Origin of the sequence: Companilactobacillus nuruki (assembly GCF_002872255.1) — a bacterium.
GTDB lineage: Bacteria > Bacillota > Bacilli > Lactobacillales > Lactobacillaceae > Companilactobacillus > Companilactobacillus nuruki.
The window spans coordinates 1-57,671 of the sequence record NZ_NIPR01000061.1 but is presented as its reverse complement, the minus strand read 5'-3'; the positions used below and the strand labels follow the sequence as shown (position 1 = coordinate 57,671).

55 protein-coding genes and 1 pseudogene (1 of these 56 running past the window's edge) are annotated in these 57,671 nt (G+C 34.3%); 36 read left to right on the top strand and 20 right to left on the bottom strand.

Features of this window, described 5'->3' with window-relative positions; genetic code table 11:
• Positions 1-726, top strand: partial view of an alpha-glucoside-specific PTS transporter subunit IIBC gene (locus tag CBP76_RS11930; protein ID WP_102197080.1) — the final stretch only. It extends 1,392 nt beyond the left edge of the window; only the last 726 of its 2,118 coding nucleotides appear in the window; its start codon lies beyond the left edge, outside the window; the stop codon is at positions 724-726.
• A 56-nt stretch (positions 727-782) separates the two neighbouring features.
• On the opposite strand, the gene CBP76_RS11925 is transcribed toward CBP76_RS11930, so the two are convergent.
• The 5 genes from CBP76_RS11925 to CBP76_RS11905 all read right to left on the bottom strand — a co-directional run bounded on the left by CBP76_RS11925 (position 783) and on the right by CBP76_RS11905 (position 6,273).
• Positions 783-1,508 (bottom strand): ABC transporter ATP-binding protein, encoded by a 726-nt coding sequence (locus tag CBP76_RS11925; RefSeq protein WP_102197079.1) that lies wholly within the window; start codon positions 1,506-1,508, stop codon positions 783-785.
• Positions 1,508-2,320: an ABC transporter permease subunit gene (locus CBP76_RS11920; RefSeq protein WP_102197078.1), complete on the bottom strand. Its 813-nt coding sequence runs from the start codon at positions 2,318-2,320 to the stop codon at positions 1,508-1,510. The genes CBP76_RS11925 and CBP76_RS11920 overlap by 1 nt, the downstream gene beginning before the upstream one ends.
• Positions 2,321-2,323: 3 nt before the next feature.
• Positions 2,324-3,826, bottom strand: coding sequence for an AMP-binding protein (locus CBP76_RS11915; protein ID WP_102197077.1), 1,503 nt, complete (start codon positions 3,824-3,826; stop codon positions 2,324-2,326).
• Between the two features lie 384 nt (positions 3,827-4,210).
• On the bottom strand, positions 4,211-5,584 hold the full coding sequence (locus tag CBP76_RS11910) for a sensor histidine kinase (RefSeq protein WP_102197076.1): 1,374 nt from the start codon (positions 5,582-5,584) through the stop codon (positions 4,211-4,213).
• Positions 5,581-6,273, bottom strand: a complete 693-nt coding sequence (locus tag CBP76_RS11905; protein WP_102197075.1) for a response regulator transcription factor — start codon at positions 6,271-6,273, stop codon at positions 5,581-5,583. Before CBP76_RS11905 ends, CBP76_RS11910 begins: the two co-directional genes overlap by 4 nt.
• Before the next feature lie 168 nt (positions 6,274-6,441).
• Between CBP76_RS11905 and CBP76_RS11900 the strand changes: the two genes are divergently transcribed.
• The 3 genes from CBP76_RS11900 (at position 6,442) to CBP76_RS11890 (ending at position 8,983) form a co-directional block, all read left to right on the top strand.
• A complete protein-coding gene (locus CBP76_RS11900) occupies positions 6,442-6,867 on the top strand; it encodes a Fur family transcriptional regulator (protein ID WP_102197074.1) in 426 nt (141 codons plus the stop codon).
• Between the two features lie 146 nt (positions 6,868-7,013).
• Positions 7,014-7,550, top strand: coding sequence for a PadR family transcriptional regulator (locus tag CBP76_RS11895; protein WP_102197073.1), 537 nt, complete (start codon positions 7,014-7,016; stop codon positions 7,548-7,550).
• A complete protein-coding gene (locus CBP76_RS11890; RefSeq protein ID WP_102197072.1) occupies positions 7,547-8,983 on the top strand; it encodes an MFS transporter in 1,437 nt (478 codons plus the stop codon). The genes CBP76_RS11895 and CBP76_RS11890 overlap by 4 nt, the downstream gene beginning before the upstream one ends.
• A gap of 146 nt (positions 8,984-9,129) precedes the next feature.
• Here CBP76_RS11890 and CBP76_RS11885 read toward each other — a convergent pair whose 3' ends face one another.
• The 5 genes and pseudogenes from CBP76_RS11885 to CBP76_RS11865 form a co-directional block, all read right to left on the bottom strand.
• Entirely contained in the window at positions 9,130-9,927 is a 798-nt protein-coding gene (locus CBP76_RS11885) for a metal ABC transporter permease (RefSeq protein ID WP_102197071.1), read from the bottom strand.
• Complete coding sequence (locus tag CBP76_RS11880; RefSeq protein ID WP_102197070.1) at positions 9,914-10,597, bottom strand: metal ABC transporter ATP-binding protein; 684 nt, start codon at positions 10,595-10,597, stop codon at positions 9,914-9,916. Before CBP76_RS11880 ends, CBP76_RS11885 begins: the two co-directional genes overlap by 14 nt.
• Positions 10,598-10,600: 3 nt before the next feature.
• Complete coding sequence (locus tag CBP76_RS11875) at positions 10,601-11,506, bottom strand: metal ABC transporter solute-binding protein (protein WP_102197069.1); 906 nt, start codon at positions 11,504-11,506, stop codon at positions 10,601-10,603.
• A 196-nt stretch (positions 11,507-11,702) separates the two neighbouring features.
• Positions 11,703-12,117 (bottom strand): annotated as a pseudogene (locus CBP76_RS11870) (arsenate reductase/protein-tyrosine-phosphatase family protein).
• Positions 12,110-12,574, bottom strand: coding sequence for a Fur family transcriptional regulator (locus CBP76_RS11865; RefSeq protein WP_102197068.1), 465 nt, complete (start codon positions 12,572-12,574; stop codon positions 12,110-12,112). The pseudogene CBP76_RS11870 and the gene CBP76_RS11865 overlap by 8 nt, the downstream one beginning before the upstream one ends.
• 186 nt (positions 12,575-12,760) lie before the next feature.
• Here CBP76_RS11865 and CBP76_RS11860 point away from each other — a divergent pair, with 186 nt between their 5' ends.
• Positions 12,761-13,450, top strand: a complete 690-nt coding sequence (locus CBP76_RS11860) for a VIT1/CCC1 transporter family protein (RefSeq protein WP_102197113.1) — start codon at positions 12,761-12,763, stop codon at positions 13,448-13,450.
• A gap of 11 nt (positions 13,451-13,461) precedes the next feature.
• Positions 13,462-14,163 carry a VIT1/CCC1 transporter family protein gene (locus CBP76_RS11855; protein WP_102197067.1) on the top strand — a complete coding sequence of 234 codons (702 nt, stop codon included), beginning with the start codon at positions 13,462-13,464 and terminating at the stop codon, positions 14,161-14,163.
• A gap of 169 nt (positions 14,164-14,332) precedes the next feature.
• Here the strand turns inward: CBP76_RS11855 and CBP76_RS11850 are convergent, their stop codons facing one another.
• Positions 14,333-14,602, bottom strand: coding sequence for a metal-sensing transcriptional repressor (locus CBP76_RS11850; RefSeq protein WP_102197066.1), 270 nt, complete (start codon positions 14,600-14,602; stop codon positions 14,333-14,335).
• 167 nt (positions 14,603-14,769) lie between these two features.
• Here CBP76_RS11850 and CBP76_RS11845 point away from each other — a divergent pair, with 167 nt between their 5' ends.
• Entirely contained in the window at positions 14,770-15,093 is a 324-nt protein-coding gene (locus CBP76_RS11845; RefSeq protein ID WP_102197065.1) for a thioredoxin family protein, read from the top strand.
• Positions 15,094-15,299: 206 nt separating this feature from the next.
• Positions 15,300-15,578, top strand: a complete 279-nt coding sequence (locus CBP76_RS11840; RefSeq protein ID WP_102197064.1) for a hypothetical protein — start codon at positions 15,300-15,302, stop codon at positions 15,576-15,578.
• Between the two features lie 204 nt (positions 15,579-15,782).
• Here the strand turns inward: CBP76_RS11840 and CBP76_RS11835 are convergent, their stop codons facing one another.
• Positions 15,783-16,271 (bottom strand): cysteine hydrolase family protein, encoded by a 489-nt coding sequence (locus CBP76_RS11835; protein WP_102197063.1) that lies wholly within the window; start codon positions 16,269-16,271, stop codon positions 15,783-15,785.
• A 155-nt stretch (positions 16,272-16,426) separates the two neighbouring features.
• Here CBP76_RS11835 and CBP76_RS11830 point away from each other — a divergent pair, with 155 nt between their 5' ends.
• The 4 genes from CBP76_RS11830 to CBP76_RS11815 all read left to right on the top strand — a co-directional run bounded on the left by CBP76_RS11830 (position 16,427) and on the right by CBP76_RS11815 (position 21,759).
• On the top strand, positions 16,427-17,449 hold the full coding sequence (locus CBP76_RS11830; protein WP_102197062.1) for an LCP family glycopolymer transferase: 1,023 nt from the start codon (positions 16,427-16,429) through the stop codon (positions 17,447-17,449).
• 566 nt (positions 17,450-18,015) lie between these two features.
• Positions 18,016-19,929, top strand: a complete 1,914-nt coding sequence (locus CBP76_RS11825; RefSeq protein ID WP_102197061.1) for an OPT/YSL family transporter — start codon at positions 18,016-18,018, stop codon at positions 19,927-19,929.
• Positions 19,930-19,961: 32 nt separating this feature from the next.
• Positions 19,962-20,300, top strand: a complete 339-nt coding sequence (locus CBP76_RS11820; protein ID WP_102197112.1) for a PqqD family peptide modification chaperone — start codon at positions 19,962-19,964, stop codon at positions 20,298-20,300.
• Between the two features lie 28 nt (positions 20,301-20,328).
• Positions 20,329-21,759: a C69 family dipeptidase gene (locus CBP76_RS11815; RefSeq protein WP_102197060.1), complete on the top strand. Its 1,431-nt coding sequence runs from the start codon at positions 20,329-20,331 to the stop codon at positions 21,757-21,759.
• A 53-nt stretch (positions 21,760-21,812) separates the two neighbouring features.
• Here CBP76_RS11815 and CBP76_RS11810 read toward each other — a convergent pair whose 3' ends face one another.
• The 3 genes from CBP76_RS11810 to CBP76_RS11800 are packed head-to-tail and all read right to left on the bottom strand — an operon-like array spanning position 21,813 to position 26,487.
• Positions 21,813-23,762, bottom strand: coding sequence for a PTS sucrose transporter subunit IIABC (locus CBP76_RS11810; RefSeq protein ID WP_102197059.1), 1,950 nt, complete (start codon positions 23,760-23,762; stop codon positions 21,813-21,815).
• Complete coding sequence (locus tag CBP76_RS11805; protein WP_102197058.1) at positions 23,755-25,425, bottom strand: alpha-glucosidase; 1,671 nt, start codon at positions 25,423-25,425, stop codon at positions 23,755-23,757. The genes CBP76_RS11810 and CBP76_RS11805 overlap by 8 nt, the downstream gene beginning before the upstream one ends.
• A 57-nt stretch (positions 25,426-25,482) precedes the next feature.
• On the bottom strand, positions 25,483-26,487 hold the full coding sequence (locus CBP76_RS11800; RefSeq protein WP_102197057.1) for a LacI family DNA-binding transcriptional regulator: 1,005 nt from the start codon (positions 26,485-26,487) through the stop codon (positions 25,483-25,485).
• Between the two features lie 157 nt (positions 26,488-26,644).
• On the opposite strand from CBP76_RS11800, the gene sdaAB reads away from it, so the two are divergent.
• The 4 genes from sdaAB (at position 26,645) to CBP76_RS11780 (ending at position 31,145) form a co-directional block, all read left to right on the top strand.
• Entirely contained in the window at positions 26,645-27,316 is a 672-nt protein-coding gene (gene sdaAB / locus CBP76_RS11795) for an L-serine ammonia-lyase, iron-sulfur-dependent subunit beta (RefSeq protein ID WP_102197056.1), read from the top strand.
• 12 nt (positions 27,317-27,328) lie between these two features.
• The gene (gene sdaAA, locus CBP76_RS11790; RefSeq protein WP_102197055.1) at positions 27,329-28,195 is read left to right on the top strand and encodes an L-serine ammonia-lyase, iron-sulfur-dependent, subunit alpha; all 867 of its coding nucleotides are present in this window, start codon (positions 27,329-27,331) and stop codon (positions 28,193-28,195) included.
• A gap of 569 nt (positions 28,196-28,764) precedes the next feature.
• The gene (locus tag CBP76_RS11785; RefSeq protein WP_102197054.1) at positions 28,765-30,189 is read left to right on the top strand and encodes a C69 family dipeptidase; all 1,425 of its coding nucleotides are present in this window, start codon (positions 28,765-28,767) and stop codon (positions 30,187-30,189) included.
• 422 nt (positions 30,190-30,611) lie between these two features.
• A complete protein-coding gene (locus CBP76_RS11780) occupies positions 30,612-31,145 on the top strand; it encodes a ClbS/DfsB family four-helix bundle protein (RefSeq protein ID WP_245865784.1) in 534 nt (177 codons plus the stop codon).
• A gap of 62 nt (positions 31,146-31,207) precedes the next feature.
• Here CBP76_RS11780 and CBP76_RS11775 read toward each other — a convergent pair whose 3' ends face one another.
• Positions 31,208-32,317 (bottom strand): SLC13 family permease, encoded by a 1,110-nt coding sequence (locus tag CBP76_RS11775; RefSeq protein WP_102197052.1) that lies wholly within the window; start codon positions 32,315-32,317, stop codon positions 31,208-31,210.
• Between the two features lie 190 nt (positions 32,318-32,507).
• Between CBP76_RS11775 and CBP76_RS13260 the strand changes: the two genes are divergently transcribed.
• Entirely contained in the window at positions 32,508-32,660 is a 153-nt protein-coding gene (locus tag CBP76_RS13260; protein WP_166667268.1) for a DUF6095 family protein, read from the top strand.
• 62 nt (positions 32,661-32,722) lie between these two features.
• On the top strand, positions 32,723-32,905 hold the full coding sequence (locus CBP76_RS11770) for a hypothetical protein (RefSeq protein WP_102197051.1): 183 nt from the start codon (positions 32,723-32,725) through the stop codon (positions 32,903-32,905).
• 75 nt (positions 32,906-32,980) lie between these two features.
• Here the strand turns inward: CBP76_RS11770 and CBP76_RS11765 are convergent, their stop codons facing one another.
• Positions 32,981-33,925, bottom strand: coding sequence for a Dyp-type peroxidase (locus tag CBP76_RS11765; protein WP_102197050.1), 945 nt, complete (start codon positions 33,923-33,925; stop codon positions 32,981-32,983).
• Between the two features lie 160 nt (positions 33,926-34,085).
• On the opposite strand from CBP76_RS11765, the gene CBP76_RS11760 reads away from it, so the two are divergent.
• The 6 genes from CBP76_RS11760 (at position 34,086) to CBP76_RS11735 (ending at position 42,805) form a co-directional block, all read left to right on the top strand.
• Positions 34,086-35,075, top strand: a complete 990-nt coding sequence (locus CBP76_RS11760) for a choloylglycine hydrolase family protein (protein ID WP_102197049.1) — start codon at positions 34,086-34,088, stop codon at positions 35,073-35,075.
• Between the two features lie 141 nt (positions 35,076-35,216).
• The gene (locus CBP76_RS11755; protein WP_102197048.1) at positions 35,217-35,945 is read left to right on the top strand and encodes a GntR family transcriptional regulator; all 729 of its coding nucleotides are present in this window, start codon (positions 35,217-35,219) and stop codon (positions 35,943-35,945) included.
• A gap of 101 nt (positions 35,946-36,046) precedes the next feature.
• Positions 36,047-38,395: a phosphoketolase family protein gene (locus tag CBP76_RS11750; protein WP_102197047.1), complete on the top strand. Its 2,349-nt coding sequence runs from the start codon at positions 36,047-36,049 to the stop codon at positions 38,393-38,395.
• A 430-nt stretch (positions 38,396-38,825) separates the two neighbouring features.
• Positions 38,826-39,011, top strand: coding sequence for a hypothetical protein (locus CBP76_RS11745; RefSeq protein WP_102197046.1), 186 nt, complete (start codon positions 38,826-38,828; stop codon positions 39,009-39,011).
• A 273-nt stretch (positions 39,012-39,284) separates the two neighbouring features.
• Positions 39,285-40,856 carry an SLAP domain-containing protein gene (locus CBP76_RS11740; RefSeq protein WP_102197045.1) on the top strand — a complete coding sequence of 524 codons (1,572 nt, stop codon included), beginning with the start codon at positions 39,285-39,287 and terminating at the stop codon, positions 40,854-40,856.
• Between the two features lie 215 nt (positions 40,857-41,071).
• A complete protein-coding gene (locus tag CBP76_RS11735) occupies positions 41,072-42,805 on the top strand; it encodes a BspA family leucine-rich repeat surface protein (RefSeq protein ID WP_102197044.1) in 1,734 nt (577 codons plus the stop codon).
• Between the two features lie 63 nt (positions 42,806-42,868).
• On the opposite strand, the gene CBP76_RS11730 is transcribed toward CBP76_RS11735, so the two are convergent.
• The gene (locus CBP76_RS11730; RefSeq protein WP_102197043.1) at positions 42,869-43,258 is read right to left on the bottom strand and encodes a winged helix-turn-helix transcriptional regulator; all 390 of its coding nucleotides are present in this window, start codon (positions 43,256-43,258) and stop codon (positions 42,869-42,871) included.
• Positions 43,259-43,325: 67 nt separating this feature from the next.
• Complete coding sequence (locus CBP76_RS11725; protein WP_102197042.1) at positions 43,326-44,534, bottom strand: MFS transporter; 1,209 nt, start codon at positions 44,532-44,534, stop codon at positions 43,326-43,328.
• 471 nt (positions 44,535-45,005) lie between these two features.
• On the opposite strand from CBP76_RS11725, the gene CBP76_RS11720 reads away from it, so the two are divergent.
• From CBP76_RS11720 to CBP76_RS11710, 3 genes are read left to right on the top strand one after another with little or no spacing between them, the layout of a single operon-like run.
• Positions 45,006-45,974 carry an ABC transporter substrate-binding protein gene (locus CBP76_RS11720; RefSeq protein WP_102197041.1) on the top strand — a complete coding sequence of 323 codons (969 nt, stop codon included), beginning with the start codon at positions 45,006-45,008 and terminating at the stop codon, positions 45,972-45,974.
• A gap of 23 nt (positions 45,975-45,997) precedes the next feature.
• Positions 45,998-46,948, top strand: coding sequence for an ABC transporter permease (locus CBP76_RS11715; RefSeq protein WP_102197040.1), 951 nt, complete (start codon positions 45,998-46,000; stop codon positions 46,946-46,948).
• Entirely contained in the window at positions 46,893-47,651 is a 759-nt protein-coding gene (locus CBP76_RS11710; RefSeq protein ID WP_166667267.1) for an ABC transporter ATP-binding protein, read from the top strand. The genes CBP76_RS11715 and CBP76_RS11710 overlap by 56 nt, the downstream gene beginning before the upstream one ends.
• Positions 47,652-48,574: 923 nt before the next feature.
• Here the strand turns inward: CBP76_RS11710 and CBP76_RS11705 are convergent.
• On the bottom strand, positions 48,575-49,378 hold the full coding sequence (locus CBP76_RS11705) for a tyrosine-protein phosphatase (protein ID WP_102197038.1): 804 nt from the start codon (positions 49,376-49,378) through the stop codon (positions 48,575-48,577).
• A gap of 63 nt (positions 49,379-49,441) precedes the next feature.
• Between CBP76_RS11705 and CBP76_RS11700 the strand changes: the two genes are divergently transcribed.
• The 9 genes from CBP76_RS11700 to asnB all read left to right on the top strand — a co-directional run bounded on the left by CBP76_RS11700 (position 49,442) and on the right by asnB (position 57,570).
• Positions 49,442-50,554, top strand: a complete 1,113-nt coding sequence (locus CBP76_RS11700) for a glycerate kinase (RefSeq protein WP_102197037.1) — start codon at positions 49,442-49,444, stop codon at positions 50,552-50,554.
• Between the two features lie 80 nt (positions 50,555-50,634).
• Positions 50,635-51,120 (top strand): universal stress protein, encoded by a 486-nt coding sequence (locus CBP76_RS11695; RefSeq protein ID WP_102197036.1) that lies wholly within the window; start codon positions 50,635-50,637, stop codon positions 51,118-51,120.
• Between the two features lie 89 nt (positions 51,121-51,209).
• Complete coding sequence (locus CBP76_RS11690; protein WP_166667271.1) at positions 51,210-51,758, top strand: DNA-3-methyladenine glycosylase I; 549 nt, start codon at positions 51,210-51,212, stop codon at positions 51,756-51,758.
• Positions 51,759-51,794: 36 nt separating this feature from the next.
• Positions 51,795-52,286 (top strand): hypothetical protein, encoded by a 492-nt coding sequence (locus CBP76_RS11685; RefSeq protein WP_102197034.1) that lies wholly within the window; start codon positions 51,795-51,797, stop codon positions 52,284-52,286.
• Entirely contained in the window at positions 52,283-53,104 is an 822-nt protein-coding gene (locus CBP76_RS11680; RefSeq protein WP_102197033.1) for an ATP-binding cassette domain-containing protein, read from the top strand. The genes CBP76_RS11685 and CBP76_RS11680 overlap by 4 nt, the downstream gene beginning before the upstream one ends.
• Positions 53,094-53,768, top strand: a complete 675-nt coding sequence (locus tag CBP76_RS11675; RefSeq protein ID WP_102197032.1) for a hypothetical protein — start codon at positions 53,094-53,096, stop codon at positions 53,766-53,768. Before CBP76_RS11680 ends, CBP76_RS11675 begins: the two co-directional genes overlap by 11 nt.
• A gap of 66 nt (positions 53,769-53,834) precedes the next feature.
• Positions 53,835-54,359, top strand: coding sequence for a GNAT family N-acetyltransferase (locus tag CBP76_RS11670; protein ID WP_102197031.1), 525 nt, complete (start codon positions 53,835-53,837; stop codon positions 54,357-54,359).
• 119 nt (positions 54,360-54,478) lie between these two features.
• Positions 54,479-55,648 (top strand): metallophosphoesterase family protein, encoded by a 1,170-nt coding sequence (locus CBP76_RS11665; protein ID WP_102197030.1) that lies wholly within the window; start codon positions 54,479-54,481, stop codon positions 55,646-55,648.
• A gap of 14 nt (positions 55,649-55,662) precedes the next feature.
• Entirely contained in the window at positions 55,663-57,570 is a 1,908-nt protein-coding gene (gene asnB, locus CBP76_RS11660) for an asparagine synthase (glutamine-hydrolyzing) (RefSeq protein ID WP_102197029.1), read from the top strand.
• Positions 57,571-57,671: the final 101 nt, after the last annotated feature.

Here is a 57,671-nt window from a genome sequence, read left to right as displayed (position 1 = left end):
GTAAATAATTGTTTTACCAGATTACGTTTAACAATTAATAATCCAGATGTTTTAGCAACCGATAATGAATTTATGGAAGTCGGTGCTAAGGGGGTTGTACGTAATAAAGATGCAGTTCAAGTTATTATTGGACCAGATGTAACTAATGTTCGTGAGGAGGTTGATGATTTAATTGAAAATGGTGGTTGGGAGATGTTTGATAACCAGATATCAAATTCAATACCAGTCTCTGAAAAAGAGAGTCAAACTGAATTTTTAACAAACGAATCTCAGTTATTTGCACCCGTGGATGGAACATTTATTGAATTGGAAAATCTAAAAGATGATGTTTTCTCTCAAAAAATGATTGGCGATGGTTTTGCAATTGAACCAATAAATGGGAATATTTATTCTAGTGTTGAAGGAGAAATTGAATCGATTTTTCCTACTAAACATGCAATCGGTATCAAAAGTTTAAGTGGGGCTGAGATTTTGCTTCATTTGGGACTAGACACTGTGGAGCTAGAGGGAAAGCCGTTTGAAATTTTAGTTAAAGAAGGTCAAAAGGTTACTGAAGAGACTTTGATAGCTAAAATGAATATTGATGAGGTTAAAATTGCAGGTAAAGATCCAGTAATCATTAATGTAATTACAAATAGTGATAATTATGATTTAGGTAGATTCAATAAGTCTAGTACATCTGGCATTAAACATGGAAGTCCAATAGCGGTAGTTTATAAAAAGTAATAAAAATCTTCCTGTTCAAAAAACTTCCAACATTAAATTTGTTGGAAGTTTTTTTATTAAGCAGTCTGTTTTTGCAATTCATTTTCTTCAAGAATTTCACCAAGAACCCTATCAGCAACGATACCAATTTGGCCAGCGTTGCGGTTTTTAGGACAATTCTCTTCGTATGAATTAGTTGAATTTTTCATAACGATAATTCTGTCAGCCATTCGAGCGGCTTCTTCAACGTCATGGGTTACTAAGATAGTTGTTAGATTTTGTTTCTGACAAATATCTAGAATCAGATCCTGCATTTTACGTCTTGTTAAAGCATCCAAGGCTCCTAAAGGTTCATCTAATAAGAGGATCTTCGGGTCTGTCATCAAGGCACGTGCTAAAGCGATACGTTGTTTTTGACCACCAGATAGTTGAGTAGGATAGTGGTCGGCATAATCGCTTAATTCAACTAATTCAAGTAGTTCCAAGGCATGCGCTTTAGTATTTTTATCTTTTGAACCAAAGGATAAATTGTCTAAAACGGACATCCAGGGAAGAAGTCTATCTTCTTGGAACATTACTCGCATCAACGACTTAGAATCGGTTGAATTAATAGTTACGTTACCACTACTAGGTTTTTCTAATCCAGCAATTAAACGTAAGAGGGTACTTTTACCGCCACCACTCATCCCTACTAAAGCAATAAACTCTCCTTGTTTGATATCTAAAGAGACATCGTGTAAAGCGGTAGTTTGATTATTATAAATTTTATTAACATTTTTTATTGAGATCATTGAATCATTCATTAAGCATTACTCCTTCCGGTATGTTGCCATTCTAAGAGCAAACTTTCGAAGCTCTTGGCAACTAAATCTGAGATTTTACCTAAAACGGCATAGACGACGATACATAGAACAACGGTTTCCATATCCATGAAATCTTCAGCGTTATTAGCCATATAACCGATACCTGAACTAGCAGAAATAGTTTCGGCAACGATCAGGGTTGTCCACATGACTCCCAATGCATAGCGAATGCCAACTAGTATTTGTGGGAGAGCTGCGGGAAAAATAATTTTGAAAAACATTTGTCTTTTGGTTAATTCATAAGATTTACCCATCTCGATCAAATCAGGATCAACCGAACGTATTCCGTGGAACGTATTGATGTAAACAGGGAACATTGTTCCGATTGCAACCAGTGAAATTTTGGCGGATTCATTGATTCCTAACCAAAGAATGATTAACGGGATAAGAGCCAAATGGGGGATGTTACGAAACATTTGAATCGAAGAATCGAATAATAAGCTAAATGTATTGGACATCCCGTTGATAAATCCTAGAATAAATCCAATTCCACCACCGATCAGTAAACCAACAGTGGCTCTATAAAGTGAAATACTCAAATTCTTAGGTAATTCACCTGAGGCAGTTAGTTTGATTCCATCTTGTAAAACAGCTAGTGGTGATGGTAAAACAGAACTTGATAACCATCCCAAAGTACTACTTACCTGCCAAAATAAAATAACTATTACCGGAATTAGGAATGGCAGAATTTTATTAATGGATAAATGGAATCTCTTTTGATCAGTAATTGGTAAAGTAACTGGTTTTTGCATCCACTAGGCCTCCTTTAGTTGTTGAATTACTTCCTGAGCTAGAAGTGTACGTTGAATTTTTCCAGTTGCATTCTTAGGCAACTGATTACTAAAAATGTATTTAGTAGGACGTTCAACAGGTAATAATTGCTCATTGGCTAATTCATTCAACAGAGCTAATTGGTGCCGGTGATCTGGACTAGAAACTTTAGGGACTATCACTGCGGTAACATTTTCACCATAAATTTTATCGGGTGTACCAACAACGGCCATTTCACGGATGAATTTCAAAACGTTAAGACAATCTTCAACGGCTAGAGGATTAACATTTTCGCCACCACGAATGATCATTTCTTTACTGCGACCGGAGATGCTTAGATAACCATCTTCGTTGATGGAACCCAGATCACCAGTTAAAAGCCATTGTTTGTGGAATGCTTCTGGCTGTGGGTCCAAATAATGTGTGATGATACTGTCACCTTTTAAGGCTATCTCACCGACTTGGTTAGGACCAAGTTCGTTTTTTTCAGTATCCAAAATTTTGATTTGAACTCCAAAAACTTTTCCGACCGTATTTTGAATTGGGTCCTCTAATGGGTTTTGAGCAATTTGACTGGTAGCTTCTGTCATACCATAACTTTCAATCAAAGGAATTGCGAAACGTTGCTTGAATTCCTGATGGATACTTGGTAACAGAGGGGCTGAAGCAGTCCGGAGAAACCGTAAATTATTTTTAGTTGGCTGTTCCTCCCGTTGCAAGAGAATAGCTACGATTGCTGGGGTTAAGGAAACCCAGGTTACCATCTCAGTACTAACCTCTTTCCAGAAAAGATGAGCACTGAATTTAGGTCTAAATAGTAATTGACCATTAGACAATCTCGTTGCCAAGTTAGAGATAACCATTGCATTAATATGGAACATTGGCATTAAGATAAAAGTGCTATCTGTTTCAGACAATTCCTCACTGTCAATTACGTTGAAAGCACCGACCAATAATTGACGATGGGTTAATCCAACACGCTTTGGCTTACCAGTAGTACCAGAGGTATGCATGATCAAAGCAATTTCATCTTCGGTAGGTTCTTCGATAAGGCGTGCCACATGTCGGTCACGAATATAAATTTTAACTTCAGGTTCATGAAGAGTGGTGAGGCGAGGTAAGTTAGCGAAAAGTGAATTTAAAATATTGATTTCTTTAGAATCAGCATCCAGAATAATAGCAGCATAATGATATTGTTCTTCAAGTTCACTGATTTGAATTTCGGTAGTTTTAGGATTAATTGGTTGAACGATAGCGCCAATTTCCCAAAGACTATGAATTACTAAGGTATAAGTAACTGAGTTGGTTAAACTGACTAAGACGATGTCATTATGGCCGATACCTTTGCTTTTCCAATAATTTTTCCAAACGTTTTTTTCTAAATTAAGTTCACTGCCTGTGTACCAATGTTGGTTTGCATCTTGCATCAAAGGACGAGTAGCACCGGCAATGAGTTGTTGTTGTAATCTATTTGTAAGTTCTGACATAGTTATTCACCAAAGAGCGGAGCAGAAATTATTTTGTATGAAAACAAATGAAGAATTTCATCCAGCTCCTTAATTCCTTTCGATTGAATAACCATAGTTTACAAGGATGGTCAAAGAGTAACTACTGGGTTTCGATAAGGTTTATATAAGAAATTCTTAGAGTTATCTCATATGAGTTTGGTTTCTATAAAAATTTCATGGTTGAGGCGATTTCGATTTTTGTTTCAAGTTGTTAGTATGGACAAAATAAATAGTCTGAATTGATTATCAGCCATGTATAAAAAGAACATGGTTGGTGTCAATACAGACTATTTTCATATATTTAAGAATTTAGAATGGTTCTAGTGTGGCATACACTATATATAACCTGAACAGAATCTATAACTAATCCTCCAAAAATGTAATTCTGAAGATACTACCTCGAGGAGTATTATCTAAAACTTTTATTTGAGCATTATTTAATTTAACCAATTGTGAAACTATTGATAATCCTAAGCCACTACCTTTGATATCACTAGAATGAGAGGTATCAACGCGATAGAATCGTTGAAAGATCAAATTCTTTTGATCTTCAGGGATGCCAGGACCTTGATCTTTAACGTCTAATTGAATTTGACCATTGTTTTTCTTCAAATTTAGTTCAATCGTTGAATTGGCAGGGGAATACTTATGAGCATTATCTAGTAGAGCCACAATAATCTGTTTAAGTGTGTCCTCATTACCTCTAATATGAATATTCTCAGCAATATCTAACTTTAATTCCGGGGCAATCGTAGTTTGATATTGTTTGCCAATTCGGTTGACGCTCTCAGACAAGTTAACGTCTTCCAATATTAGATCAGTTCTATCGGCTCGTGATAAATGAAGTAAGTTTTCAATTAGATTTTGCATACGCGATGATTCTTCATCAATATATTCGAGTGATTCAGGGATAACATCCGGATGTTTATCGCCATGTCGTTTGATTAGATTTAGATTTCCACGGATAGCAGCAATGGGAGTCTTCAATTCATGTGAAGCATTGGAAACAAAGTCTCTTTCTCGTTGTAATCTCTGATTTTGGGCCTTTAATAATTCATTGAAGGCATTGCCCAATTCATTTATTTCTTGAGGGCTACTAGGAACAGTCAGGGTAGGTTGATCTACCTCGGCATCTTTAATAATATTCCGGGCTTCACTTGCCAATTGAATACTAGGAGCGCTAAGTTGGGTAGCAAGACGTTGTGCCCACCAAGTTCCGAAGCCTAAGGTGATGAAAGTTATAAAACTTATTATGATCAGAAGTAAAACCATACTATTGATCAAGCGATTAAGGCTGACCCATATTTTATAGGTTGTATCGTTATCTTTCATACTGTTATAGATAAAGAGTCCCCGACCTGGAACGTAAACGATATTTTTACCTAGTTTAATCTTTTTTTGATTGATGAATTTGGCGGATGAACTAGTAGTCAAAACCTTTTGTCCCATTCTATTGGATGAGGCTGTGATCGAAGTATCATTGGTTTTAACACTGATAATAGTATTTTGTTTGGTGTGACGATTGTTTTGGGTATTCCAGTGAATGAAACTAGGTATATCATCAATATTTGAACGATAGAGACTCATCATTTGACCTTGAGATTCATGTACAGTTTGTAAGTACTGTTGTACACCAACGACAATTAGAATCAAAGCACTGATTGAAAGGGTAATAATAATGACTAGCTTTTTGATGGCATTACTGATTAGCTCTTGATAAGAGAGGGATTTGTTCATTCTGTTATATCCTCTAGCGAATATCCAACACCACGAATTGTTTGAATCAAAGGTTTATTTTCTTTGCCATCAACTTTATTCCGTAAATAGCCAACATAAACATCAACAACGTTTTGTTGACCTAAAAAATCTTCTCCCCAAACGTTATCTAATAGTTCGTCACGAGTGAATACTTGTCCTGTATGTTGCAAGAAAAATAATAATAGATCATACTCACGGCGGGTTAGTTGAATACTTCTTTTATCACGGGTTACTTGATGTGACTTGGTATTTAAAACTAAGTCAGCCACTTGATATGTTTGATCTGGTTCGGACATGTTTTCAGCCCGACGTTTGATGACCCGAACACGAGCTAAGAGTTCTTCGATCTCAAATGGTTTGGTGATATAGTCATCAGCACCGTTATCAAGACCAGCAACTTTGTCACCAACATAATCTCTAGCTGTCATAACAATAACTGGTACTTGATCATGCTTTCTGATACGACGAAGTACCTCCATACCATCAAGTTTTGGTAACATCCAGTCCAATAGAATCAATAGTAGATCGTTTTGATGTTTTTCATAGAGGTCCAAAGCCTCAACACCATCATTAGCAATAATTGTGTCAAAGTCTTCAAATTGTAATTCTTTACTGACATAACTAGAGAGGCTGCGCTCGTCCTCAATAATTAAAATTGTATTCTTCATTAGCAAGTCTCCAAAATATGTTTTTGGTTCAATTAATTTATCTAATAATAATCATATACTCCAAATATGAAAAAAATTTAAAGTTTTGTCAAGAACAAACTAATTAGTAAAAATTACTAATTATGGTAAAATGATTTTCAGAAGTAAGTTTTAGAAAAGGTGAGATAAGTGGAAAAGGCAATTGCGATTCTCAAAAAAAATAATTATAAAGTTACGAAACAAAGGACTGATTTAATAGAGTATCTCAGTAAATTTACAGTTCAATATGTCTCAATTAATGATATTGCTAGCTATATGCGTTCTCTTTATCCCGGAATGAGTAATAATACCATTTATCGAAATCTTAAAGAGTTTTCAGAGATTGGGTTAGTAGAATATCAAGAAAAGGATAAGACCTTAGTTAAGTATCAATGTGATTTTGAACATCGTCATCATCATCATTTTGTTTGTAAAAACTGTGGTAAGGTGACTGAATTGAGAGCTTGTCCGATTGAATTTTTTACTGATCAATTACCTGGATATACGGTTGAAGGACATGCAATTGAGGTTTACGGTTTGTGTGCTGATTGTACTAAGAAATTAAATTCTAAATAGTTACAATAAAAATACTAATCTAGTGGCCATTTTTATGGTTATTAGATTAGTATTTTTTTGTAAATTTATACCTCTTTTTTGAAAAGTCCTTGCAATATATCGATTCGATATATATACTAGGTAATCGTGAAAGATAGGTGACAATAATGTATGAATTATTTATTTTAGGTCAATTAATGGATCATTCTATGACTGGATATGCTCTACGTAAGGCTTTTACTAGTATTGCTGGAGACGATCAAGCCATCAGTTTTGGGACTTTGTATCCATTGTTGGACAAACTGGCTCAAGCAAAGGAGATTTCGTTAAGTTTTAAAGAGACTGAAAATAAAAGGCCTCAAAAATTGGCTACCATTACTGATAAAGGTAAAAAGGAGTTCATGAATTTGGCTTCTGAGTTAGTAACCATTAATAAACAAACCCAGTTGACCTTTTTAATGAAAATTCAATTCTTGCATCTATTCGATCAAAATTTACAAATTAAAATTTTAAATGATTTTAAGAATTTTTCGCAAGGTAAGTTGGATCGTCTGAAAGAAATAAAATATGAGATAAAAAATAATACTCATATGACACAAGAGGATATCAATGATGCTTTGTTGGTTAAACAATTACAAATTTCACGAGCTCAGACCCAATTAAAATGGGTGGTTGAGCTTTTGAATCAGAGAAAAGGGGAATGAATATGGCTAGTTTTGCTAAAGACCCAGAGATCCAAAAACACCGTTGGTTAATTTTAGTCGCAGTGTGTTTGTTTACTTTTATGTCAACCTTGGACGGTAGCATTGTAAACATTGCTTTACCAGTTATGAGTAAGGACTTGGCAATACCAATGAATCAGGCTGAATGGGTCGTATCAATTTATTTGATCGTTATTTGTGCGCTGTTATTATTGTTTGGAAAATTAGGTGATTCCTTTGGGAAAATCCGAATTTTTAAAATTGGATCTATCCTTTTTACAATTGGTTCATTGCTCTGCGGTTTTAATTCGGGATTAGTATTCTTATTAATAGCAAGATCTGTACAGGCTATTGGTGCAGCGATGACAATGAGTACTAATAATGGAATTATTACCGAGGTTTTTCCATTCAATGAACGTGGTCGAGCTTTAGGAACAATCGGTTCTTTCGTAGCTTTAGGTAGCATTGCTGGACCAGGTGTTGGTGGCCTGATTTTGGCTCATTTGAATTGGGGTTACATATTTTTAATTAACGTACCGGTAGGTATAGTAGCGATTATTTTAGGAATTAAAATTTTACCTAAAGACATTACTTTATCAAAACAAAAAATTGATAAAGTTGGAGCAATATTGTTCGCAATAGTTATGGTTACTTTATTTGCGGGAATATTCTTAGGTCAAGAAATAGGTTTCTTAAAACCTGTTATTCTAGGATTATTTATAGTAGCTTTGCTAGCTATGATCAGTTTTATTAGAATAGAATTACGAATAGACAAGCCAATTTTGGATTTGAGAATTTTTAAGAATGCCAATTTTTCAATTAGTATATTCTGTGCCTTTTTGATATTTGTAGCTAATTTCTTTTTCAATGTTATTTCACCATTTTATCTTGAAAATGCACGTGGTTTAGCTGCTAATTATGCAGGTTATGCGTTGATGACTTTTCCAATTGTTCAGGTAATTGTGGCGCCAATTTCAGGAGCGGTTTCTGATAAAATTGGCCCAGAATTATTAACCTTTATTGGCTTGATCTTAATATCTATTAGTCAAATTGGTTATATGATGGTTGGACTTAATACACCATTATGGATATTCATGTTCTTTGTAGGATTAGTTGGTTTTGGTAACGGAGTCTTCCAAGCACCCAACAATTCAATTGTTATGAACTCAGTTGAGGTAAAAGATTTAGGAATTGCCGGTGGTATTAATGCCTTAGCTCGAGAATTTGGAATGATTATTGGTATTTCTGTTGCAACAACTGTGTTATTTTCAGCTATGAGTCATACAGCTGGTCATACGGTTACGTCCTATGTGCCTGCACATCCAGAACTATTTATTTCTGGAATGCATGTTGCCTTTATGGTCTCGCTAGCAATTTGTTTGGTCGCTACAGTTATAACTGGTGTAAGGGTATTGAGAAAACCACTCACTAAGTAAAATCTCATAGAATCGATTTCAAAATAAATAGTCTGTATTAATTTTCAACTTTGTTCCAGAAAAGAACATAGTTGAGATTAATACAGACTATTTTTGAGCATTCAAAGGTTTGGAATAGAAATCCACCTTTACTTAAATAATGATCATCAATGACTAAGTTTCCAGTTCTTATAACTTAACCCTAGAAAATAAGCAATTACCTCAAAGGTTGAGATAAAGAAAGTAACTGGCCAATTTGTGACAAAAGCTAAGTAGAGGCCTAACCAAACGCCAATTAATGACAATCCTACTGAAACTAAAATCATTTTTGGAACTGAATGAACTAGATATTTAGCGGTTGCGGCAGGTAATGTTAATAAAACAAAAACTAGCAATGAACCAACGATTTGGGCACCAATACTAACACTTAAGGCCAAAGTTATTAGAAAGATAATAGATAGTAATCGCGTTTTTAAGCCAGCCGCTTGAGCGCCAATATGATCGAATGAATCAAATGATAATGGCTTATAGAAAATGACGAAGATTGCTATAACAAATAACGCCAAGATCAATAACTGATTAACTTCTTTGCCACTAATACCAACAATACTGCCGAAAAGAATATTCGTGGCATAACTGCTAGATTCTGAAGATAAAGATAGGAATAGTATTCCTAAACCAATAAATAATGAAGAAATAGCACTGATGGAAGCTTCTCGTCTGGATGATTCATCACTTAAACTACCAACGGCAATGGAACTAACTAAAGTGAAGATGATCATACCAACTAGAGGTGAAATTCCCACTAAAATACCAAATGATGCTCCAGCAAATCCGATTTCAGATAATGTATGTGAGAGAAAAGACATGTTACGGGAAACAACAAAGACACCAACTAAGCCAGCGGTTATTGCAATAAAGGTACTAGCAATAAAAGCTGAACGCATAAATTCATATCCGAACATTTTCTGCCTCCACTTCGAACATTTCTTTTGAAATATTTTCTACTTTAACGGGAACAATGGTTTTGTTTTGGAATAACAAAGCTCGTTTTGTATATTTTTTAGTTAGTTCGTAGTCGTGAGTGATAAAAATAACCGTTAAGTGATATTTTTGATTTAATTCTTGAACTAGATCCATCAATTGTGTTTTCACTTCAACATCCAGACTAGCTGTTGATTCATCAAGAATTAATATTTTAGGATCATTAAGTAGAGCTTGTGCCAAATAAGCTTTTTGTTTCTCACCACCAGATGCTAAGCCAAGAGGACGATTTCTTAGATCGGTTAAATGAGTTTTTTGCATAATCGATTTGATAATTTTGTTCTCATGATTTCTTTGTTTAGCACTGAAAGTAAACTTGAGATTAAGTCGGATAAATTGCTCGATATTTAATGGATAATCGAGATCTATGTTACGAAACTGAGGTACATATCCGATAGTTTGTTTTTCATTGATTTTTAAGGTACCAGATGAACTCGGTTCAAGGCCCATTAGAATTTTTACTAAAGTAGTTTTTCCAGAACCATTGGGGCCAATTAAACTAATAAATTCCCCATCGTTAATTTGAAAATTTAAGTTTTGAAAAACTAATTGTTTTCCGAATCTTTTAGTTAAGTCTTTTGCTTCAATCATAGATTATTCTTCACTTTGCAAAATTTTATTAAGTTCTTGGTATTGTGATAGCATCCATTCTTGATAGTTTTTATCTTTAGGTAGTGTTTCAGTTACGTTTAAAACTGGAATGTTATTCTTTTTGGCCAGTTTGACAAGATTGTTGACTAATTTACTATCGGTTTGGGTATTTAGAACAAAGAAAGCAATTTTCTTGTTTTTGATACCTTGGTGCATATCCTGTATTTCTTTAGGGGTAGGGTCAGTGCCTTTTTCAACGGCATTTTCAAATCCTTTGTTAGCTACCTTGAATCCCATTGCTTCAATCGAGTAATCAAAAACAGGTTCACTAACATAAACGTTCTTATTGGTTATCTTCTGGGAAGTTTGTTTGAGTTTGTTTAATTCATCTTGGATAGGTTGAAGAGATTTGATATAACTTTGAGCATTTTTTTCAAAGTAAGTTTTATTCTGTGGTTGTTTCTTACCTAATTCTTTAGCTAAGTATTTAGCATATTGAGGCATTGTTTGAGGGTTATACCAGATATGTGGATTATCGCCAGTTTTTTTATTCATAACTGTTTCACCGATTTTAATATAGGCAGCATTACCCTTATCTAGCTTATTCATCCAGGCATCATAACCAAGACCATTAGCGACAGTGATATCTGATTGACTAACTTCTTTGGCGACTTTAGTTGTTGGTTCGTAATCATGAGGATCAATAGCCGGATTATTAATAATGGATTTGACGGTGCCTTTATTACCAACGATCGTTTTTGCCGCTTCAGCATAAAAATCAGTTGAGGTGACTATATTTAATTTTTGTGAATTTGTATTAGTTTTTCTGCTGGAACAACCTGATAAAATTAATAAAAGTGCAAATATACTGAGAATAATTCCTAAAAGTTTTTGTTTTTTGATAGGCATGATTCTTCTCCTTAATAATAAAATTTACTATTTAACCCTAAACTAATTATCTAAAAAAGTAAATAGTAAATTTTATCATTTATATAAAAATATATTTTGAAAATAAAAAAGCAACGGTCTGTAGCCAGTTTAATGGTTATAGATCGTTGCCTTTTTCTGAATTATAGATAGTCATGTTACCTAGCAGCCTTATTTATTAATTACTGATCTTCTTTGCGAGATCCATAATGTATTCTTTAATCTCATTCCGAGTATCTATGAAAGCCTGAGCTATTTCCTGATTGCTGCCTGAAATCAAAGCAGGATCGTCAATGGACCAATGGAATCCATCGTGCATTTTGTGGAATAAAACATTTATCGCGTGCTTCACCACACAAAGTAACAATAATAGTAGCACGATGCAAAAAGTTTTCGTCAACAATTTTTGAAAATTGTTCTGAGATATCGATGTCATCCTCAGCCATTACTTTAATAGCATTAGGATTTAAACCATCTGCTCTAATACCAGCACTTTGAATATCCCAGTTAGGTAAATATTTTTTAGCATAATCTTCAGCCATTTGACTACGACATGAATTTCCGCTGCATAGGAAATAAATTGAATTAGTCATCTTTTTTAATTCCCAATTTAATTTGACATTCTGGGCAAAGACCATAGACCTCCATATGATTACCAGAAATCATATAACCGGAGATTTCAGCGGTCTTTTCTTCTAGATTTTTTTCAGTATCGCTGAATCCAGAATACGTGACATCTACAATTTTTCCACAATTTGTGCAAATTGCATGGTAGTGAGGGGAGCCGAAATAGTCGTAGTGGGTACTTCCATCGCCATTTTGTAATTCAACGACTAAATGATGGTCAACAAAAGTATTCAAAATATTATAAATCGTAGATGAGCCGATATTAGGCAATTCCTTACCCAGAGCATCACGAATTGTCTCCACAGTAGGGTGATTATGGTGACTTACAAGATAAGCCAAAATAATATGACGTTGTGGGGTAACTCTTAATTTATGATCCTTTAGAACCTGCAGTGTCTCCTCCATTACGGCGTTACTAGCCATAAGCAATCTTCCTTTCTACCTTAGAATCATTTCAGAGTAATTATATAACTTAATGAACGTCAATTCCAAATAAACTATCTCTTTTAATGAAACTGTTATATATTTACTTTTAATTAATTTTGGATTATTATGTATTCGTTAATAGATGAGAACCATTCCAATATGATAATGAATGGAGCGAGAAATTTGATCAAAGAAAAGAAAAAGCAAAGTTTAGCTGAAAAGATTAATGTCATGCGTGCCAGCGTCATGGGGGCCAATGATGGTATTGTTTCAGTTGCAGGAATCGTTATTGGTGTTGCCAGTGCACAGAGCAATAATCGAGCTATATTTCTATCTGGTATTGCAGGAATGTTAGCTGGAACCATTTCAATGGCGATGGGTGAATGGGTTTCTGTCAGTACGCAGCGTGATACTGAAAAAAGGGCACTTGAAGAGGAATCAACTGCTTTGGATAGCAATTATAATGGTGAGTTCAATTTTATCCGTGATAAATATCAAGCAACTGGTATTTCAAATGAGCTAGCTACACAAGCTACTCAAGAAATGTTGAGCGATGATCCATTGGATGTGGCAGTGCGTGAAAGATATGGATTTAATCCTAAGGAAAAAACTAGTGCGATTGCGGCTGCTTTGGCCTCGATGATTTCTTTTCCTACAGGATCGATTTTACCGTTGGTATCAATTACGATGTTTCCTCAAGATATAAAATTATTTGCGACTGTAATCGCGGTTATCATTGCGCTTACTATTACTGGATATACCGCAGCAGTGCTTGGCGGAGCTAATAAATTAAAAGCCGTAATTAGGAATGTTGTTTCAGGTTTATTGACCATGTTGGTAACTTATGCAATTGGATCGTTATTTGCACGTTAGGAGAGATTAGAATGAAAAATTTAACAATTTCCAAATCAAAGAAGCAAAAGAAGACTATGGCTGAACGTTCTAATACTCTACGTGCTGGGGTACTAGGTTCGAATGATGGAATCTTGACTGTCGTTGGGGTATTATTCTCGGTTGCTGTAGCGACTACTAATCAATTTACTATTTTTATCGCTGGTCTATCTGACCTATTAGCATGTGCTTTTTCAATGGCTTCTGGAGAATACGCTTCAGTTAGCTCTCAAAAGGATACAGAAAGAGCTGCAATTGAAAAAGAACGTGAGCTGATAAAAACTAATTACCAAGATGAGTTGGCAGTTGTTGCAAAATATTATGAGAATCGTGGTGTTTCTAGTAAAACAGCTGGAAAAATTGCTGAAGAATTAATGAACAAAGATGCCCTGAGAACAGTTGTGAGGGTTAAATATGATTTGCAGTTAGGCCATTATATGAGTCCTTGGGATGCGGCGTTTTCTTCCTTAGTATCAGCTGCTTCAGGCGGAATATTTCCACTTGTAGCAATGACATTTTTACCAGTTTCGATTCAGTGGCCGGGAACGATTTTGGCGGTTACTTTGTCAGTGGCCTTGACAGGATATTTAAGTGCTAAATTGGGTGATGGTCTAGTTAAAACGGCAATGGTTAGAAATATTATTGTTGGACTTATAACTATGGCGATTCACTATTCAGTTGGTTTGATGCTTTAACTAGACACTTGATTTTACTGAACTGGTTGAAATAAATACGTATAATTAAATAACGATATAATTATCAATATTATGAGGGTGTAAGTAATTCGGTTCTCTTGAATACATTTCAACAGAATAATAAAAAACTGACTTGAAAGCCGTTTTCGTAGCTAACAAGTCAGTTTTTTTATTTAGTTTTTAACATCAAATCAAGAGACTTTTGTAATTCTTCTAATTGTTTTTCATCGGTACAGTTGCTATTTTTACGGATATTTTGAGCAATAACTAGTTTCATTGCCTTGTCGACACTGGACTTAACTGCGGATAGTTGCATTAGGACCTCATCACAGGACTTATTTTCATCCATCATTCTTAAAACGGCCTCCAATTGACCACGAGACCGTTTCAGACGACTAGTGATTTTTTTGCTGGCTATTTCTTCGGGCGTTTGTGACATAATTAACCTCCCAAATTGGTTTATTACTGGTAATTATACCCATAAGGGTAATGGGTAGCAAATAATTGCATTAATTTATTGAAGAACACTGATAGAACGAAATAGTTGATTATTTTTACCCTAGGGGGTATATTTAAAACACATAGATATGAGAAGGAGATTGAATGATGGCTAATATTACAGAATTATCAGATAAGACATTCAACGATGAGACTAGCCAAGGCCTAGTTATTACAGATTTTAATGCAGATTGGTGTCCTCCATGTAAAATGATGAATCCAATTTTGGAGAAGCTATCTTCAACAGATGAATTGGGTGATAAGATTAAGTTTACATCTATGAATGTTGATCATAATCCTGAAACACCTAATAATTTTGGGATTCAAGGTATTCCTACTTTTATCGTTAAAAAAGATGGAAATGTTGTAGGTCGTTTGGTTGGTTATCAACCAGAAGAGAAGTTCCGTATGGAATTAGAAAAATTTATGTAGAGTAAAAAATACACATAATTGTAAATAATAAGGCTAGTAATCGTACTTTGATTACTGGCCTTATTATTTTAGCAAAATAAAATGCGTTTATTCCAATATCTATATTTTTACAAATTATCTGAAGTTGACCTTTTTTATATATGAAATCGTGGTATATTACCTTTGATGAAACGGTTTCAAATTCTATTTAAAAGGGATGATTGTGAATGTCTAACTTACCTAGAGCTTTGAAATATATCAGTTGGTTTGAGGGAGAAATAATCACGATAGATTTTAATCGTTCGGTTGATTTCAATCCAAAAGCGTACCCAGAATTAACAAAAATTGGACGATGGATCATTGCGGATGATTCTTCGAAGTATTATCTGGTATACAAAATAGAGAAAGAATATCCTGACAAAATTATCAATCAAGTGTTAGGAAAATTAAATTTAAACGGTTATGAACTGGTACACAGTGCGGCAACTTATGCAAAGAATTCTTGATTCCCAAGTTAGATAACCATTGTATATTTTATTATTGAAATAGTTTTGAGCAAATAAATAGTCTGTGTTGAATCGACTGTGTTTAAGAAACGTAGTTGATATCAATACAGGCTATATTTGATATGTTAAAAAATTAAATAAATTTTTTTACGGTTAAATTCAAAAATAACAATTATCTAGCATATAACGGAGTGCAGAATACTTTTATTGAAATTCCACAAATCGATTGTTCCAAATATTTTCGAAAAATGAGATCGTATCTTCAGCAATCATATAATCATTATCAAAGGTTGTTGTCATATCATGTTTCATAGTTATTTTATAACCAAGACCGTGGGCCATAACAATTGTGGCATTACAACAATATTCAGTCTGTGCACCACAAAGTTCGATGGTTCTAATTCCGTGTTGCATTAGGACTTTATTTAAATTAGTTTGATAAAAGGCATTGGGGTGAAATTTTTCCACGACAAGATCTTCTTTTTGTTTGTCTAATTTTCCAGATAATTGCCAAAGCTCACTACCTCGAACGACATCTTGATCATTATGTTGAATAAAAATAATTGGTAGGTTGGATTGACGATAAAGACTGATTCTTTCGTTGATATTTTGAATCAATCCATTGAAATTATAGCTATATTGTAAAGCCTTTTGCATATCGATAATAATTAAGCCGTCTGCTAATTCTGGCATATAGCACTGCCCCCTAAATAGAATATATAGATTGAGATTAACATTGTAATTTGAAATATGAAAGCGATATTTTAAAAATATGTCTCTTTGATAATTTGCTGAAGACGGGTGATTTGTTTTACAATGATGACTAATAAATAATAGGATATAAATTAATGAAAAAAACAAAAATAGTATTTACCATATTAGGTGTAATAATAGCTGCAATTTTGATAGTGGGGGGAATATTTGTTTATCGGACTCAACAGTCTTTGAATGCTTTGAATACTGGTGATAAGTCTGTATCTAAAAAGATCGACAATAGTAAACCTTTTTCTATTTTATTATTGGGAGCCGATACTGGAACTGATGGGCGAGTTGACCGTGGCAATTCGGACACAATGATGCTATTAACTTTGAATCCTAAAAAGAAAAAAACAGTTGCTTATTCGATCCCACGGGATGCTTTGGCTGAGATGGTTGGCGACAAGAAAAAGAATGTTCAAAAAATTAACGCAGCATATAACATTGGCTTATCAACTATGGCCAAGAAAACAGTTGGCAATTTACTAGGGGTACCGGTAGATTATCATGTGGCAATCAATATGGAGGCGCTTGAGAAAACAGTTGATTTTGTCGGAGGTGTTACTGTAACAAGTGATTTAAAAGTTTCATTTAATGGTGTGACGATTCCCAAGGGAACTCATCATTTAAATGGGAAGCAGGCTCTGACATATGCTCGAATGCGTTATCAAGATCCCCGTGGTGATTATGGACGTCAATTAAGGCAACAGCAAGTTTTGAAAGCAGTTATTAAAAAACTTGAAGAACCCAAATATTTAGTAAAAGTACCAGATTTGATCAAAAAATTGGGAAATGATATCAATACTGATTTAACAACAAGTCAAATTGATCAAATAGTTTTGAAATATCACAATAGTACTAAGACAATGGACTTTAATCAGATTCAAGGTCAAACTGCCTGGATCAATGATAGTTCATATCAAATACTACCAACGACTACTATACAAAATGCCTCGAATAAATTGAGAGAGAATCTTGAATTAGAACCGAAGACATTAAATAATACCGAGACAAAGTTGAATGCTAAGAATAGAGCATTCTTTAAAAATGAAGATGATACCAATTATGATACGTATGGTTTAGATACTACTTATTATACTAATAATACCTATTAAAAGAGCACACATTTAAGTGTGCTCTTTTTATGTTTTATAATACCTTTCATTAGTTCAGTATTTTTACATGGAAAATGTAATTTTAAGATTTTAAATGATCATTTATGATCTAAAAAATTAGATTGATTAATTACTAAAAAAAGTTGTTAAGTTTAAAACCAATAAATCATTCTCGTATTGTAAAAATAATGCTTAATTTTCATGAAAACTCCAATTACACTTGTAGATTTTTTAACAAGATAATTAGATAAAAAAATATTAAAACTAATAATATTAAAATCAAATTAATGAATATTAATTTATCAATCCTTTGTCACTTGTAGAAGACAACTGTTCATTCAAAATAGACAAAAATGTTTTTTATCAAATGTGACAAAAATCACATTTTCGGTTGCCTTTTGTAAATGAAGGCGGTACCATGAAAGCGGAACTAAGAAAATTGACTAGTGATTAACAAAAAAGAAATCATGGAATATATTTTTGGAGGTTATAATTTTGGGGCAATATTTTTTTAACCAATGATTTTTTAATGAATAATTACTTTGTCAGTTAGGGAGGCCTTTAAGATGAAAAAAAGCCTATCTCAGTCTGCGTATGGTGGTGTACCAGGAGAAAAATATGTACCGTATGTGACTGATAAGGAGAATCATGGCGGTAGCTCGATTGTTATGATCATGGGTGCAATTTTGGCAATTATTTTTGCTGCTTCAACGGCTTATTCAGGTATGAAAGCTGGATTAACAGTTGCCGCCGGTATTCCAGGATCTATTATTGGTTCTGGTTTGATTGCAGCGTTTGCCAAGAAGAAGGGGATTTTGGGAAAGAACCTTCTTCAAGGAATGTCTAGTGGTGGTGAATCTATTGCTAGTGGGATGATTTATGTTTTACCTGCCATTATTGTTATTGGTGGAAGAGTTAATTTTATTTCTGGTATTTTAGTTGGAGGCTTGGCAGTACTGTTTGCTATTGGTACAGCTTCGTTAGTTGAAAACTATTTGATAGTTGAAGAACATGGGAAACTTGTTTATCCCGAATCAATGGCTATTTCAGAAGCATTAGTTGCTTCTGAAGCTGGTGGGGATTCATTGAAATTCATGGGAATCGGCTTTGGTATTGGTGGTATTTTAACAGTATTAACAACTCAAGTATTTGGTTGGGTAAATAGTACTATTACCTATGTTGGAAACTCGTTTTATCGCTGGAAAATGTCGACTGAGGTTAACCCGATGTTGGCTGGTATTGGGTTTGTCGTTGGTTTAGATGTTGCTTTAACAATGTTTGCCGGATCAATTCTATCAAATTTTGCAATCACGCCTTTGATTGCTAACTTTACACAAATGGCTGGCAATCACGCTAAGGACTGGAATGACGTAACTATTGCCGTCAACCAGATGGGTGTTGACCAAGTTGCTGGTTCTTATTCGAAATACATTGGTGCCGGGATGATGCTTTGTGGTGGTATCGTTGGTGCTGTTAAATTGATTCCAGTTATTATAACGTCGATCAAGAAGACCTTGAATGCTAGAAATGGCAATAGTGAAGATCGTAATATGTTAGGCGTTTGGTCACTAATTATTGCTGTAATTGCAATTTTTGTCGTTGGTTTCTTTATTTCAGGTAATATTTTAATGGCTGTTGTTGGTGGAATTCTTTCTATCATATTGGCATTACTTTTCGTTATTGTTTCTGCAAGATTAGCTGGAACAATTGGGTGTTCTAATGCGCCTGTTTCAGGTATGACTATTGCTTCATTAGTTATTATGACCTTGGTTTTTGTTATTTTTGGTTGGACTAGCAATGCTAATAATCAAGTATTACTTTTGTTCGGGGTCTTCATAGTTACTGCCATTTCTGTAGGCGGTGCTTACATGCAGACTCAAAAGGTTGATTATGTTATTGGTGGTAATAAAAAAGAAATGATGAAGTACTTTATGATTGCTGCTTTGATCGGTGTTATTGTGGTTGTTGGAACAACTGTTATCCTAGAGCCACAACTAAAGATTACTGGTTCCAATCCACCATTTGGTATGCCACAAGCTAACTTAATTGCCACATTGACAACTGGTATCATGTCAGGTAATTTGCCATGGATCATGATTATTGTAGGTGTTGTTATGGCAATCGTTTGTTGGATGTTAGGTTTGTCAATTATGACGGTTGCTTTAGGATTCTATCTACCAATCTCAACGACATCAATTATTTTAGTTGGTGCGTTAATCAAACTATTGATTGAAAAGATCACTAAAGAAAAAGAACTCAAAGACAGACGTGTTCAAAGTGGAGTCAGCCTATCATCAGGTTTGATTGCTGGTGGTTCAATCATTGGCTTGATTGGTATCATTTTACATGTAACCGGTGTGTTAAGTGATAAAGCTCCTGTTGGATTTGCTGGTAGCAATGAAATGGGATTGATACTTTTGGCAGTATTAGTAGTTTCAATTATTATTCCATTAGTTAATATTAAGAAGGAAACGAATTAGTAGGAGGGCGAAAAATGGCTAAACGTCCGGAGTTGACCGAAGAAGATTTAAAACATATGGTTTTTAAGAAGAATCCCGAGATAACTTATACCAGAAAAGCAGGAATCATCACAATTGTGCGGGAACAGAACCATCCAATTCAAAAATTTTTTCGTAAACTACGTATGAACATTCCTGAGAAATCCTATTTAGAAATGGATGAGTACGGTAGTTATGTTTTTACGAAGGTTAATGGTCAACGTAATGCCTATGAAATTGGTAAAGAGCTTGCCGAAAAGTTTCCTGACACAGATAAATATCGTTATACAAGATTGATTTTGTTCTTACAACAAATTGAGAACGTTGATCACTTAATAGAACGAGTATCATAATAATTAAATAATTTAAGGGGATATTAAAATGACAGATCGTATTGAATTATCAGCATGTACATCAATCATGGTAGGTAAGAAGGCCTCAATGGACGGAGCAACTTACATCTCCAGAAATGAAGATCGCTTGAATGCAATTTATAGAAAACGTATCATCGTCCAACCAGCTGTTTCAGGACGTGATACAACCTATACATCACCATATAATCAAATGACAGCACCATACCCAGAAAGTGGTTATCGTTATACATCAACACTTGATGCTGATCAAAGTACAGGTCCTAATGAGGAAGATGGTTTTAACGAAAAAAACGTTGGTATGAGTGCAACGGAAAGTGTTTATGCTAACGAAAAGGTGCTAGCTTTCGATCCATATGTTAAGAACGGTCTAGCTGAAGATTCATTAGCTACCTTGGTATTGCCATATATTGACTCAGCTCGTGATGGTGTTAAATATTTAGGAAATTTAGTTGCTAAATATGGTTCAGCTGAAGGTAATGGTCTGCAATTCAATGATAAAAATGAAGTTTGGTATATGGAGGTTGTTACTGGTCATCAGTGGGTAGCTGTACGTATTCCAGACGATTCATATGCCGTAGCTGCTAACCAAGTCGCAATTCAAGACATTGATTTCAATGATTCTGATAATTATATGTGGGCTGATGGTATTCAAGAATTTGTATCTGAACATGATTTGAATCCTGACTTTGATCGTTGGGATTTCAGACATATCTTTGGTACAGATACTGAAAAAGATCATCATTACAACACACCACGTGTTTGGTTTGCACAACGCTATTTGAATCCATCTGATGATACACAAGATCCAGAGTCTGCTGAATTACCATTCATCAGAAAACCAGAAAGAAAGATTGCTGTTGAAGATATTCAGTATATTTTGAAATCACATTATAATGAAACAAAATATGACCCACTAGGTAGCGGTAGTGAACATGATAAGAAGACATATCGTGCAATTTCACTTTCCCGTACAGCTAATTCACACATTCTTCAAATGAGAGATTCGGATAAGAATGGCGCTGCAGGTGTTGAATGGACTGGATTCGGTATCCCTAGTTTCTGTCCGCAAGTACCATTCTTTACAAATGCTAAAGATATTGATGAATCATATAGTTACACACCTGAAAAGATGGACTTAAAGAGCGCATATTGGATGTATGAGGCCTTAGCAATGGTAGTAGAATCACATTACAAGGAATTTGTAGAACCTAACTTAGATTATCAAAAAGCTTTGTCAGAATGGGCACGTCGTAAGATCAATGAAGTAGATCAAAAGGCGGTAACTATGTCAGGAGATGCTTTGACAGATTATTTAACAGAACAAAACCATGAAATTGTAAAGCATTACAATGAAGAAACAATGAAACATCTTGCTGATTTAGTTACTCAAGGGACAGAATTGAGTAAATTAACATTTAAGATGGATCCAAATTTATAGAATAATATTAAAAACGATCAATTCCTTAATCAGGAGTTGATCGTTTTTTAATATTATTTTTGTAGTGCCACACTATCATTAATACCTATAGTATTTTCTTGTTGCAGTGCAATTAGGGCAGAGCCATGACTGATGTTTTCATCAGGCTGTGATTCAATATTCATATAATCTTTGCTGTTAGTGATAATAACCATCACAGTATCATCTAGTTTATTTTCTTTGATAACTTTAGGATCGAAACTTCCTAAAAGATCTCCTTTGTTGACTATTTGATCTGCTTTAGTATTAATGGTAAAACCTTTTCCTTTTAATGAAACTGTATCTATACCGATATGAATTAATATCTCAGTACCACTATCAGTAGTTAAACCATAAGCATGACCAGTGTCAGCCACGATATTTAATTTACCAGTTTGTGGAGCATAGATATTAACTTTTGCGGAACCATCAGGCTTGATAGCAATTCCCTGTCCCATCATTCCAGAGGCAAATACGGGATCGTTTACCTTGTCTAAGGCCAAAGTATGACCATCGATTGGGGCATAGACGGCGTTATCTTTAATTTTTTCTTTATTCACAACATCTTCAATGAGAATTTCTTTGGGAATTGCAAACATATTGGTTGCAATGAATGCTACTATAACAGTCAAAATAGAAACAATCGTATAGATGATTAAATCACGTGCGTTGTAGATATACATCAAATAAGAGGGAACCACGGCTAATCCATATGAGTTGGCTGCAACGTTTAATATGCTCAAGGCAGCAGCCCCAAAACCACTAGTTAGGACGGTAACAATAAGCGGCTTGAAATTATAGCGGATTAAGACACCAAATAGTGTAGGTTCGGAAACTCCAAATAATTGTGATGAGAAGGCACCTACGAATGTTGCTTTAGATTTCTTAGATTTAGAACGTATAATCATTGCCAAAGCAACACCTAGGTTAGCAAAACCATACATTGCTTCTAAAGTAATTAAAGGATTTAAGTGTGTGGCTGCTAGTAAAGATGTTTCGATGGCAATCATCATTTGATGAATTCCAACTAATACCATTAAAGGATAGGCAGCCCCGATTAGGAAACCACCGATACCGAATGGTAAATGAATAACAGATTCAACACCGGCGACCATAACATTTTCTATCCAATGAACAATTGGTCCTACACCTAAAATCATAATACCAAAGGTTAATAGCATGGTTAGAAATGGTGTAATTATTTGATCAAGTACGTTAGGGACATGTTTATGAAAATAATTTTCCATATTTGCACCAATGTAGCCGGCAACAAGAGCGGTTAAAACTGAACCTTGGCTACCAATAACAGGAATATGTCCAAAAAGCATAATTGCTTTAGCCGTTCCCCCGGCAACATCATAAGCATTAGGCAAAGTAGGAGAAACTAGCATTAGCCCGATTACGATACCTACAATTGGAGTCCCTTTGAAATATCTAAAAGTTGACCAAACGATTAAGGCGGGCAAGAATGAGAAAACTGTTCCCGTCAAGACTGAAATAACTGTATTAACACTAGTTGGAATATCTGAAGGAACGGCCCCAAACAGTTTTAAAACCTGAGCATTAGTAAAGGCACTTTGTAGTCCTAAAAAAAGTCCGGTGGCGGCAATGACGGGAATAATAGGAATGAAAATTCCGGATAACATTGCCATAAAACGTTGTAATTTTGTTTTATTTTCATTGTTAACGTTGGATTCTCCGCTATTAACGTCGTCTTTTCCATAAATGGCATTTACTGTACCCAATTTATCTATGGCACTATATACGTCGTTAACTAAACCAGTACCAATGATAACTTGATATTGTCCAGAACCGAAGAAAACGCCCTTAACTAAATCGAGATTTTCAATTTTTTTGTCATCAATTAATTTTCTGTTTTTTACTACAAACCGTAATCTGGTTTGGCAATGTGTTACAGATTCGATATTATCAAGACCCACTTGTTCGACAATCTGTTGGGCCAATTTACTGTAGTCTTTAGCCATTATTTTTCACCTCAATGAGAATTGCTTGATATGGAGCTAATTCTTGAAAATTTATTTCGGAATAATTATTTAGTAATACTTTGCCTATAGGAACAGTTATCCTTGCGGGATCAGAACTGAGATTCACAAAAACTTGCATTCGTTTGCCACGCTGATAAGCAATCACATTTTCTGACTCTGTTTTTAACGATATAAAATCACCATTGATTAATTCAGTAGGGTGCTCTTTTCTAATAGCAATTATTCGACGATAGAAATTTAAAATGGAATTTTTATCTTGATCTTCAGACTGCCAATTTATTTGTAGGCTATTTTTATCTAATTCTAACCATGGTTTATGGCCGCTATTGAAACCATCATTAATTTTGTTACTCCAAGGATAGGGTAGTCTAGCATTATCACGAGATCGGTCGTTAATAAATTTTAATGCTTGTGTAGATGTGAATCCTTCATCAATTGCACGATGGTAGTTATCTATACTTGAGATGTCATTGAACTGTTTAATTGAGGTTCTAACAACGTTGTGAACACCTAATTCTTGTCCTTGGAAAATAAAGGGACAACCACGTAAAAGGAGATACATAATAGCTAGTGCCTTGGCACCGATTTGATTTTGATAAAGTGGATCTTTAATATATTTATTAATACTGCGTGGCTGATCATGATTTTCTAAGAAATTCGCCCCCCAACCATATTTTTGAATTGCTAACTGACTTTTTACAATGGCATTGTTAAGTTCTTTAGTTGTCCAGTTTGTCTGGTGATACCACTCTGAACCTGATTTGACGTCAATATCAGCATAATGAAAATCAAAGATCATTGAGAAATGTCCTTTTTTACCAATGAATTTATCTAGTTGGTCGTACTCAACGCCACTAGCTTCACCGATTGTTACAGCATTGGCAGGTTTAAAAGTATGTTCGTTCAATTCGTTTAGAAACTGATCAATACCCGGACGATTCTCGGACTTACGCTTTACTTTGCCTAGTCCATCAGAGCCATCGGGAGTAATTGAGGCAAAATCTTGATCCTTTTTAATGAAGGTAATGGCATCAATTCTGAAACCTGCAATGCCTTTTTTTAACCACCAATTTATCATGTCGTATATTTTAAAACGTAATTTAGGATTCTCCCAGTTTAAATCAGGCTGGTATTTTGAAAAAACATGATGATAATAAGTGTTTTCTTCGTTGGGAACTTTTGTCCATGATGATCCTTTACCAAAGTTAGAACGCCAATTATTTGGAGGAAGGTTACCTTTCCCTTTTTTAAAAATATAGAATTGACGGTAAGGACTATTGGGATCGTTCAAGGCTTTTTGAAACCAAATATGTTGATTTGAAGTGTGGTTGATAACTAGATCCATAATTATTTTGATTTCAAATTTTTTGGCCTTTTGTATCAATTCATCAAGGTCTGCCATAGTACCAAAAATAGGATTAATGGTTTGATAATCGGATATGTCATAACCATTATCGACCATAGGAGACTGATAGACAGGTGATAGCCAAATTGTCGTAATTCCTAAGGAATGAATCTTGGGTAATTCTTGAATGATACCTCGTATGTCCCCGACACCATCATTGTTGGAGTCTTTAAATGAGGAAGGATAGATTTGATAGAAGACCTCTTGTTTCCACCAGTTGTGTGTTTTATTTATCATAATAATTTCTCCGTTTACATATGGAATCGATTCCATATGAGCTATAAAAAAAGTTGCTTATGCACTTTTTCTAATAATTAACTTTAATTTTAAATCTTGTTCAGTAATGTTTTCATCGATATTGCTATCGGTTAAGTTTTTTAACAAAATATCTACTGCTTTATTGGCCATGGCGTTGATGGGCTGTCTAATAGTAGTCAATGGCACCTCAGCAAAACGAGCAAATGGTTGATCATCATAACCAACGATTGCAATGTCTTTTGGAACATGAATTCCATTCTTTTGTAACTCATTGATCAATCCAATTGCAACCTCATCAGAATTAGTAAAGACTGCATCTGGTAATTTTCTGGAATCAATCATCAAGTCTTGAGCAATTTTTTGTCCGTCTAGAGCCGTATGTTGTTGTGAAAAAACCCATTTGTTATTTATTGATAGTTGATGTGTTTTTAAAAAATCCTGAAATGCTTTCGTTCGGGAATATCCGTGATGTTTATTGTCATAATCTCCACCAGTGATGTAGGAAAAATTACGGTGTCCTTTTTGATATAGATATTCTAATCCATTCATTGTTGCTTGATAGTGGTTTAAAACAATAGAAGGGATATTATTATCTTTGTTTTCTTCGTTTAATAAAACTATTTTATTAGGATATGATTTAGCAAATTTTTCCACCAGCTGATGATTTTCTACGGAAGCAAGAATAACGCCATCGACTTGTTTATTTTTAAGTTGATCAAGGAATCGTTGCTCAGCTGCAGAGTCATCATGAGTTTGTGAAACTAGAACTTGATAACCAAATTGATTTAATTTTCTTTCAATAGCATCAAACAATTCTGCAAAAAAAGGATTGGCAAATCTTGAAACAAGAACACCAATATTTTTAGTAGAATTGGATCTTAATTGTGTAGCAATGGCACTTGGCGTGTAATTAAGTTCGTCAATTGCTTTTTTTATCTTTATACGCTTGTCATCGGAAACATAAGGATGGTTGTTTAGGTATCTGGAAACAGTTCCGACACCAACACCAGCTTTTTTTGCGATTTCTTTAATTGTTGCCATTAAAATTCACCTTTATTAATTGGAATCGATTCCATAACTAATGTAACAGGTTTGTCGAAAATGTCAAGCGCTTTCATTAATAATGTCAAAATAATGATGAAATTCACAATCATTCATTGTAAAATTTAATTAACAAAATAGTCTAGGAGCAAGGATTATGAAAGATGTACGTTTCAGAAGTGTTTTTGATATTATTGGTCCAGTAATGGTTGGACCTAGTAGTTCACATACTGCTGGCGCTGCCAGAATTGGTAAAGTTGTTCATGATATTTTTGGAGAAAAGCCAGAAAAGATAACAATAGATTTATATGAATCGTTTGCTAAGACGTATCGTGGTCATGGAACTGATGTCGCAATTGTTGGTGGATTATTGGGTATGGAACCAGATGACCGTCGTCTATCGGATTCGTTAAAGATAGCTTATGATCAAGGAATCAAAGTCGCTTTTGTTCCAAAGAGCGATAAGGTAGCACATCCTAATACTGCTAAAATAACTTTAGTTAAAGGTGAACATGAATTATCTGTAACTGGAATTTCAATTGGTGGTGGGAATATTCAAATTTCTGAAATCAATGGATTTAAGATGTCGCTTAGTTTAGGGACACCAACTTATATAACGGTTCACCAAGATGTTGCGGGAATGATTGCTAAGGTAACTGATGTATTTTCTAAATTCGATATTAATATTGGAACAATGACAGTAACACGTGCATCAAAAGGTGAAAAAGCAATTATGATCATTGAAGTGGATGAGCGTCGTGATAAAGCAGAAATTTTAAATAAGTTGAAGTCGTTAGAAAATGTAGATAATGCGACCTACTTTGAATAGGAGAATTGTAAGATGTTTTATACAATTAAAGAATTAGTAGAAAAAAGTGCTGATTATGATTCAGTTGCTGATCTTATGATCCAAACAGAGATGGAAAATACTGGTCGTAGTCGTGAATTTATTCGTTCACAGATGGAACGTAATCTTGAGGTTATGGAGCAGTCTATTAAAGAAGGTGTTGCTGGGGTTAAATCTGTAACGGGATTAACTGGTGGTGATGCTAAGTTAATGGATGAATATATTAAAAAGGGTGACTTTTTGAGTGGGGAACCTATATTAGAGGCAGTAAGGAACGCCGTGGCAGTTAATGAAGTTAATGCTAAGATGGGATTGATCTGTGCAACACCGACAGCTGGTAGTGCTGGTGTTTTGGCAGGAGTTCTAGTAGCCACTAGGGATAGCTTAGGACTAACTAGAAATCAGCAAGTTGATTTTTTGTTTACAGCTGGTGCTTTTGGACTAGTCATTGCTAACAATTCATCAATTGCCGGTGCTGAAGGTGGCTGTCAAGCTGAGGTAGGTTCTGCTTCGGCGATGGCAGCTGCGGCCTTAGTTTGTGCTAAAGGTGGAACAGCCCAAGTGGCAGCGGAAGCAATTTCTATCACTTTACAAAATATGATGGGCTTGATTTGTGATCCAGTGGCGGGACTAGTTGAGGTTCCATGCGTTAAGAGAAATGCTATGGGATCATCACAGGCTATGATTTCAGCTGATATGGCATTAGCAGGAATCAAGAGTGTCATCCCGGTTGATGAGGTTGTAGAAGCAATGCACAAGGTTGGTCAACAAATGCCATCAATGTGGAAAGAAACTGCCGAAGGTGGGATGGCCACTACACCAACTGCCTTGAAACTAAAGAAAGAAATTTTTGGAGATTAATTTTTAAAGTGGAACAAAACATATTTATTTTTCGAGTATTGAGCTAAATAAACCTAGTAATCGTACTTTGATTCTTTCTTAAGATTGGTTGAGGTGTAAGTTTTTACTTGCCGTCTTCCACAAAATTAAAATTCGGCCGGAACGCCTTGGGCACGACTTGAAACTCACGCTATGCGTAATTTCCAAGCTCGGCCTTATTCTAAGCGGAGAATCCGCTAAGAATAATCTCAAGGCTGAGCCGATTTCAATTTCGTTCCAGGCTAAATAACAGTTGTATAGTTTCTTAATTTAAATAGTTTTAATTATCCAAAATAAATAGCCTGTATTGACTTTCAATTTTTTCAAGAAAAAGAACATCATTGATATCAATACAGATTATTTTTGAATTTTTAGGAATTAGAATAGAATCAATTATACTTGCTGCAATGTTGAATTCAAATCAATAACAGTTTTTATCCATACATCCAAATAGAACTTTACTAATGCTTACACCTCAACCAAGCTTATTTTTGTTGTTTCAATGAGTTAAACTATAATTACGTAATTTTAAATAGAGAGGAATTTGGATTATGAGAAAACATACTCATATGGCCTGCACATCAATTATGGTCGGTAAAAAAGCAGCAATGGATGGAGTTAATTATATTGCCCGAAATGAAGACAATTTTGTTGCTAATTGGCCTAAGCGATTCTTCGTACAACAATCAGTTTCAAGAAGAAATGAAACTTATACATCACCTTATAATAAGCTGAGTGTTAAGTTACCTGAAAGTGGTTATCGTTATACATCATCACCAGATGCCAACCAAGATGAAGGCTGGTATGAAGAAGATGGTATTAATGAGAAGAATGTAGGAATGAGTGCGACAGAAAGTGTTGTTGCTAATGAAAAAGTTTTAGCCTATGATCCTTTGATTGAAGATGGGGTAGCTGAAGATTCAATTGTCACATTAGTCTTGCCTTATATTGACTCGGCCCGTGGTGGGGTTGAGTATCTTGGGAATTTGATTAGTAAGTATGGTTCAACTGAAAGTAATGGTGTTGAGTTCTTTGATGAAGATGAAATTTGGTATATGGAATTAGCCACAGGTCATCACTGGGTGGCAATTCGTATTCCTGACGATTGCTACGCCGTGGCAGCCAATCAGATGGGAATCGAAGAGATTGACTTTAATGATCCAAAGAACTACATGTGGTCAGATGGCATTCAAGAGTTTGTTGAAAAATATAATTTGAATCCAGATGAGTCGCATTGGAACTTCCGTAAAATATTTGGTACTAGTACTATGCAAGATCGGCATTACAACACTCCAAGAGTTTGGTATGGTCAAAAGGTTTTAAATCCATCAAGTGAACAGAACCCTGAATCATCTGAGTTGCCATTCTTGAGAAAGCCTGAAAAAAAGATTGCAATTGAAGATATTCAATATATCTTGGCATCTCATTTTAATGAAACCAGATTCGATCCTTTGGGCAGCGGTAGTCAGGAAGATAAGAAACGCTATCGAGCAATTTCACTTTCCAGAACAGCTAATTCGCATATTTTACAATTGCGTGATGCTAAGAAAGTTAGTGCAGTTGGAATCGAATGGAAGGCTTTTGGAATTCCCAGTTTTACACCTTATGTACCATTCTTTACTAATGCAACAGATATTGATGGATCATATAGCTTTGTACCTGAAAAGTTAGATTTGAAGAGTGCCTATTGGCTATATGAGACTTTATCGATGGTAGTTGAAAGCCATTATAGGGAATTTGCAGATATTAATTTGGATTATCAAAAAGAATTAGCAACATGGGCTCGCCGTAAGGTTGCGACTATTGATAAAGAAACCGTAAATATGAGTGGTTCTGAATTGACCGATTATTTAACGGTTCAGAATCATAAAATAGCTAAATACTTCAATGATGCAACTAAAGATCATTTGGCAGATTTAATTACAAGAGGGACTGAATTGTCTGAACTTACATTTAAAATGGACCCTGATTTATAGAATAAGAGAAACCAAATTGTATAGTTTTTTCCTAAATTTGGCTATGGATAGGAGTATTTTCTACCTAGGCCAGATAACTGTTCCCTATTTTAATATTAAAATGATTTTAACCGGTCAAAATAAATAGTCTGTACTTGATTATTAATCATGCTTGAAAAAAACATGATTGATATCAATACAGACTATTTTTTGCATATTAAAAATTTGAATAGAAATATTCACACTTTGCATAGCAAAGTTTTATGTGCAATTTCACATTATTTTTTGTATAAACTATTAATATAACATAAATAAAACGCTTTCTAACAATAAATTTACTATATCATGAGCTTTTTTTAACCACAATGACAATTTCGAGTCTATAATGGATATTGGGACGTTCCCGTTTTGGGATTTTTAAATCAATGAAAGGTGACGAAGGCATGCAGGTATATAAAAATTCAACAGAATTGATAGACCAAATCAAAGAGAGTTATCATAAATTCATTGATGAGTATGAGGGTATTAACGATGATGTGGCAGATGAAAGAATTGATCAAGTGGACAAGACTCCACGAGAGATGCTCTCATATCAGGTTGGTTGGATCAATATGATTTTGTCTTGGGAAAAGGCTGAGGCTGGTGGCGCAAAGATCACAACGCCAACTCCTGGATACAAGTGGGATCAGATGCGTCAGTTGTATCATGACTTTAATATAAAGTATGGTTCTGATGGAATTGAGAATGAGAAGGCCGAGCTTGGCAGCGTTGTGGCAGAGTTAATTACATGGATTGATGATATGTCACACGATGAACTATTCAAACCCGGTGAACGTAAGTGGGCTACTACAAAAGCAATGTGGCCTGTTGCTAAATGGATCAGAATCAACGCCGTATCTCCATTCAATAATTACAGTAGGCAAGTTAGAAAATGGAAAAACTTTAATCTTAGAGACAAAAAGATTGTTAATAGCTAGAATACAAAAAAGTCACCTAATTCATATTTTGAATTAAGTGACTTTTTTGTTTATATTCAAATTTAAAGACCGAAATCTATTAAGAAGAATCCGATCGTACCAATGATAATCAACATAGCAAAATTAATTATTGTGAAATACAATAAATATTTTCCGGGATTCTTTTTAAAGAAGAATCGATATTGCTTGAAAGCTAAGAGATTAGCAAGGGAACCTACAACAGTACCAAGTCCACCAATATTCGTACCTAAGAAAATAGCATGAACATATTTAGAAAATTTGGAAACTAAGATAGTAGTTGGAACATTACTGATAAATTGACTAGTAATAATTGATGTTAAATATGTGCTAGTCCTTGTTTGCAAGAATTGATGCAAATTGTTAACAATTGCCGGTTCACGATTAATATTACCAACGGCAATAAAGAAACACATGAAGATAAGAACAATTGAATAATCAACTGATGCAAGAATATGTGGATTAATGAAAATTACTAGTAATAGCGCTGCAATAAGTGAACCCCACATTGGAATAACAGAGAAAACACCAAGAAAGATGACGATTGTAACAGCAACCGTTAGAGTCAAACTAGGAATGTTTAACTCAACGGCAGGTAACTCAGTTAATTCGATTGGATCTTTTGGAAAGAATCGAGTTAATAAGAAAACTGCTATAAAAGTAATAATAGTAATTGGCGTAGACATAATAAAGAATTGTTTTATTCCTAAATTAAAATGTGTCAAAAGGAATAAATTGTGAGTATTTCCAAACGGGGTAAAGATACTTCCTAAGTTGGCAGCCATTGCAATTATAATGACCGGGAAAATCGGATTTACCTTTATATGTCTGGAAAGTTGATAAAACAGCGGAACTAAGGTTAAAATTGTAACATCATTAGTTAAAAACATAGCGCCAAAGAATGACAAAGCGGCCAACATAAAAATCATTTGCCGTGTATTCTTAGCTTTATGTGTCATATAAGCTGCATAATATTTTAGAAAGTCCAAATAGTCATAAATTTGGATTATAATCATCATAGACAATATTGAAGCAAGTGTCTTCCAATTAATGTCCATCAATTGTGGTGGACTGATGAAGATAGATGTTAGGATAGCTGCTGCCCCAGCTATCCATAACACTCTGTCTGAAAATACACGTTTTAATACGTTCATTTACGTTTCCCCTATAAATAAAAGAAGTACCTTATCTAGTATAAAGATAAAAGTACGGTTAAAAAAGATAATTATACAAAATTTGTTAAATAAGTTTCTAAAAGTTAATTTTCAAAAAAATTATTTTTATAAATAGCATAATGTATTGTAACCTAAGTATACTAAATATCAACATGAGGGAGAATAATAAATGCAAATAATTTTATCAATTTTAATGTTCATCTTAGGCATCGCTATTATGACGGTGTCTTTCAAAGCAAAGAAAGAATTGGTATATTATCTTGTTTTAACAGTGGGAGTGATTATTTTCTTTGTCGGAATATTTATCATTTTCCCCAAATAATTGATGTAAAATCGAAATAAAATTGATATAATTTTTTCTAATCAAAAGGGGAGGGGATTTCCATGATTTTGAAACGTACATCTTTTTTGGTTTTGATTTCAATGGTTGTTAGTGTTATTGAAATGACCGTTGATCCCGGATTCTTCTTTGGAAGAATTTCTTTAGTATTCTCAGGATTTTTGATGTTTCTTTTGTCATTGCTGTTTGTTAAAGATTTGTGGCGAGTTAATAAAGTGAAAAATTAAAAAGGTTTCGACAATATTGTCGAAACCTTTTTTATATAATCAAATAGTTACACATTGTTTCACAAGAAACACTACCTAGTATTCACCTTCAGCAATCTTCCCCAAAGTAATTTTAGAAGGAATAAAGAATAAGTTACCAGTAACAGGTGTACTAAAATCTAAAAGGCGATCGCTCTTAGTAAACATATTTGTTAGCATACGATTAGTAATTGCGAACTCCTTAGAATATCCAATGAAGTAAGTACCAGTAATATTTTTAGCAGGGTCAGAAAAAGGAACATTCATCCGAACAATCTTATGTTCAGTCCCGCCTTCTTCATCTTTTGAAGCAACATTATGGGCATTAGGTAATTTTTCGTCATCATCTAACTCTCGATCAGAAAATTTATGTCTGCCGATCGCTTTCTCTTGGTCTTCTGTGTTTAAGTTTTTCCAAGCTGCCATATTGTGGGTATATTTTTGTGCAAAGGCATACGAACCATTAACAAACTCGGGGTCTTGATTATCATCGATTAAAGTATAATCCATGGATTCTATTCCAGCAGGATTTTCGGTTCCGTCAATAAATCCAATAATTGCACGTCCTTCAATATATCTGAAACCGTGCGTTTCATCTTCAACACGAGTTATTGGGCGCAGTATTTCCATAAATTGATCCATTATTTCGTAACAAACAGCCATCTTGTTTGCACGAACATGAATAAAGATATCGCCAGGAGTGGAAACTGCTGTATATTTTGGTCCTTTGATTGCTTTGAAAGTTTCTAGTTCTTTTGGTTTTGGAGCATCAGGGAACAGATAATCCCAAGCACTTGATCCAAATCCCCAAGCAATGTGTGCTTGAGCTTCCGGGTCACGAATACGCATACTATTGATAATAGAATTAGACATATCGGCGAATTCAGCAATGGTTTCTTTTTCGGTTGATTGATCGTTATGATTTAACATCAGAGTTGTAAAAATTACACTTTCACCTGCATCCTTATAAACATCTTGAGCTTTTTTTATATCAATTGTCATCAGGTAACCTCCATCATTTATATTTCAAATAGACTTTATCACATTATAAATGAGATGCATATTATTAAAATCCATAAATAAAAATTCTTGATTATGGTACAAATGTAGAGAATAATTAAATTAATGATACCTGTTGAATTTTGGAAGGAAGTATAAATAAATGTGTACAAGTCTTAGTTTAGAAGCTTTGGATGGTTCAAAATTTTTGGCAAGAACAATGGATTTTGCCTTTGAATTGAATGGTCGTCCAACATTTTTACCAGAATCATATCAATGGATCTCTTCATATGATAAGAAAACTTATACTAGTGATTATGCGATTATGGGAACTGGTGCTAAGTATGGAAATAATTATATGGTAGCCGATGGTTTTAACGAATGCGGTTTATCAGCGGCAGAACTTTATTTTTCACATGATGCTAAATATGATAAAGAACCTACTGAAGGAGCCATCAATTTGGTTGCTGAAGAATTTATCCTATGGGCTTTGGGTAATAATAAGTCTATTGCTGACTTGAAGGAGAACCTTAAGAACGTTCATTTAATTGAATCAAATAGAGGAGTAATGGGACAAAATCAACCATTGCACTTTATTTTCAGTGATACTACAGGTGCTACCTATATTTTGGAACCAGAAGGAAATGGTTTGGTTCTTGAAGAAGATAAGATTGGCGTTATGACTAATACCCCTGATTATGACTGGCATAAAACCAATCTGGCTAATTATCTAGGCGCACAGACAACCAATTTCGGTAGTAAGAAGTTTGGTAAAGAAGAAATTACTCCAACCGGACAAAATGGAACTTACAGATTACCAGGTGGATATACTGCGGTAGATAGATTTATCAGAACAGCCTTTATTCGTGAGGTTACTGAAGATCCAGAAAATGCTAAAGAGGCCGTTAACACTATTCTACATATGCTAGATAGTGTTACGATTCCACGTGGAGTCAATATTAAAGAGAATGGTGAACCAAGTTATACTCAATATCAGACAGTTTTAGACATGACCAACAAGATGATGTATTTTGTTCCTTATGCTAATAGAAAAGTATATGCTGTTGAAATGACAGATGATTTGATCAAAAATCAAAAAGAACCAAAAGAATTTGAAGTGGTTCCTAACCAAGAGTTCACAAATCTAAATTAAAAAAACCATGAGTGATATCCAATATTGGATACCACTTTTTTTTTGGTATCTAAGTACAATCTGTTATAAGATATAATTAAATACAAAGATAATCACCATATAAATAAATGGTGCGTTCCAATTATGAAATGAGGAAATATAATGGCTGACTTAGTTTATCAAAAAATTATTACTTCACTAAAGAAATCAATTGATTCGGGCGAGTTTTCTGATATGCGTTTGCCGGACGAAAGGTCACTAGCTGAAAGTTATAAGGTAAGTCGTAGTTCTATCAAGCGCGCCTTAGGTTTGATGGCTGATCAAGGAATTATTTTTAAGAAGCGTGGATCAGGTACATTCGTAAATCCACTATATTTAAAGCAAGGCTCTTCATTTAATTACAGCGGTAAAAACTTAGGTATTACTGATAGTTTTAATTCAAATGGTCAGAAACCAGGTGTTAAGGTTTTGAGCTTTGATGTTGAACATCCAAATAAAGATTTACAAGATAATCTTTTTTTGAAACCAACTGAATTTGTATATGCGTTCAAACGTTTGCGTTCGCTAGATAATGTACCGTTTATGATTGAAACGGGATACATTCCAATCAAACTGGCTCCAGAATTGTCTGAGCAAATTGCTTCCGAATCGATCTTCAATTATGTAGAGTCGGAGTTAGGAAAAGAAGTTAACAAAACTTATTTGAATATTTCTGCTGAACCCTCTGATGAAGAAAGCAAGGAATTGTTGCATCTAGCTGAGAATGAACCGGTGGGATTAATGGAAGGAATCTTCTTCTTAGACGATGGAACCCCATTTGAATTCTCAACAATGAAACTCCATTATAAGTATTTTAAATACGATTCATTTGTTGATTTAGCAAATAAGTAAGAGCTTTCAAAAATTGGTGCGTTCCAATTAACTAAATGGTTGACTTTTTGCTTTAACCTAGTTATCATAACAATTGTAAATACATAAGGAGTGTGCTGGTAATGACAGATTACTCATCAAAAGAATACTTAAATTTAGTAGATAAATATTGGCAAGCAGCTAACTATGTTTCTGTTGGTCAACTTTACTTAAAAGATAATCCTTTATTAAGACGTGAATTAAAAGCTAGTGACGTTAAAGTTCATCCAATTGGACATTGGGGAACTATTGCTGGTCAAAACTTTATTTATGCTCATTTAAATCGTGCCATTAATAAATATGGCTTGAAGATGTTTTATATTGAAGGCCCAGGTCATGGTGGGCAAGTAATGGTTTCAAATTCATATCTTGATGGTAGTTATACTGAAATCTATCCAGAGATTACTCAGGATACAAAGGGTATGCAAAAGCTGTTCAAACAATTTTCATTCCCTGGTGGTGTAGCTTCTCATGCGGCCCCTGAAACTCCGGGATCAATGCATGAAGGTGGAGAACTAGGTTATTCTCTATCCCATGGTGTTGGAGCAATCCTAGATAATCCTGATGAAATTGCTGCAGTTGTAATTGGAGATGGTGAATCAGAAACTGGCCCATTGGCTGCTTCATGGTTCTCAAATACATTTATTAACCCTGTTAATGATGGTGCCGTTTTACCAATTCTTAATTTGAATGGTTTCAAGATCTCTAATCCTACTATTTTGTCACGTAAAAGTGATGAAGATTTAACTAAGTATTTTGAAGGTATGGGTTGGGACCCAATGTTTGTTGAAGGTACAGATCCTCAAAAGATGCATCCAGAAATGGCTAAGACTGTTGATAGTGCAATCGAAAAGATTCAAGCCATTCAAACAGAAGCTAGGAAGCATCCAGCATCAGAAGCTAAGATGCCTAAGTGGCCAGTAATTATTTTCCGTGCTCCTAAGGGCTGGACTGGTCCTAAGACTTGGGATGGTGAACCTATTGAAGGCTCATTCAGAGCCCATCAAATTCCAATTCCGGTTGATCAAAATGACATGCAACATGCTGACAAATTGGTTGAATGGATGGAATCATACAAACCAGATGAATTGTTTGATGAGAATGGCGAATTAAAGAGTGAAATTGCTGCTATTGCACCTAAGGGTCAAGCTAGAATGGCTATGAATCCAATTGTTAATGGTGGAGTAGATCCAAGGGCTCTTAAGTTACCAGATTATAAGAATTATGCCCTAAAATTCGATAGACCTGGTGAAAAGACTGCTCAAGATATGATCGAGCTTGGTAAGTACTTGAACGGCATCATTAAAGATAATCCAACTAACTTTAGATTGTTTGGACCTGATGAAACAATGTCAAACCGTTTGTATGGAGCATTTGATGCTAGTCCTCGCCAATGGATGGAATCGGTCCATGAGCCAAATGATCAATATGAAGCACCTGCTGGCCGTATCATTGATTCTCAATTGTCTGAGCATCAGGCTGAGGGATTCAACGAAGGTTATACTTTGACAGGACGTCATGGTATCTTCGCTAGTTACGAAGCATTCTTGAGAGTAGTCGATTCAATGTTGACACAACACTTCAAGTGGTTAAGAAAGGCTAATGAGTTAGGTTGGAGAAAGAAGTATCCATCACTAAATGTGATTGCTACATCAACTGCCTTCCAACAAGATCATAATGGTTATACTCATCAAGATCCTGGTATCATTACACATTTGGCTGAAAAGAAGCCAGAATATATTCGTGAATATTTCCCAGCTGATACAAATTCATTATTAGCAGTTATGCCTAAGATTTTGGATGACCAAGAGAAGATTAATCTATTGGTAACATCTAAACAATTAAGACCTCAATTCTACTCAATTGAAGAAGGAGAGGAAATGGCTGAGAAAGGCTATAAGGTAATTGATTGGGCATCAAACGACAACGGCGATCCTGATATTGTGATTGCCGCTGCTGGTACTGAGCCAAACCTTGAAGCACTTGCTGCTATAAGTATTTTGAGAAAAGAAAAACCAGAGCTTAAAATTAGGTTCGTTAATGTGATGGACCTATTGAAATTAAGATCACCAAAAGTTGACCCTCGTGGTTTAACGGATTCAGAATTTAATGAGATCTTCACAGTTGATAGACCAGTTCTATTCGCTTTTCATGGTTTTGAAGATATTATTAAAGATATCTTCTTTGATCGTGATAATCATAATCTATACGTTCATGGCTATCGTGAAAATGGTGATATTACAACTCCATTTGATATGCGTGTAGTTAATGAAATGGATCGTTTCCATTTAGCTGAAGAAGCTGCAGTTGCCGTTCAAGGTGACGCAGCTAGTGACTTTGCTGATGAAATGGAAGCAATGGTTAATAAACATAATAAATATATTCGTGAATATGGTGATGATCTTCCAGAAGTTAATAACTGGAAGTGGTAATAATTTGTGAGTAATAAGAAGATCCGTTCTAATAACTATTTAGGTAGTTATTAGAACGGATTTTTTGAATACATGGTTTGAAACCAAAAAAATATAGTAATCAAATTTAACTAAAATATATATGTTCAATTAGCATAAACAAATGTCTATCAAGACCGATATAATAGGCTTTACGAGCAAAATAAGTTAAAAAATAATTGTATAAGTTTATTTCTAAGAAATACTAATTTTTATTTTAGAAAAATTTGATTATTTTTAAAATCCCTACTGCCAGTAAAGGTTGATTTTAAGATATTGATGGTTATTATTAGAAGAAAAAAAATAAAATCTTAAATGTGGTTCAAACGTTGATATGGCGGGTTGTAAAAGAGTTTTTAGCATGCTATTATCGTCTATGGAAAAAGAAGAAATCACATAAGGGGTGGATGTTATGACAACAAGAAACGTAAAATTCATGAAAGTAGCAGTAATGGCGGTGTTAGCTATATTATTAATGATGTTATTCGTTTTACAAAGCCGATACACCATTCCTGCCGTGGCTTTGGCAGCAATCGCTTTCGCAGTTTATTCAGAGGATAAGCTAGCAAAGAAACATACTTTTAAGTTTATAGATTAATGTATTCTTACTAGAAATCAAAATTGTTTATCCGTGAATTGCATCATAAAGGTTAGATAACTGATTCTTTGTAAGGAAAAATGACTTCATTCAAATATTAAGATAAAAAGAACTAGTAATCAAAATATGATTACTAGTTCTTTTTATCTTAGACAGGAAAATCTATATTTAATATTCATAAATAATAATATATTTTGTATTTAATTATTATTTTTTATTGAGTATTTATAGAGATGCTATAATAAAAATGTATTGGGGAGAAGTGGATTAAAGATGAGACAATTTTTATTTTTAAATAATAGATTAGCTAAGAAATCGCTCACTGTTAGCATATTATCTTTTGGGATAATTGTGTGGGGAGGTTATAATATCCAAGCTGTAAAGGCTGATATTAATTCCGAATCAACTGGTGAAACAGCTCTTAGTGATAAAAGTACCAGCAGTAGTATTATTAGTGCAAAAGATGGAACCTGTGATCTAACTTTAGACACAAATAGTGGAGTTTTAACGATTGGTCCGGGTCAATTAAAGGGAGCAGTCTACTCTGAAGATACCAATAATGTTTCCTCTATGCTGGAACAGCAACAATCAGGCGCATCAGCACTTGTTAAAAGTATTAAAATTGAACCCGGGGTTGAGGCTCCTGAAAATAGTTCATTTTTATTCAGAGGGTTTGATAATCTTACTAATTTTGATGGATTGAGTAATTTAAATATTGATAATACTATAAATGTACATGGAATGTTTTATGGGCTAGAGAGTTTGACTTCAATTGATATTTCCTCTTGGAAGAGTTCAAACATAGAGTACGCAAGTTATATGTTTCAAGGAGATAGTAATCTAGAGTCATTAACATTAGGAGATATATTTAGGCCACAATCTGGTAGTAATGAGGCGGGGACACAAATGATTTTCTCAGGAGATACTAGTTTATCGAAACTAATTATTCCCCAGGGAGTATCATTTTATTTAAGCACTTATGAAACTGATAGTTATTTTAATCCTGCTTTAAATAAATATTATTCAGAAAGCGACGATACAGTTATTAATGATACGGGAGATGACGATGGTGCCGTATTGACAGGTCCTATAACCGTAGCGACTGCACAGTCTAATCAAGTCTTTGTTAATGAATACATGACATATAAAATTGATGGTATTGAACAGACCAGAAAAATATCAGATCATAAAGTTGTTGATATTGATGATACAGATGAGGTAGATGTACCTTCAATAAAAGGATATAAACCAGATGTTCAAACAATAACCTTTAATATTCCCAACTATTCTGGAGATGAGTTAAATAAACTTCAGAATGTTTATTATCCAGATCCTTCCACAAGTTCAACGGTTGTAAATTACGTTAAAGATGAACCAACTAATCCAAGTAAACCAACTAAGCCAAGCAGCAGTGGTAGTAGTTCATCTAGTGTTGTTAATCCCATTCAAGATACTAATTTGCTAGTTGCCACTTTTCCTAAAGCTGCTGAAGTAACCTTGTATGATAATAACGAGACTAAGATAGGCAATCGAGCTTTAGCAAGTGGGACCTCATGGAAAGTTGATAAAACCAAGAATTATGGTGGCGTCAAATATTATCGTGTAGCTACAAATGAATGGGTTAAGGCTGACAATGTTTATGTTTATGAAGATCAAAGTTTAATTGTTAGGACAGGAAAATCAATTCAATATCTTACTAATAGTCAAGGGAAAACAGTAAATAATCGAGCGTTAGCTCCCAACACTGACTGGAAAATTGATCGTTTTGCTTATATTAATGGATCAACCTATTATCGTGTGGCTACTGATGAATTTGTTCCAACTAATGATGTGGTGGTTAAGTGAATTTAATAACTCTTTATAAATAACTGATAATTATGAATTAATTAAGGAAATTCATTCATTCGGGATGATTTTCTTTTTTATTAAAATTATTATTTTTTGGTCATAGAATAAATCATAGTGAGCAAAAACTTTTTTCCGTTACTGAATCCTAAATTCATTTATCTAATGATATTCTTCAATAATGATCAAACGTATTGAAGGGGACGGTTAGAATTATGAAAAAGGGACTTATTTCATTGGGTGCAACCATGTTAATAGCAGGAATCATATTGACAACGAATACAGCAAATGTTCATGCTGAAAATGTTGGCTCAAGTACCTCGACTGAGGAGATAAGCGACGATTCACATGATGGCAGAATTATTTTTAGTGGACAAGAAGGGCCAGAAGATAATCCCGTCATGTATAAATTGACGGATGATGGAACTTTGCACATTTATGGTGGAACAGTTGGGGCCGATGGAGTTCCATTTGCAATTGGAATGAACGATGAATATAAACCTTTGGTTACAAAGATTTCATTTGATGGTAATGTTATAGCTCAGGATAGCACCTCTAACTTTTTTAAAGATTTTAAAAATCTGAGTGAAATAAGTAATTTAAAGAATTTTGATACAAGTAATACTACAGATATGTCTAATATGTTTTCAGGATTAAAAGCTTTAAAAGTCTTGGACTTGACGGGTTTAAATACTAGCAAAGTAACTAATATGCAAGGGATGTTCTCTGAAAGCAATTTTGAATCGCTGAATTTATTAGGATTAGATACAAGTAGTGTCATAACTATGCAATCTATGTTTTCTGGAACTACCTTAAATTCATTGAATCTTTCAAAATTTAATGTATCTAATGTTAACAATATGAGTTTTATGTTTTCAAATATGTCAAATCTTAATTCTATAGATGTCAGTGGTTGGAAATTTAAAGACGGTGTTTCTATGATGCAGTTATTTTCTGGTGATAGTAAGTTAACTACAGTTGATTTGAGTACTTGGAATAATCAAAATGCTAATGCAACATATTATTTGATGAATAGTTCAATTGATAGAATTACAGTCTCCAAAGATACGTCATTAAAAAATTCATATATAGGATTAGATATATCAACGGGGGAAGCAAAATTTCCTGGTTATTGGATTAACATAAATAATCCGGATAAGTTGATTAATGCTCAGGATTTTGCCGTTGGAGCTGATGAATATGATGGGACCTATGTTCATGTAGTGCCATCAGATACAGTAACGTCGGACGTAACTTTTAAAAGTAATAAGGGTGATCAAATAAGTAAAGACCAGTCTATTACAATAAGTGATTTATTAAATATTAACGATGAATTTGATATTAAGGTGCCTACTTTAAGTGGTTATAAAGCGAACAAAGTCACCGTTAAAGGAAAATTATCGGTAGATATAAATGACGATGGAAAGGTTACTTATAAAATTGTTGTAGTAGATCCAGATGATTCAGGATACATAACATATACATCTGATGGAACGACTAATCCAAGTACGCCTAATCATTCGGGATCATCTTCATCTAGGCCAAATACAATTGACATTGAACATTTGGTAACTACCCATCCACATAATGGTTCGGTTTCACTATATAAATTAAATGGAGATAAAGTCTTAAATCGAGCCTTGGCACAAAATAGTGACTGGTTTAGTGACCAAGAAATGACTAGAAATGGTATTAAGTATTATCGTGTCGCTACAAATGAATGGGTTAAGGCAAGGGACATTTATGTATATGAGAATAAAAATTTAACGATTGGTACAAGAAATGATGTTCAATATTTAACTACTAGTCAGGGTGAGACGGTTTTGAATCGTGCCTTGGCAGCTGATACGAATTGGCAGGTTGATAAATTGGCTTATATTAATGGCAAATCTTTTTATCGTGTTGCTACAAATGAGTTTGTACCAGTTGATTCCGTCATTACAAAATGAAATATACAATTAAAGAGCCTAACAAGAAACTTATTAATAGTTTCTTGTTAGGCTCTTTTGTGGTTAATCGGCATAAGGCAAAGCGTCGTTTTCAACATCTTCTTTGTTTAATAGAATAATGTTTTCACCCTTAGCTTTACGTTTTTCAATATCATTTTCGCCCCAAACACAGAGGGCTTCTAATATTTTATTTAATGAATGACCATAATCGGTTAGCGAATATTCAACTTTTGGTGGAATTTGGTTATAAACTTTACGATCAATAATACCATCCTCTTCAAGTTCCCTTAATTGTTGAGTTAACATTTTTTGAGTGATATTAGGAATTACTCTTCGCAATTGACCCGTACGCATTTTACCGTGTTTTAAATGGCAGAGGATGATAGGTTTCCACTTGCCACCGATAATTTTCATAGTTGCTTCAACGCCGATATTATAAATTGCCTGTTTCATTAATGTGCCATCCTTCCAAATTAAGCCACTGTTTAATGTAAATGTATATTAACATCACTATTTGTACTTAGCAATTTTCTAAGTTTAAATCCTTTGATTCAACTGTAGAATTTTCCATTTTCATTAGTACAAAAATCAAAATAACTCCGATTAGCAACATAGCTATGCCAGCCCAAGGAGTATTGACTAACTGATTTTGAGCTACCATTTGTCCACCAATAGTTGAACCGACCGTGATTCCTACATTAAAGGCTGAGATATTTAAGGCTGACGCCAATGGAACTTCATTAGGCGTGTATTTTTCAGCCAATTGAACGATATATAATTGTAATCCTGGGACATTCATGAAAGCAAATAAGCCTAATAATAGAATAGCCACTAAACCTAGTAGATGAAAATTGATTGTAAATCTCATTACAATTAAAGCCAAGCCTAAACCAATAAACATTTTCAAGAGGGCAGCTAAGGGTTTTTTATTAGCAAATCTTCCACCAAGAGTATTACCAATTGCCACAGCTACGCCATAAAAGATTAAAATAATAACGATAGCTCCTTGTGACCAACCCATATTTTTATTCAATATGGTTGTTAAGTAAGTATAGACAGGGAAGGTTGCGCCATATCCTAAAGCTGTTATTAATAAAATTAATAGTAATTGCGGTTGCTTAAGAATTTTCCAAATTCCTTTGACACTAGTTGGTTTGGGTAATGGCAATTTGTTTGGCACTAAAATAATATTAGTGATTAAACCAATCAATCCAAGTGCAACTAGGAAGAAGAATGATAATCTCCATCCAAAAGTATTACCGATGAATGTCCCAATTGGAACACCTGTAATGGTAGCAACGGTTAATCCGGTAAACATTACTGCAATTGCAGAAGCTCTTTTATTAGGACTAACGACATCGGCAGCAATTAGTGAAGCAATAGTCATAAAGATACCATGTGATAAAGCAGCAATGATTCGACCTACCAAAAGAATGATGAAGCTTGGTGCTAATGCCGCCAGGGTATTTCCGATAATAAAGCTGACCATAATTCCAATTAATAATTTTTTGCGATCCCAACGGTTAGTTATTAAGGCTAGAATTGGTGCACCGAACATTATTCCTAAGGCATAAATAGAAACGGTCAGACCGCCTTGTGATAATGAAATGCTAAATGTTTTAGTGAGGAGAGGCATGATCCCAACACTAATGAATTCGGTTGATCCAATTGCAAAAGCACTAATGGCTAATGATAAAAGAATCCAATTTGATGATACTTTTTTGTTCATATCCTTTTCACCTCTTAGGCAATATTTGATTATGTGTATCATTATATGGGGTTGGGATAAATAAACAATTACGTACTTTAAAGTGCAGTAGGTACTAAAAAGTACCTATAATTAAAATTAGATTATTTTAATAAAATTATTGACATATTAATTTCTAGATGTTTTACATAGAGAATGTAAATTGAAAACGAGGAGAACTTTATTATGAAAATAAGTAATAATTTAAACTCACATTTAAATAATCAATTTGCCTTTAGCTTTTTCTTTAGATAGCGTTTGTATCCAATCATTGGATGCGGACGCGTACGTGTTCGTATCTATCGATTGGCTAAAGCTTTTAAGCATGTCATAAAGCCAGATAGATACAGGGTTGAATCTATCTGGAGAAAATATTTGGGCCCAAGTATAAACCAGTTAGATTCGTATCCGAATCTAACTGGTTTTTTTTATACATTTGGGAGGATGAATTTTATGAAAAAATCTTTAATTGGTTTACTAACAGTAATAATGGCGGCCTTGGTATTGACAGGTTGTTCAAATAATAGCTCAGCAGCAGATAAAACATTGAACGTAGGAATTTTACAAATTGTTCCGCATGGTTCACTGGATGCTGCTAGAAAAGGATTCAAGGAAGAATTAAATAAAGAAATCAAACAACATGATAAATCTATTAAGGTTAAATATAACTATCAAAATGCTCAAGGGGATCAATCAAATCTTAATTCAATGGCACAACAATTAACTCAAAAAAAGAATGATTTGATTCTAGGAATTGCTACACCATCGGCACAAGCTTTGGCTAAAAAGACTAAAACAACACCAATAGTTGTCACAGCTGTCACTAATTTAAAAAGTGCGGGGTTGGTCAAGGATGATAGGAAGCCAAATACTAATGTTACTGGAACAAAAGATTTAGGACCAGTTGATAAACAAGTGAAGCTTTTGACTACCTTGACTAAGAGTGATAAACCAATTGGAGTTCTTTATAATTCATCAGAAGAAAATTCAGTTCTACAAATTAAAAAAGTTAAAACATATGCTAAGAATCATAATTTGAAATTAAATATTGTCAGTGTCACAAGTACGAATGATGTTGCAAGTGCTTTGTCATCAATGTCAGGTAAGGTTTCGGGAATCTATATCCCTACAGATAATTTAATGGCTAGCTCGATGAAAACAGTTGGCAAGAAAGCCAAAGAAGCTAAATTACCGGTTGTAACTGGATCAATCGAAATGGCTGAAGATGGTGGTACAGCTACATATGGTATTAATTACAATGATTTAGGTAAACAAACGGCTAAGATGGCTTATAAGATTTTGATTGATAAAAAGAAGCCTCAAGATATGCCTGTAGAAACATCACATACTTTGAGACTTTATGTTAACAAGGATAACGCCAAGGCACTTGGTATTAATCCAGATAAAATACAAAAACCATAGTTTAAAATTTTGGAGGTAAAAATATGCTTATATCTAGTCTTGGACAGGGATTATTGTGGGCACCATTGGCAATTGGAGTGTTCATCACATTTAGAATTTTAGATATTCCTGATTTAACCACAGAGGGAAGCTTTCCCTTTGGTGCTGCCATTGCAGTAAGTTTGATGCTGAAAGGGCAGTCGGCGATTACTGCTGCCGTTGTTGGTTTTCTTGCAGGGTGTTTGGCAGGATTGGTAACAGGAATATTGGACACTAAGTTTCGTATACCATCATTGTTAGCAGGAATTTTAACAATGACAGGTTTATATTCAATCAATATGCATATTATGGGGAAATCTAATGTTCCATTGTTAGATCAAAAGGTTTTGACAGAATATTTGCCAGCTGGTTGGAATTTAGAAATTCAAACAATTATTTTGGGGTTAATTGTGACTGTGATTGTGGTAACTCTACTATATTTAATGTTCAAAACTAGATTAGGACTCTCATTAATGGCAACAGGTAACAACAAAGAAATGTCCTCAGCAAATGGTATCAATACCGATGGAATGATAATTTTTGGTTATATGATTTCAAATGGATTTATTGCTTTATCAGGTGCTCTGATTGCTCAAAGTAATGGGTATGCTGATATTGGCATGGGAATTGGAACAATTGTTATTGGGTTAGCGTCTGTTTTGGTTGGTGAAATATTCTTACGTGGACATAATATTTTAACCCGTTTGATTGCCATGGTTGTTGGAGCAATTGTTTATCGATTACTTCTAACCGTTGCAATGGGATTAGGTTTTCCGCCAGACGATTTAAAAATTCTTTCAGCAATCATTTTGGTAATTGTAATCTGCGTTCCAATTATTCAAAACCGTATTAGAACCAAACGTCAATTGAAGAAATATTTAGCACAGATGGAGGAACAAGATGATGAAAGTATTACAAGTGAAGCATCTACAAAAGGTCTTCTTTCCCGGGACTGATAATGAACGTCATATTTTGAAAAATATTAATCTTCAAGTTGAGGAAGGCGACTTTATTTCAGTAATTGGTAACAATGGGGCTGGAAAATCAACTCTTTTAAATACTATTGCAGGAACCTTACAAGCAGATGCTGGAGAAATTGATTTGGTTGATCATGATGTTTCTAAGAAATCGGTAGCATATCGTTCACGTTTTATGTCACGTGTTTTCCAAGATCCTAAAATGGGAACAGCTGGAGATTTAACAGTTATGCAAAATTTGATTTTGGCACAAGACCATCAACATACAGTCAATTTAAAATGGTACCAAAAAAAGAATGATATTCCCCAATATCAAGAATTATTGAAGACTCTTAATATGGGATTGGAAAATTTTCTAGATACACAGGTTAAATATTTATCTGGTGGTCAGAGACAAGCCTTGTCGTTATTAATGGCAACCTTAAGTAAGCCAAAATTATTATTGCTAGATGAACATACAGCAGCCCTTGATCCTAAAACCAGTCATGAAGTCATGAAAATAACTGATGATATGGTACAAAAAAAGCATTTAACTACTATGATGATCACTCATAAAATGTCCGATGCATTGAAATATGGCAACCGTTTAGTTATGGTCCAAGATGGTCAAATCAAGTTAGATGTCCGAGGAGTTCAAAAGAATAATCTTGATAAAGAACAATTATTAGCAGCTTTTGAATAGGTACTGGTAAAGAATATAGCTTGTTTCGATTAAGATTGGTTAAAGTGTGAGTGTTAGAAAGGTCCTATCTGAATGTATAGGGGAGTATTCCGCACTCCACTACGAAAGGAACGATTCGGAACGCCAAGGGCACGACTTGAAGCCAAGAAGATCACTTGTCTCCAAGCTCGACCTTATTCTAAGCGGGAAAAACCGCTAAGAATAATTTCTTGGCTGAAATCGTCCTTTCTCCGTTTCGTACTAAATAACTGTTGTTGTTTTAGAATTTAACACTTCGATAACTTAAATAATTCCATTCAATTTTTTAATGTACCAAAATAGTCTGTATTGACATCAACTATAGTTTTGGGTTGAATCAATACAGACTATTTGTCTTTAGTAACTAAAACCATTTTAGTAACCAAATATACAACATTTATCTAGCCTGGAACAAAAATTGAAATCGGCTCAGCTATGAAATTTTACTTAGTGAGTGATTTTCTCACTTAGTAAAAGACCGAGCTTGGAAATTACGTGTTTTTTGCGTAAGTTTCAAGTCGTGTCCATAGCGTTCCGGCCGAATTTCAATTTTTGTGGAAGGCGGAAATCGCTCACACTCTAACCAAACTTAAGCAGGAATCAAGGATACCCATCGTTTTTGCCTTAATATGAATTGAATGATATAAAAAAGACCAGTTACTGAAGTAGAGTTCAGTAACTGGTCTTTAAAGTGTAACCCATTTATCAGGGGGGAAGGATGGATTACGAAACAGTTTTATATATTGTGGGGGATCATTTCTATATCTATATTTTGTTTATATGAAGAATAATTCTATAGGGGATAAGTTAAAAGCTTTTTGATTTCCTTTAACTTACAAGTACATCATAACGAGAAAATGTGAAGAAATTATGATGCCAATATTCCAAAAATAAGAAGTTTTTTATTATTCTAAGTAAATTTTCTTTAAAGTAGTGATTTCAGATGAGCTAACTTTTAATTCATTTTTGATATAATTATTCATATTACCATACATTTTATCGACGGTTTTCAAAGCGGTTGCTAGATAATTATAGTGGACAGTCATCAAATCACGGACCGAGTTGATAACGTTAGGATCGTTGTATCCTTTGTTTTGAAGTAAATCTACTAGGCCATTTACATAATCTTTGTTGGCCTTGTTGGTTAATAAATAATCTTCTTTAATAGTATCAAATGGTATTCCCAATGCCTCTAAGAAGAAAACGGCTCCCATACCGGTTCTGTCTTTACCAGCGCTACAATGGAATAATAGAACATTGTGATCACCAGTATTTAATAATAATTGATTAAAAAACTTGCGATAGGCAACCTTGGCATAGTCACCTGTGATAACATCACGGTAAACATCAATCATATGTTCATATCCATTAGTAGGATCACCGCCAATTTCTGGAATGTAGCTATCACTTTGAACCTCAGATGCCTTAGTTTCATCTTCTTGGAATACAGGAGCCCAGACATAACGAACTCCACTTGGTTTTTTGTCTGGCTTCTTTTCTATTTCTTGCTTTGACCTAAAATCAACATCTATTTTTAAACCATAATCTTTTAAATAGTTTAAATCATTGTTGCTTAAATCTGCCAAACCAGCAGACCTTAATATCTTGTGATATTTAACTGTCTTACCATCGGTTGTTTTGTAGCCGCCAAGTTCACGGAAATTAACACCTTTTTCAAGGTTTAAAACACGTTCATTATTGTTAGCCATTATTTAATTACCTCGGTTGTTTTTTCTATAATCATTATAACAAAAAGGAAGAGTTATCCTCTCATGAAGTTCATAATTGCCCCTGGAAAGTATAACAATCATGTTAGTTCGACAAAAATTAGTCAAGCTATCTATAACGGAATTTCGCATGCCATGCCTGAAGCTGAAATTGTAACAATGCCTGTGACCGATAGTAAGTATGGAATGCCTGCTTTGGTAGCACACACTCTCGGTGGACATTGGATAGAGATGCCTTACTTTGATGCTTTTTGGAATAATAAAAAAGGCCGTTACCTAATAACAAAGATCGATAGTCAAGATACCGCTATTATTGATTCTGAACAAGTAGTAGGCGTGGATTTAGCCAAAAATAAAACACGGGATCAGTTGTTTCATGCAACTAGTTATGGTATTGGGGAATTTATTATGGATGCTGTAACAAGTGGATTAAAAAATATTGTGTTGTGTTTAGGCAAAACGGCAGTTGCTGATGGCGGTTTAGGGGTATTACAAGCCCTAGGAGCAAGAATTTATAATGAGACTGGTGAATTGATACCAGAAGGTGAAAATCCTCTAATAGACGCTAATAGAATTGATATGGAGGATGTCTATGAGTTATTAGGTCAACGAACCAAGATTACTGTGTTATTGAATTTCTCAAGTGAGCATAAATTACGTGATACAGTTGAGTATCTCAATGAAGCTCAAGAAAGTTTTTTGGGAGATAATCTAGTTTATATTACAGAAAAAATGAATCAGAAGTATAATTTAGATATACACCCCATGCCACATTCAGATTCTATTAAAACCTTGGCGGGTGCGTTTGCAATGATTAATGCACATATTTCTAGGTCATCTTTTGAATGGGTGGCCAAAGTTACAGGAATGAATGAAACAATTCATTCAGCTGATATTATAGTAATGGCGACCGATAAAATTTCAATTGATACAATAAATGACGATGTTTTGTATCATATTAGTAGTTTGTCCAATTCAGAACAGATTCCAAATTTTGTGTTATGTAATGACTTCATTGATGACTTTCAAGATAATAAACAACTTTTTACAGGTATATTTTCAACAAGGATGACAGAATTGGATGATGAAACAACGCTATTAAATAATTATGAATCGGTTGCTAATCAGTTGATTAGGACGCTTTTGACATTTCAATAGAGTGTTATTATTGTATAATATATATGAATGCATTAATCTAAAATAAAGGATTTTCAATAAGTGCATTGGAGGATTGAATTATGGAACAAGATTATAAGAGAATTTTGGTTCCGGTAGATGGATCAAAAGAAGCAGAAATGGCTTTTAAGAAGGCCGTTACAGTTGCACGCATGAACGGTGGACATTTGGATGTCTTAACTGTCCTAGATACTAAGCAATTCATTGGATTACATGGTGGAATGCTTAATGGGGATGTAATTTACCAACTATCTGAAGATGCTCAGAAATATCTTAATGAATTAAAAGACGGAGCTGTCAAAGATGGTTTCAATGAAGATAATATTGATATCCATGTTCGTTTTGGTGAACCTAAGACAGTTATTTCACAAGAATTCATTGAAGAATATAATAATGATTTGATTATGATTGGTTCAACTGGTATGAATGCTGTTACTAGATTATTGGTAGGATCAGTTTCTGAGTATGTTACAAGAAATGCAAAAACTGATGTTATTATTGTTAGAACTGATATTGATAATAAGAAATTGGTTGATAAGAAGAAATAACAATTTAATCTTAAAGTAAAAGACGTTATAGCAATCATTTTAATGGATGCTATAGCGTCTTTACTTATTGAGTTGAATTATAGGAGAAAATTATGAGGTGTGCCTGGGCTAATAGTTCTGAAGAAATGAAATTATACCATGATAAAGAATGGGGAAAACCAAGTTTTGACGAGCAATATTTTTTTGAAATGCTGACACTAGAAGGTGCACAAGCAGGATTATCATGGGCAACAATTATTAAACGACGTCAAACATATAAAATAGCATATGATAATTTTGAGATTGATAAAGTAGCAGAATATGATCAATCTAAAAGGGATACTTTGCTTCAAGATAAAGGCATCATAAGAAATCGTCTAAAAGTGGATTCTTCAATCAATAATGCTAAAATAATTCAGCAAATGCATCAAAATGGTGAAAATTTTTTTGAATATATCTGGAATTTTGTTGATAATAAAGCAATAATTAATCATTATAGTGATATGAACGAAGTACCCGCCCAGACAGAACTATCGCAACAAATCAGTAAAGATTTGAAAAAACGCGGTTTTAGGTTTGTTGGGCCTACAATTATTTATTCTTTTTTGCAGGCTGTTGGAGTAGTCAATGATCATATTGATGCCTGTGATTTCAAGTGAAAATTAGTATAATGGTATTAAAGACGGAGGATAACTATGAATTCTGAAACTATTAGTAATTTGGCCGATTGGCTCTATACAAACAGAACAAAGATTGAAGATAAATCAGAAGAATTTGACGCTCAAAAGGTTTACGATATTTTGGACTCATTGGAAGTTTTGAGAAAACCAATTAAAGATTATTTTGATATGACAGAAGACGACTATTATCAAAATGAATCAGATCACCGCTTAACTTTACAAAACCCTGATAATAAATTGATTGAATTACATGATCGTGTTCAAGTAAACCACGTTGATGGTTCTTTAGCGGGCCATGAAATTAATTTTACCTATAATCATGAAGATCCTTATGCCGATGGTAATTATAAAGTGAAAACCGATATTAATTTAATCGACTATTCATTTACAGTTATTGGTGCAGTTTATGACAATACCATTATCGCTGATTTAAGAAATGCTATCTCAAAAGATGCTATTCTTTCGATCGGGTTAGCAGCTCATGCTGTTGAGGAATCACTTAAATGAAATTATTATCAGTCAATGATTTATCATTGCAAAACGAGGGCTACTTTGCATTTAAGCATGTGGCTTTTTCTTTGGCCCAAAATGAAATAATTGGTATTGATGGCGATAATGGTAGTGGGAAATCCCAATTGTTAGAGGCAATAGCAAATAATTTTGTATCGGATAGTGGGACGATTGAATATACTCCTGGGGTAAGGATAGGATATTTGCCTCAAGTGAATCCCGAAGAGATCGACCAAACAGTTGCAAGTTACTTGGAAGACATCCGTCAGCTTTCTAAGGATTTGGCAGTGAGAAAAGAGCAATTAAAGGGAATGATAACCTTTTTGGGAATCAGCCCTTATTTGAATCGTTCAGTTAGACAATTGTCGACCGGCTTAAAACGACAGGTAGATTTTCTAGCGGCTGTCTGTGGACACCCCAATGTGTTATTGCTGGATGAACCCTTTGCATTTCAAACTAGGGAAAGCATAAAAAAAATGCTGGAATTAATTAATGATTTGAAGGACAACGGAGCCGGGGTCATTATTGCTTGTACAGAGTTTGGTGATGACATTAAGAAAGTTATTGATACGGAATATTGTTTTAGTGATGGTATTTTAAAAAAGAATACTCAAGAAAATATTAAACAATGTCAGCTTATCTTTAGTGTATATCCCAATTCGATTGCTATTACACATGATATTGAGCAGTATATGGTGGAAAATGTTAATAATAGGATTGAGATGCAGGTACCTTTGAGGATTAAAGATTCTATTATAAAAGAAATGACGCAACTCAATTATAGGTTTGAGGAGGTCAAAAATATTGAAAGTTAAAATCCTATTAAGAAGCTATTTGCAAATGTTCTTCCAAAATTTTTTGTATTTGACCAGTTTGTTCACTATAATAGCTTTTGGTTTAATGGCTGGTCACCTTCTGAATATTTCAGAATTGAAGAAATATAGCCTTTTGTTGATAAGCATTTTTTTGCTGTCTTTATTATCGACGATGAATTTGTACTATAACGACAGTAAAAGAAATATTTATTTAAAACAAAAAGTTAACAGTTATTGGGCTGATGTTTTGAGTCAGTTTTTAGTGGCTCTGATAACTAATACGTTTTCGGCAGTTTTGATTTTTATTTTTAGTTTGATTTTAAATCAGGATTTATTGTTGGATGTAATAGGAATATTTGCACTTTTTTCGTGTGGAATGTTGGGGAGTGCGATTGCCACTTTATTCAAAACGCAATGGTATCATCACTCTAGCTTGGGTCAGGTTGGAGTATTAGTATTTGTTTACTTGGCTTTTTCAGGTAGTGTGATTGATCTTTTGAATCACGTGGAGTTTATCTTGCCTCCGTTATCAAAAATGATTATGACGTTGCAACTTGAAGCTTCTATTACAAAATTGTTACCTACAGCTATACAAGCATTTTTGTACTCAATAATTTTATTTTTAGTTAGTTCATTTTTCTACAAAAAAAGTAAAAATAATTGATTAAAGCTATTGCAATGTTATGTGTTTTTCTGATTTAATACTTTGATAAAATAGGGAGGCAATTTGATGAGCAATATTTATTTACGTCAAACAACACTTGACGATTTGCCAAGAATTATTGAAATTATTGATGGTGCTAAGAAAGCCCTACGAGATCGGGGGGTTAACCAGTGGCAAGATGGTTATCCTAGTGAGGAAGTACTTAAACGAGATATTCAAGAAGATATAAATTATGTTTTAATATTAGATGGTGAGATTGTAGGAGTTGCTACTTTGCAACAAGGTTACGATAAAAATTATCAGGATATGGACTCAGGTGCATGGGATGATGATTCAGATGTAACTTATTCTATTATTCACCGTATTGCAGTTGACTCAGCTCATCAGGGTGAGCATTTAGGATCATATTTGATACAACATTTATTAACAATGTCGCATTACCTAGGCTATAGTGATGTTAGAACAGATACTCATCCTGATAATTTGATCATGCAACATATTATTACTAATGGTGGCTTTGAAGAAAAGGGCACTGTAACGATGGATGAGGATCATGGTGTTCGAAAGGCTTATCAAATTCTCTTGAAATAAGCATTGAAAGATTATTTTTCATATTTTTGATATATAATTGAACCATAATTAGACCATCATCAAGATGGTTTTTTTATTATATTTTTATCCAAAGCATTGGATATTAGGAGAACGGTAAATTGAAAATCAAGAATATTGCAAGAAGTGTTCTAAATCCTAGACCTTCAGAGTTTATTTCAACTCAAACTGAGAATTTTTTGAGACGATTGAAGCCCAGACCGTTTGTCGTTGACTACATTGAGGGCGTTTATAAGAATAATGTTTTGCCAAATGTGAATGACAATACGGTGACAATTTCTGTTCTAACCGATACCCATGCTAAGGCCGTAGTCAGTGCTTCCTATTATGGAATTAATGGCATGCGACACATTATTGAGGCCAATCGAGTCAGTGATGACATGGGGATGGACCTTAATGTTCATCTTGGTGATTTAATGGATGGTAGTGATAAACCAGAGATAAGTCGTGGTATTTTGAAGTCTGCAGTTGAGAATTATCAGGCTAGTAAGGCACCATTTTTCATTGTTGAGGGTAATCATGATGAAAATGATAAATACGATGAACATCGCTTCTTTAAAACGGCTTCCTTTCAACGAGATGATTATTATTCTTTAGTAACAAAGCATGAATTTGAACAACCTGAGATTCTACGTTTGAATCCCGTCTCTAAAGTTGGCTGGTATGATAAGGGCAACATACGAGTCATCTTTATTGATACAAGTGATATTCCTTATATTCTTAGTAACGGTTCTAAGAAATATGACTTCAAGAAGGTTAGAGGGGTCAGAGAACAGCAACTAGAAGATTTAACTACCATTTTAGAAGACACAGTCGACAAACATGTAGTTGTAATGGGACATGCCAATATCGTAAGTCCGAGTGGGCGTAGTGCATTAAACTTTAATGGTGATTTGATTCAACAGTTATTAGTCGCATTCAATAACAAAGCTTCAGGACAATTGAAAAATGAATTAACAGGAGATTTTGGAGTTAATTTACGCTATGATTTCTCATCTACAGGCATTTCCAAGGTGACAACTTATATTTGTGGTCATATGCATTACGAAAAAAACTACAAAGTTTCTGAAATTAATCATATAATATTAAATTGTTCGGCCCTTATGGGGAAGAAGCATGGACTAACAACTGATTACAACAAAAAATGGGATAGACGATATAATGAGATTTCTGAATTAGCAGGATATTTTATTAATATCGACCCGAACAAATTACGCTTACAGATTTTTGGTTACGGAGCCGCAACAAGGTATGTAAGTTTTGAAATATAAGGGAGAATTATTTTATGTGTGGAATTGTCGGATTCGTAGATAAGAATATTGCGGACAAAAAGCCTGTAATTGAAGCTATGATGGATACAATCAAGCACCGTGGACCAAACAGTTCAGGTGAACTAGTTGATGGAGACGTTGCTCTTGGTTTTCGCCGTTTAAGTATTATTGATATTAGTAGCGGTATGCAACCAATTTATAATGAAGACAGATCAAAAGCCATTATTTTTAATGGTGAAATTTATAACTATCAAGATGTTAGAAAAGAATTAAAAAAGGCTGGACATGTCTTTAGTACAGAAACTGATACTGAAGTTTTGCTTCACGGTTTTGAAGAGTGGGGTATTGAAGGCCTACTTAAAAAGATCCGTGGAATGTTTGCCTTTGTAATTTATGATTTTAAGACTGGTGATATTACTGGTGCCAGAGATTTCTTTGGTATTAAACCTTTATATTATTATAATCGTGAAGGAACGTTTATTTTTGGTTCAGAAATCAAGTCTTTCTTGAAACAACCTAATTTCAAAAAAGAATTAAATAAGGCTGCTTTGAAGCCATATTTGACGTTCCAATATTCAGCTATGAATGAAACTTTCTTTAAGAATGTTTTCAAAATTCCTGAAGGCCATTATTTCACATACAAGAATGGAAAATTAAGTATTAAGAAATATTGGGATATGGAATTCAAAGAAAATAACTTGTCATTCGAAGAGACAGTCAAGAGAATTGATCACTCGATCCGTGAGTCAGTTGAAGAACATGCAATTAGTGATGTTCCAGTAGGTTCATTATTGTCTAGTGGTGTCGATTCCAGTTATGTCACAGCAATTTTGAAACCACAACATACATATTCAATTGACTTTGATACAAGTACTTATGAAGAAGGAACTGCCGCTAAATTATTGGCTGATAAGTTAGGCCTTGAAAATACTCGTGGTATCGTAACTAAGGAAGAAGCAGTTAAGTCATTACCATTGATTCAATATTATATGGATGAACCAGATGCTAATCCTTCATGTGTACCACTTTATTTCTTAACTAAGTTAGCTAGTCGTGATGTTACTGTAATCCTTTCAGGTGAAGGTGCAGATGAACTATTTGCAGGTTATGCTAATTATGGATTCCATTCCCATTCTAAGACGGTTCGTGTTATTGCTGAGGATTTGAAGAAATTACCTAAGGGAGTTAGATACAAATTGGCTCGTGGACTTAAGAAAATGCCTAATTTCCCAGGTAGACTTCATTTGTATGAATCAACTGCTAAGGCTGAAGAATTCTTTATAGGTCAAGCTAAAATTTTCTCTGAGCAAGAAGCCAGTAATTTAGTGAAGCCAGAATTTGAAAAATCACGTTCAGTTAAAGACATTGTTATGAGAAGTTATAACAAAGTTAAGGACTATAATGATGAAGTTAAAAAGATGCAATATCTTGATATTCATCAGTTCATGGCTAATGATATTATTCTTAAAGCCGATCGTATGAGCATGGCTAACTCTATGGAATTACGTGTACCATTCTTGGATAAAGAGGTTGCCAGAGTGGCTGCTGGTGTACCTACAAAGTATCTTTTAAATAGTAAAGACAGTAAATATGCTTTGCGTGTTGCTGCAGAACGTGCTTTACCAGCAGAATGGGCTAAACGTGAAAAATTAGGATTCCCAGTTCCAATCCGTGATTGGATTAAGACTAAAGAAGTCTATGAGGATTTCCGTAAATTATTCAGTGCAGATTTTGCCGGTGAGTTCTTTGATCAAGATACAATTTTAGAAATGCTTGACGGATGTTATCGTGGCGAAAACGATGATCGTCGTAAAGTTTGGACAATTTATACTTTCTTAATCTGGTATAAAGTCTTCTTTATTGATGGTGGTAAGAAACCAGATGTTGATCCACAAGTTCTTGTTCCTAGTGATGAAAAGTAATTTTTAAAAGCTACCTGGTAATCAGTTTTAATGATTACTAGGTAGCTTTTTTTACAGTAATTAAGATTATTTAAAAACATTCGTAAGCACCTAATAACTGA

What these genes read in the sequence shown, in the direction of transcription:
- CBP76_RS11680 (WP_102197033.1), top strand. Translation starts at nt 52,283, where the DNA reads ATGAAATTATTATCAGTCAATGATTTATCATTGCAAAACGAGGGCTAC.
- asnB (WP_102197029.1), top strand. Translation starts at nt 55,663, where the DNA reads ATGTGTGGAATTGTCGGATTCGTAGATAAGAATATTGCGGACAAAAAG.
- CBP76_RS11765 (WP_102197050.1), bottom strand. Translation starts at nt 33,925, where the DNA reads ATGACAATTGATATAAAAAAAGCTCAAGATGTTTATAAGGATGCAGGT.
- CBP76_RS11840 (WP_102197064.1), top strand. Translation starts at nt 15,300, where the DNA reads ATGTCTAACTTACCTAGAGCTTTGAAATATATCAGTTGGTTTGAGGGA.
- CBP76_RS11880 (WP_102197070.1), bottom strand. Translation starts at nt 10,597, where the DNA reads ATGATTGAAGCAAAAGACTTAACTAAAAGATTCGGAAAACAATTAGTT.
- CBP76_RS11895 (WP_102197073.1), top strand. Translation starts at nt 7,014, where the DNA reads ATGTATGAATTATTTATTTTAGGTCAATTAATGGATCATTCTATGACT.
- CBP76_RS11835 (WP_102197063.1), bottom strand. Translation starts at nt 16,271, where the DNA reads ATGCCAGAATTAGCAGACGGCTTAATTATTATCGATATGCAAAAGGCT.
- CBP76_RS11910 (WP_102197076.1), bottom strand. Translation starts at nt 5,584, where the DNA reads ATGAACAAATCCCTCTCTTATCAAGAGCTAATCAGTAATGCCATCAAA.
- CBP76_RS11915 (WP_102197077.1), bottom strand. Translation starts at nt 3,826, where the DNA reads ATGTCAGAACTTACAAATAGATTACAACAACAACTCATTGCCGGTGCT.
- CBP76_RS11780 (WP_245865784.1), top strand. Translation starts at nt 30,612, where the DNA reads ATGCAGGTATATAAAAATTCAACAGAATTGATAGACCAAATCAAAGAG.
- CBP76_RS11720 (WP_102197041.1), top strand. Translation starts at nt 45,006, where the DNA reads ATGAAAAAATCTTTAATTGGTTTACTAACAGTAATAATGGCGGCCTTG.
- CBP76_RS11775 (WP_102197052.1), bottom strand. Translation starts at nt 32,317, where the DNA reads ATGAACGTATTAAAACGTGTATTTTCAGACAGAGTGTTATGGATAGCT.
- CBP76_RS11855 (WP_102197067.1), top strand. Translation starts at nt 13,462, where the DNA reads ATGAAAAATTTAACAATTTCCAAATCAAAGAAGCAAAAGAAGACTATG.
- CBP76_RS11770 (WP_102197051.1), top strand. Translation starts at nt 32,723, where the DNA reads ATGATTTTGAAACGTACATCTTTTTTGGTTTTGATTTCAATGGTTGTT.
- CBP76_RS11815 (WP_102197060.1), top strand. Translation starts at nt 20,329, where the DNA reads ATGACAGATCGTATTGAATTATCAGCATGTACATCAATCATGGTAGGT.
- CBP76_RS11885 (WP_102197071.1), bottom strand. Translation starts at nt 9,927, where the DNA reads ATGTTCGGATATGAATTTATGCGTTCAGCTTTTATTGCTAGTACCTTT.
- CBP76_RS11810 (WP_102197059.1), bottom strand. Translation starts at nt 23,762, where the DNA reads ATGGCTAAAGACTACAGTAAATTGGCCCAACAGATTGTCGAACAAGTG.
- CBP76_RS11760 (WP_102197049.1), top strand. Translation starts at nt 34,086, where the DNA reads ATGTGTACAAGTCTTAGTTTAGAAGCTTTGGATGGTTCAAAATTTTTG.
- CBP76_RS11705 (WP_102197038.1), bottom strand. Translation starts at nt 49,378, where the DNA reads ATGGCTAACAATAATGAACGTGTTTTAAACCTTGAAAAAGGTGTTAAT.
- CBP76_RS11710 (WP_166667267.1), top strand. Translation starts at nt 46,893, where the DNA reads ATGATGAAAGTATTACAAGTGAAGCATCTACAAAAGGTCTTCTTTCCC.
- CBP76_RS11845 (WP_102197065.1), top strand. Translation starts at nt 14,770, where the DNA reads ATGGCTAATATTACAGAATTATCAGATAAGACATTCAACGATGAGACT.
- sdaAA (WP_102197055.1), top strand. Translation starts at nt 27,329, where the DNA reads ATGTTTTATACAATTAAAGAATTAGTAGAAAAAAGTGCTGATTATGAT.
- CBP76_RS11695 (WP_102197036.1), top strand. Translation starts at nt 50,635, where the DNA reads ATGGAACAAGATTATAAGAGAATTTTGGTTCCGGTAGATGGATCAAAA.
- CBP76_RS11785 (WP_102197054.1), top strand. Translation starts at nt 28,765, where the DNA reads ATGAGAAAACATACTCATATGGCCTGCACATCAATTATGGTCGGTAAA.
- CBP76_RS11830 (WP_102197062.1), top strand. Translation starts at nt 16,427, where the DNA reads ATGAAAAAAACAAAAATAGTATTTACCATATTAGGTGTAATAATAGCT.
- CBP76_RS11735 (WP_102197044.1), top strand. Translation starts at nt 41,072, where the DNA reads ATGAAAAAGGGACTTATTTCATTGGGTGCAACCATGTTAATAGCAGGA.
- CBP76_RS11685 (WP_102197034.1), top strand. Translation starts at nt 51,795, where the DNA reads ATGAATTCTGAAACTATTAGTAATTTGGCCGATTGGCTCTATACAAAC.
- CBP76_RS11755 (WP_102197048.1), top strand. Translation starts at nt 35,217, where the DNA reads ATGGCTGACTTAGTTTATCAAAAAATTATTACTTCACTAAAGAAATCA.
- CBP76_RS11730 (WP_102197043.1), bottom strand. Translation starts at nt 43,258, where the DNA reads ATGAAACAGGCAATTTATAATATCGGCGTTGAAGCAACTATGAAAATT.
- CBP76_RS11750 (WP_102197047.1), top strand. Translation starts at nt 36,047, where the DNA reads ATGACAGATTACTCATCAAAAGAATACTTAAATTTAGTAGATAAATAT.
- CBP76_RS11745 (WP_102197046.1), top strand. Translation starts at nt 38,826, where the DNA reads ATGACAACAAGAAACGTAAAATTCATGAAAGTAGCAGTAATGGCGGTG.
- CBP76_RS11925 (WP_102197079.1), bottom strand. Translation starts at nt 1,508, where the DNA reads ATGAATGATTCAATGATCTCAATAAAAAATGTTAATAAAATTTATAAT.
- CBP76_RS11805 (WP_102197058.1), bottom strand. Translation starts at nt 25,425, where the DNA reads ATGATAAATAAAACACACAACTGGTGGAAACAAGAGGTCTTCTATCAA.
- CBP76_RS11740 (WP_102197045.1), top strand. Translation starts at nt 39,285, where the DNA reads ATGAGACAATTTTTATTTTTAAATAATAGATTAGCTAAGAAATCGCTC.
- CBP76_RS11865 (WP_102197068.1), bottom strand. Translation starts at nt 12,574, where the DNA reads ATGGCTAGTAACGCCGTAATGGAGGAGACACTGCAGGTTCTAAAGGAT.
- CBP76_RS11890 (WP_102197072.1), top strand. Translation starts at nt 7,547, where the DNA reads ATGAATATGGCTAGTTTTGCTAAAGACCCAGAGATCCAAAAACACCGT.
- CBP76_RS11800 (WP_102197057.1), bottom strand. Translation starts at nt 26,487, where the DNA reads ATGGCAACAATTAAAGAAATCGCAAAAAAAGCTGGTGTTGGTGTCGGA.
- CBP76_RS11920 (WP_102197078.1), bottom strand. Translation starts at nt 2,320, where the DNA reads ATGCAAAAACCAGTTACTTTACCAATTACTGATCAAAAGAGATTCCAT.
- sdaAB (WP_102197056.1), top strand. Translation starts at nt 26,645, where the DNA reads ATGAAAGATGTACGTTTCAGAAGTGTTTTTGATATTATTGGTCCAGTA.
- CBP76_RS11670 (WP_102197031.1), top strand. Translation starts at nt 53,835, where the DNA reads ATGAGCAATATTTATTTACGTCAAACAACACTTGACGATTTGCCAAGA.
- CBP76_RS11825 (WP_102197061.1), top strand. Translation starts at nt 18,016, where the DNA reads ATGAAAAAAAGCCTATCTCAGTCTGCGTATGGTGGTGTACCAGGAGAA.
- CBP76_RS11700 (WP_102197037.1), top strand. Translation starts at nt 49,442, where the DNA reads ATGAAGTTCATAATTGCCCCTGGAAAGTATAACAATCATGTTAGTTCG.
- CBP76_RS11715 (WP_102197040.1), top strand. Translation starts at nt 45,998, where the DNA reads ATGCTTATATCTAGTCTTGGACAGGGATTATTGTGGGCACCATTGGCA.
- CBP76_RS11725 (WP_102197042.1), bottom strand. Translation starts at nt 44,534, where the DNA reads ATGAACAAAAAAGTATCATCAAATTGGATTCTTTTATCATTAGCCATT.
- CBP76_RS11850 (WP_102197066.1), bottom strand. Translation starts at nt 14,602, where the DNA reads ATGTCACAAACGCCCGAAGAAATAGCCAGCAAAAAAATCACTAGTCGT.
- CBP76_RS11905 (WP_102197075.1), bottom strand. Translation starts at nt 6,273, where the DNA reads ATGAAGAATACAATTTTAATTATTGAGGACGAGCGCAGCCTCTCTAGT.
- CBP76_RS13260 (WP_166667268.1), top strand. Translation starts at nt 32,508, where the DNA reads ATGCAAATAATTTTATCAATTTTAATGTTCATCTTAGGCATCGCTATT.
- CBP76_RS11875 (WP_102197069.1), bottom strand. Translation starts at nt 11,506, where the DNA reads ATGCCTATCAAAAAACAAAAACTTTTAGGAATTATTCTCAGTATATTT.